Here is a 40,980-nt window from a genome sequence, read left to right on the forward strand (position 1 = left end):
CGGCGGCGCGCCCGGGGCCGTGGGCTGGGGGGGCGGGCTCCGGTAGCCCGCCTGCGCTGGCGGCGTTCCGTGCGGCGGCGCGCCGACGGGCGTGGGCTGCGGCGGCGGGCTCGCGTAGCCCGCGTGACCGGGCGGGGTCTGGTGCGGCGGCGCCGCACCCGCGTTCGTGGGCGGCCCGGACGGCGGCGCCGGCCGCGGCACGACGGGTGGGCGGGAGGCCTCCTCGGCGGGCGGCGCCGACAGGGTCTCCGGCTGCGGCGTCCAGCCGGCGGGCGGCGCGCTGGGCACCGGGTCCGGCGGCGGCGTCCACGCAGGCTGGTCGGGCGGCGGCGTCCACGGTGGAGGCGGCGCGGGAGCGGACGGGTCCGGCGGCGGCGTCCACGGGCCCGGGATCGGGGTGGACTGCGGCGGGAAGGTCGGCGGCCGGTTCGGAGCGAGCCGATCGGGGTCGACGGTCAGGTAGCCGCTCGCGCTCGGGTCCTCCAGCGGCGCGGGTGTCGGGCGCGGGCGGCGCGGGTCGATCAGCGCCGCGCCACGGCGCCAGCGCGGGCCGAGCAGCGCGATCGCGATCTCCTCGAGCTCGTCCCAGGCCTGCGCCGCGGTCGGGGTGCGCTCGGCCGCGTCCTTGACCAGCAGCCGCTCGATCCAGGCGCCGAGCTCGGGGTCCAGCGACGGGTTGATGCTCAGCGGCGGCGGAGGCGGATCGCTCACCTGCTTGAGCAGCAGCGCGACGGGCGACTCGGCGTCGAACGGGAGCCGGCCCACCATCAGCTCGTAGGCCATGATCCCGACCGAGTACAGGTCGGCGACGCTCGTCACGCCCTTGGTGCCCATCGCCTGCTCGGGCGCCATGTAGGTCGGCGTGCCGACGGTCATGCCCGTCGCGGTCCGGAAGCCCTCGGTGGCGGCGTGATCGACGGCCTTCGCGATGCCGAAGTCCGCGATCTTCGCGCGGCCGTCGTCGGTGATGAGGACGTTCTCGGGCTTGAGGTCGCGGTGCACGACGCCGCGCAGCTCGGCGGCGCGGAGGCCGGCGAGCATGTCCTCCATCACCGCGATCGTCTGGTCGAGCCGCAGGTGGCCGACCAGCGACCGCAGCGACCCCGCCGCGACGTACTCCATCGAGATGTACGGCACGGCGTCGACCGCGAACGCCTCGTGCACCGTGACGATGTTCGGGTGCGTGAGCGAGGCCGCGATCTGCGCCTCGCGCAGGAAGCGGTGGACCATCTGCGGGTCGCGCACGCCGAACGCCGCCATCTCCTTGAGGGCGACGAGGCGCTCGAGGCCGGGCTGGCGCGCGAGGTACACGACGGCCATGCCGCCGTGTCCGAGCTCGCGGACGATCTCGTAGCTGCCGATGTGCTTGGTGCCGGCTTCCGTGCCTCCGTCAGTCATCCGAGCCGACCATACGGATTCGCGGTCTCCCGCAACAAGGGCTCGGACCGCCTGCGACCCCGTGGGGCAAGCGGCTACGCGGGTCTCAGCGCACCGACGCGGCCGAAACGGGCGCCTGGCTCAGGTCAGCGTGGTTACGCATCGGCCGGACGGCGGGTGCGGGATGCTGCCCTGCGTGTGGTCCGTGCTCGCGCTGCTCGTCGTCCTGCTCGCCCGCCCTGAGGCGGCCGTCGCGCAGGACGTCCCGTCCGGCTGGCAGCGCACGCCGCAGCAGGTGGCGGACGCGGCGGTGAGCGATCCGCGCGTCCGGGAGGAGCGGGCCGGACGCGGGCGCACGGTGGTCGACGTCGCGCCGCGGCTTCAGGAGCGCGTGTGGGACGTCTCGGTGTTCGCCGGGCGCGAGGAGATCGCCGTCGCGGTCGTCGACGACGCGTCCGGGCGGGTGCTCGAGGCGTGGACCGGGCCGCAGGTGCAGTGGCCGATGGCGCGCGGGTACCCGGGCGCGTTCGGCGGAGCGGTCAACGCGCCGTGGGTCTGGATCGTCCTCGGCCTGCTGTTCCTCGCGCCGTTCCTGCGCGGGCCGCCGAGCATCGTCCACCTCGACGTGGCCGCGCTGCTCGCGTTCTCCGGCGCCTACGCGGCGTTCAACGTCCCGCACCTGAAGCTGTCCGCGACCGTCGCGACGGTCCTGCTCGCCTACCTGCTCGCCCGGATGCTGTGGGTCGCGTGGCGCGGTGGCAGCGCGCCCGCGCCCACGTGGCCCGCGTCCGTCTTCGTGGTCGGGCTCGTGTTCCTGCTCGGCTTCCGGGCGATCGTGTCGATCACGGGTGGCAACGTCGTCGACGTCGGCTACTCGGGCGTGATCGGCGCCGACCGGCTCCCGCACGGCGAGGCGCTCTACGGCGCGTTCCCGGACGACAACGAGCACGGCGACACCTACGGCCCGGTCGCCTACGCGGCGTACGTCCCGTTCGAGCTCGCCTTTCCCTGGAGCGGCACCTGGGACGAGCTGCCGGCGGCGCGCGCGGCCGCCGTCGCGTTCGACCTGGCGTGCGTGGCGCTGTGCTGGCTGCTCGGCCGCCGGCTCGGCGGCCCGCGGCTCGGGCTGCTGCTCGCCTACCTGTGGGCGGCGTATCCGTTCACGCTGCTGGTGATGGCGTCGTCGGCGAACGACGCGCTCGTGGGCGCGTTCGTGCTCGGCGCGCTGCTGCTCGCCGCGCGGCCCGTCGGCCGCGGCGTGGTAGGCGCGATGGCCGGATTGACCAAGTTCGCCCCGCTCGCGCTGCTGCCGCTGCTCGCGACCTACCGGCACGGGCGCCGCGGCCTGCTGCTCACGGCGGCGGCCGCGCTGGTCACCGGCGCGCTGCTGCTGGCGCCGTTCGACGTCGGCGTCTTCTGGGATCGCACCCTGGGCTTTCAGGCCGGGCGCAGCTCGCCGTTCTCGCTCTGGGGCTCGTGGGAGCTCGCGGCGCGCGTGCAGCCCGTGGCGACGCTCGCCGCCGTCGCGCTGGCGGTGGCCGTCGCGTTCGTTCCGCGCCGTCGGGACCGCACCACGCTGTGCGCGCTCGCCGCCGCCGTCCTGATCGCCCTGCAGCTCGCGCTGGAGTACTGGTTCTACCTGTACCTGGTGTGGTTCGTCGCGCTCGTGTGGGCCGCGCTGCTGGCGCCTAGCGATGGTGCTCGGCGTAGCGACGCTGCTCGGGTGTGAGCGCCTCGCCGTGGGTCAGCGCGAACCAGAGCTCGTTCTCGAGCCAGAACCGGTGCAGGAACTCCGCCAGCGACCCCTCGGACGATGGGCTGCTCGAGCAGCCGCTGCAAGCCTACGCGGGCGGCGGGAAGGCGCGCGCCAGCTCGAGGACCTCGCCGCGGATGCGCTCCAGCGTCGCCTCGTCCCGCGCCCGGACGCCCTCGTCGATCCAGCGCGCGAGCTCCGGCATGTGGTCGGGCGCGAGGCCGCGGGTGGTGATCGCGGGCGTGCCCAGGCGGATGCCGGACGGGTCCAGCGGCGGGCGCGGGTCGAACGGGACCGCGTTGTAGTTGCAGACCAGGCCCGCCCGCTCGAGCGCCTCCGCGGCGGCACGCCCGGGCACACCGGTCGCGGACAGGTCGACGAGCAGCAGGTGGTTGTCGGTGCCGCCGGAGACGAGGTCGTACCCGCGCTCGAGCAGCGCATCGGCCAGCGCCACCGCGTTGGCGACGATGGCGTGCGCGTACTCGGCGAAGGCGGGCTGCGCGGCCTCGTGCAGCGCGACCGCGATCGCGGCCGTCGTGTGATCGTGCGGGCCGCCTTGGAGGCCGGGGAAGACGGCGCGGTCGAGCGCGGACGCGTGCTCGGCGCCCGACAGCAGCATCGCCCCGCGCGGGCCGCGGAGGGTCTTGTGGGTGGTGGTCGCGATCGCGTCGGCGTGGCCGACCGGGGAGGGGTGGGCCCCGCCCGCGATCAGGCCGGCGATGTGCGCGACGTCGGCCGCCAGCATGGCGCCGACCTCCTGCGCGATCGCGGCGAAGCCGGCGAAGTCGATCGTGCGCGGGATCGCCGTGCCGCCGCACCAGATCAGCTTCGCCCGCTCACGCCGGGCGAGCGCGCGCACCTCGTCGAGGTCGATCACGCCCGTGTCGCGGCGCACGCCGTAGCGGACCGACCGGAACCAGCGGCCGGTGACGGACACGCCCCAGCCGTGCGTGAGGTGCCCGCCGGCGTCGAGCGCCATCCCCAAGACCGTGTCGCCCGGCTCCAGGAAGGCCGCGTAGACGGCGAGGTTCGCGGGCGCGCCGGAGAGCGGCTGGACGTTCGCGTGCTCGACGCCGAACAGCTCGCGTGCGCGCTGCGTCGCCACCTCCTCGATCCCGTCGACGACCGCGTTGCCCTGGTAGTAGCGCTTGGACGGGTAGCCCTCCGAGTACTTGTTGGTGAGCACCGACCCCGTCGCGGCGAGCACCGCGGGCGAGACGTGGTTCTCGGACGCGATCAGGCACAGCGTGTCGTGCTGGCGCGCCTGCTCGGCGGCGATCAACTCGGCGACCTGCGGATCGACGGTGGCGAGGGAGTGCATGGGCACCTCCGAAGCTCGGATTCGATGCCCAGGCGCGCGGCGGCTCAGGGGCGCGCCGCTTCCCGGTGGTCAGTTCCACCCGAGGCGCCAGTCACGACGCGCGTCGGCGAAGCTACCACCCTGACCCTATGTAGATCAGCTACAGTGCTCGCATGCGACTGTCGGTACAGACGCTCCGCATCCTGCAGCTGTTCGCGCAGGACCCGAGCGAGCCGCGCTACGGGCTCGAGGTCATGGACTACACGGGCCTGCAGAGCGGGACGGTGTACCCCGCGCTGCACCGGCTCGAGGCCAACGGCTGGCTGGTCAGCCGCGAGGAGGAGGTGGACGCGTCGGCGGCGGGCCGTCCGGCGCGCCGCCTGTATCACCTGACGCCGGACGGGCTGGCGGGAGCGCGCGCGGCGCTCGAGCCGTTCCAGGCCCCGCAGCCGGTGCTGAAAGCGAGGCTCGCATGATCGAGTACCTGCTCGCCCGCGCGCTCACGCGCCTGCCGGACGCGCTGCGGGAGCGCTACGCCGCCGAGTGGCGCGCCGATCGCGCGGCGCTGAGCGGGCGCCGGCTCGCGACCCTGCGCTGGGCGGTCGGCCTGCAGCGCGCCTCGCGCGAGCTCAGCGGCGAGGGCCGTTACGCGTGGCTCCCGCGGCCGGCGTTCGACGCGCTCGCGTTCGGGCTGGCGTACTACGCCGCCTACGCGCTCCGGTTCGAGGGCGACGTGCCCTCCGCCTACCGGGACCTGCTGGTGCAGACGCTGCCGTTCGCGGTCATCGGCGGCACGGCGTGCATGGCGCTGACCGGCAACTACGCGCCCCGGGGTGCCGGCGCGCTGCAGGTCGTCAAGGGCGTGATGCTCGCCACCCTGGCCCTGATCGCCTACACGGCGCTCGTGCAGCCCACCCTGGTCCTCACCGCCCGCGGCCTGGCCGTCCTGACCGTCCCCGCCGGCGTCTGCCTGCTGTTCGCGACGACGGCGGGCGCGACGATGCTGCTCAGCCGCGCCGCTCTGCGACCGCGGAGTCCCAGCTGACGCCGGTGAGCTGCTCGGAGAGCCGCCACATGCGCTCGGCGTCCTGCTCGCCGGCGAGGTGCTTGTACGGCGTGCGCTGGACGGGCTTGCCGGCGAGCTGCATCGGGCCGCTCGGGCCGTAGAAGCGCCCGCCCTGCGCGTCCGAGCTGGTCGCGGCGTACAGCGCGGGCAGCGCGCCTTCGGCGGCGGTCTGGCCGAACGGCAGGCGGCTGGTCGCGACGCGGCGGATCACGCGCACCGCGAGCGTGTCCTGCTCCCGCCCCATCTCGGGATGGGACGCGAGCAGGTTGGTCGCGGACACGCCGGGATGGGCGACGTTGCTGGTGATGCCCCAGCCCCGCGCGCGGCTGACCCGGTCCAGCTGCAGGCCGAACAGCCCGATCGCGATCTTGGAGCTCGCGTAGGCCTTGTCCTTGTTGTAGGAGCGCTCCCACTGCAGGTCGTCCCAGTGGACGCCGTGCTGGTTGGCCGCGACGCTCGCCTGCGTCGTCACGCGGGCGTTCGCGGCGCGCAGCAGCGGCAGGATGCGGGCCGTGAGGGCGTAGTGGCCGAGGTGGTTGGTGGCCAGTTGGAGCTCGAAGCCGTCCTCGGACTCGCGGCGCTCGGGCGGGGTCATGATCCCGGCGTTGTTGATCAGGATGTCGATCGGGCGGCCGTCGGCGAGCAGCTCGTCGGCGAGGGCGGCGACCGACCCCAACGACGAGAGGTCGAGCCTCGGGACGGCGATCGCGGCACGCGGCGCGGCCGCGCGGATGCGGTCGGCCGCGGCTGCGCCCTTGGCGGGGTTGCGGACGGGAAGGACGAGGTCGGCGCCGGCGCGGGCCAGGCGCTCGGCGAGCACGAGCCCGAGGCCGTCGCTGGCGCCGGTGACCAGCGCGAGCTTGCCGGTGAGGTCGGGCACGTCGATGTCGATCAGGGTGCGGGGCATGGACCGAGCGTGCCAGCGGGCACGGGCGCGAAGAAGAGGCGCCGCGATCCAGGGATCAGCGATCCGCGGCTGCGAAGCGCTGATTGCCGATCACCGACAGCAGCCGCAGCTTGTCCGCGTCCTCGCTGCCGGGCGTGGCGGTGTAGACGAGCAGGATCTGGCCCTCGTCGGCGGCGATCAGGTGCTGGCAGTGCAGCGTGATGACGCCGATCCGCGGGTGGACCATCCGCTTGCGGTCGCTGAGCCGGATCGCGACCTCGTGCTGGCTCCACAGCTCAGCGAACTCCGGGCTGATGCGCAGCAGCTCGTCGACGATCTCCCGCGCGCGCGGGTCGTCGGGATCGCGCGCGAGCACGGCGCGCGTGCCCGCGACGTACGCCCGCGTGTGCCGGGGCCGGTCCTCCTCCGGATAGATCTCGCGCTCGCGCGGGTCGGTGAACCAGCGGTACAGCACGCTGCGCGCCGGGCCGGTGTGGCGCGTCTGCTCGCCCACGAGCGCGACGGCGAGCTCGTTCTGCGCGAGCGTGTCGCCGAGGTCCGACATCACCTGGGCGGGCGTGTCCAGCCGGTCGAGCACCCGCATCAGCGCCGGGTTGACGTGATCGGTGCGGCGCGCCCGCGGCGACGGCGTGTGACCCGCCAGGCGGAACAGATGGTCGCGCTCGTCCTGCGTGAGCCGCAGGGCGCGGGCGATCGAGGCCAGCATCGGCTCCGACGGCTGCGGCCCGCGCTGCTGCTCGAGCCGGCTGTAGTAGTCCGTCGACATGTGCGCCAGCAGCGCGACCTCCTCACGCCGTAGCCCTTTCGTCCGGCGCCGCGGCCCGGCGTCGAGCCCCACGTCGTCGGGAAGCAGCGCCTCACGGCGGCGGCGCAGGAAGTCGGCGAGCTGCGGACGGTCCATCACGCCGCCCAGTATCGGACGGGACGCTCCGGCTATCCAGGGATCGCCGATCCGTGGCTCAGGCGACGTGCAGGACGCCGGCGTCGGCGACCTCGCGCACGCGGCTCCCGTCCGGCGTCAGCGTGATGCGCGTCCAGACCGTCGAGACGAAGCCGGGTCCGAAGCGCGGCGCGCCGGAGGCCGTCGAGCGGACCCACATGACGTCCGGCTCATCGGGATGCGCGAGGACCGCGTCCGTCCGGCTTTCCGCGCGCAGCTGCCGGTCGGCGGCCCGCAGCACGCGGATGTAGACCTTCGCCCCGAGCCGGTGCCTGCCGTAGACGGCGGCGAAGTCGTCGCTGAGCAGCGTGCGCAGCGCGTGCCAGTCCTTGGCCTCGCTGAGCTCGTCCATGCGGTCGATCACCGGCGCGTCGGCGGGCGCGGCGCCCTCCGGCGGCCCGACCCTCGGATCGACCGCCTTCAGCAGCCGCTTGCGGGCGCCCGCCGGCGCCAGCACCTGGCAGTAGACCTGCTGGGCCACGAGGATTCCGGCGACCACCAGGATCGGCGCCCACAGCGGTGCGCCGAGCGCGTCCATGACGCCGAACACGAGCAGCGTGAGGGCGACGCTGCAGACGATCACGATCAGTTGGAGCTTCATGAGCGCGCGGGAGCCTATGCGAGCCGTCACGCGCGCGCGACCATCCGTTCGGCCAGTTCGGGCCGTACGCTCCCGCGCATGGAGATGCATCCCGCCATGGCCGGCCACCTGCGCGCCGTCACCCAGGACGCGGCCGCGCTGCGCGACGTGTGGGCGCCGGACGGCGTGCTCGAGTTCCCGTACGCGACCGCGGACATGACGGCGCGGATCGAGGGCGTCGACGCGCTGATCGCGTTCTTCGACGGGCCGCGCCGCTGGGGCGATTGGCGCTTCGAAGTGGTCGATGCCGTCGAGGACTCCGCTCGGCGCCTGGTCGTCGCGGAGATCCACGCCGAGGCGATCTGGGTGCAGACCGGACGGTCGTACGTGCAGGACTATGTGATCTGGATGGCGCTTGACGAGGACGGGCGAATCCGGTCCTGGCGCGAGTACTGGGACAAGTCGCGCGTCTAGCGCCTTCGCGCGAGCAGCACCACCGTCACGACGATCGCGATCAAGATGAGCAGGATCAAGAGCTCGAGTGGCCCGAAGTTCGGCATGGCGCGGAGCGTAGTTCCTGAGCACTTTGAACGCGCCGGCTCATCGTCCGCCTCGGGTTGCCAGACTCTTTGCCGTGGAGCGCGCGGATGCGCAGCGCACGCGCGTGCGCATCGTGGAGGCGAGCCGGCGGCTGCTGGAGCAGTCGCCCGCGGCGCCCGTGGCCGACGTCGCGGCGGCGGCCGGCGTGTCGCGCTCGACCCTGTACCGGCACTTCCCGGACCGGGAGAGCCTGCTGCGCGCGGTGCAGGCGCACCGGCCCCGGGACGCCGGCGAGACGACTGAGCGGTCGCTGCCGCCCGGGCACCTGGGGCGTGAGCGGCCCGTCCCGCTCGAGGGGATCCACGTGTTCGACGTGGTGGCGCCGCCGGTGCTGCCGGAACAGCTCGTCGCCGAGGCGCAGCGGATCGCCGACGTCCCGCTGGCGCTGTACGTGCTCGACATAGACGGGTCGCACCTGCTGCGCGTGGCCGGGCCCGACCGGCTGCCGGAGCGGATCGCGGCGCCGCTGGCCGTCGGGCCGGAGCTCGACTCGGACGGGCTGTCGCAGCTGCGCGCCGTGCTCGCCGACCGGCCCGGGATCGAAGTCGTGCCGTTGTGGCTGCGCGGGCGCGCGACGGGCGTGATGCTGACGCTGGGCCGGCCGCGGCGCCCGCTCGCCGAGATCGCGCGCCAGGCGGCGGCCGCGATCACGCTCGCCGACCGCTACACGGACACGTTCGCGCGCGGGCAGCGGCGCAAGCAGCCGACAGCGGCGGCGGAGATCCAGCAGAGCCTGCTCCCGCCCCGGATCTCGCGCATCTCCGGCGGCGAGGTGGCGGGCAACGTTCTGCCGAGCTACGAGGTCGCCGGCGACTGGTTCGACATCGTGGAGAACCTTGACGGCGTGTGGCTCACGCTCGCGGACGGGCTCGGGCCGAGCACCCGCGCCGCCGCGAGCAGCGCGGTGGCGCTCGGCGCGCTGCGGGCCAGCCGGCGCAGCGGTGGTACGCCGCAGGACGCGCTGATGCTGATGCACCGGACGCTGCGGGAGATGCCCGGCCCGGCGGAGGAGATGACCGCGATCGTCGCCCGCTGGGACCCGGCGACGTTCCAGCTCGAGCTGGTCAACTGCGGTCATGCGCCGCCGCTGGTGGTCCGCGCCGACCGGACCGTCGAGACGCTCAAGCTGCCCGTGCGGCGCGGGCTCGGCGGCCGCGCCAGCCCGCGCCCGTCCGAGTTCGTCACCACGCTCAGCCCGGGCGAGCGGCTGGTGCTCTTCTCCGACGGCGTGGTCGCCGACGGGGCGGGCCAGGCGGGCTTGAGCTACGACGACGTGGCGGAGGCGGCGCTGCGCTCCGAGCGCGGCTCGGCCGCCGACACCGTGCGGCAGGTCCATCGCGCGGTGCTTGAAGCCAGCGGGTCGGATCTGCGCGACGACGCGACCGTCGTCTGCCTCGCCGCCGAGTGACGCGTCCCGCCGCCGGGACACTTCGTACCGAAATCTGTCCCATCTCCCGTCAAGTTGTCCCGCGACCGGGTACGGGTTGCGCATGGGGGACATGGAGCAGGACGAGCCCGGGCGCGTGCGCCTGCGCGCGTACGTCGTCGAGGAGGCGGCGGGAACGCTGACGATCCCGGTGCGCCGGGAGGAGATCCGCGTCGAGCGCGAGCCGGCCGCGGGCGCCGAGGACGACGAGCAACGTTGAGGACCGCGACCGTTCGACAAGCCGAGGAGCAGGCGCTGTTCGCGCGGCTCGCGCGCGAGAACACGCCGGCGGCCCGCGCGGCGGTCGTCGAGCGCTTCATGCCGCTCGCCCGCCAGATCGCGCGCCGCTACAGCCGCGGGCTCGACCTCGAGGACTTCGAGCAGATCGCCGCCGTCGGGCTGGTGAAGGCGATCGACCGCTTCGACCCCGAACGCGGGCTCGCCTTCACCTCGTTCGCCGTCCCGACGATCGCGGGCGAGATCAAGCGCTACCTGCGCGACCACGCGTGGTCCGTGCGCGTCCCGCGCGACCTGCAGGAGACCTACATCCGGCTCGACCGCGCGACCGCGGACCTGACGCCCGAGCTCGGCCGGGCGCCTACCGCGGCCGAGCTGGCCGAGCGGGTCGGCAGCACGGTCGAGCTCGTCCTCGAGGCCCGTCAGGCCGTGACCGCCCGCCGCGCCGTCTCGCTCGACCAGCCCACGCCGGGCGAGGAGACGATCGGGACGCTCGTCGGCACCGAGGAGGCGGGCTTCGAGGCCGCCGAGCGGTCCGCGCTGCTGGACGCGCTGCTGCGCGACCTCACCGACCGTGAGCGCCGCATCCTGCACCTGCGCTTCGCCGAGGACCTCACGCAGACGGAGATCGGCGAGCGCGTCGGGCTCTCGCAGGTGCAGGTCTCACGGCTGATCCGTCAGGCCATCACGCGGCTGCAGAAGAGCGCGGCCGAGAACTAGAACGAGCGCCAGCTGCCACGGCTCAGGAAGAAGCCGTGGCTGCCGTTGCGGCACGTGAGGCCCTTCTCGGTCGAAGTGCAGCGCAGCCGGCCGAACGTGCGCGACTGGCCGTAGCGCAGCACCTTCGCGCTGCGCTCACTCGCGGCCGGGCCGACGTCCCCGGCGCACACGATCGGCGTCGCCCGGCCCGAGCGGGTGAGCGCGACGCGCGTGTCCGAGTACGCGCCCGCGCCGCCGCAGTCGCGCTTGGCCGGCTTGGGCCGCAGCCCGGACTTGATCTCGCACTCGACGCGCGAGCTCGAGCCGTCGCAGACGATGTTGCCGGACGGGGTCTTGAAGTACGCGCCGTGCGCGGCGCCGGTGAGAGCCGCGAACAGCGCGGCGGTGAGAACGAGGAGGCGCATGTCGAGGCGCGAGGCTACGGGCCGCGCGGTCGCGTGCCCACCGCCCCTAGGTGTTGTGCGCACCACCCGCATGAGCCGGCTGGGCCTGGGTATGACCACCCTGTCGAGATTCAGCGAAAGGAGCCCCCATGGGTGACGGCACGGCAGACAAGCTGAAGGGTCACGCGAAAGAGGCCACGGGCGAGGTGACCGGCGACGACGAGCTCAAGCGTGAGGGCAAGGTCGATCGCACGTCCGGCACGGTCAAGGACAAGGTCGGCGACGCCGCCGACAAGGTCAAGGACACGCTCAAGTAGCCAGCACGGCGACGGTCGCGAAGCGGCCGGTCACGTGCGGCTCGCGGCGGTGCGAGTAGAACTCGTCCAGCGCGCGGGCGGTGGAGACACCGGCGACCTCGATCTGCGTCACGCCTGCGGAGCGCAGGTCGAGCTCGTTCGCCGCCCACAGGTCGAAGAGGGCCTTGCCGCCGCCGAGCTCGCGCAGGATCGGGGCGTCTGAGCCGTAGGCGTCCCGCGCGCGGGTGATGACGTCCTCGCCGACCTCGTACTCCTCGGGCCCGATCGAGGGCCCGATCGCGGCGATCACCGCCGCGGGGTCGGTGCCGAAGCGTGCCGTCATGGCGCGCACGCTCGCGGACGCGATGCGCGCGCAGGTGCCCTGCCAGCCCGCGTGGGCGAGCCCGAGCGCGTGGTGCTCGGGGTCGTAGGCGAGCACGGGCACGCAGTCGGCCATGATCACGCACAGCGGAAGGCCGGGCGTGTTCGTGATCAGCGCGTCGGCGCCGTTCACGAGCTGCGGCGCGTCGACGTGGGCGACCACGTCGCTGTGCACCTGCTTGCACCACACCGCGCGGTCCGGCAGCCCGTAGGTCCGGAACAGACGCGGCGCGTGGTCATCCCTCACCTTCGAGCTGAGGTCGAGATCATCACGTCTGGTGGTCACCAGCGCGTCGACCGCGTCCGGCAGCGTCTCGAAGCGGTAGACGCGCAGGCCGTCGCGGTCGTCAGCGCGCACGGGCCAGCTCCGCGAAGTGGTCGCCGCGGGCGGCGAAGTTCTTGTGCGTGTTGAAGCTCGGCGCGGCGGGGGAGAGCAGGACCACGGTGCCGGGCTGGGCCGCCGCGCGCGCCGCCGCCACCGCCGCCGGCAGATCCGGGACGAGCTCGGCCTCGCCGTCCGCCGCGCGCACCGCGTCGACCAGGCGTGAGCCCGTGTCCGGCAGGCCCAGTACCCGAGCGCCGCGAGCCGCGAGCACCGTGCCGAGCTCCGTGTAGTCCTGCGAGCGCTCGAACCCGCCGCCGATCAGCACCACCTGCGCGTCGGGGAAGCTCTCGACCGCGAACTTCGCCGCCTCGGGCTCGGTCGAGATGCTGTCGTCGACCCAGCGCACGCCGTCGGCCTCGTGGACGATCTGCAGCCGGTGGTCGAGACCGACGAAGTCCTTCAGGGCATCGATCTCGAGCGGGACGCCGGCCGCCTCCACCGCCGTGAACGCCCCGCACACGTTGAGCGCGTTGTGGCGGCCGATCAGCGGCAGCTCGGACACGACGACGTCCCCGCGTGCGACCGCCCCCTCCTCGGTCACGTGCCACCCGGGAGCGGCGCCGAACGTGAACGCCTCGGCCTCTGGGACGCGCGGCGCGGCCATCACGGCCTCCGACGTCGCGTTGAGCACGCAGCGCCGCACGCCGTCGAGCGTCAGCAGCCGCAGCTTGTCGCGCCGGTAGGCCTCGACGCTCCCGTGCCAGTTGACGTGCTCGGCGTAGACGTTGCTCACGACCGCGGTCTCGGGGCCCGTGGCGAGGTCGGCGATCTGGTAGCTGGAGAGCTCGATGACGGCCAGGGCGTCGTCATCGAGCAGGTCCAGCGCCGGCGCCCCGATGTTCCCGCCCAGCCGCACCTCCACGCCTGCGCGCGCGATCAGGTGGGCGATCAGCTTCGACGTCGTCGACTTGCCCTTGGTCGCGGTCACGCCGATCACGCGACGGCCCTCGCGCTCGGCCATCCACAGCGCCGTCGGCGTGGTGGTCCTCAACCCGCGCAGCTCGGGCCGGTAGATCGAGACGCCGGGGGAGCGCACCACCACGTCGCACCCACGCAGCGCGTCCGCGCCGGACGCGTCCACGACGCGCGCGCCGTCGGTCAGCTCCGGCGCGTCCGCCGGCTCCTCCAGCACGACCACCGCGATCCGCGCGCGCGGCAGCTGGGCCGCCACGTGCCGTGCGAACGAACGCGTCTCCAGGCCCGCGCCCCAGACGCCGATCGTCAGCCCGTCAAGCGCCGAGAAGCGCATGCACGTGCTCGATCAGCTCGTCCGGCACGTTGTGCGCGTCGCTCAGCCGCAGCACCGCTGCGACGTCCGGGTGGCGCGTCGGCAGCACCTCACGGACGAGCCGGGCGACGACCGTGTGGTCCTTCCAGCGCTCGTCGTCCGCGAGCAGCAGGATCGCCGCCGCGGACTCCTCCTCCTCACCCACGCACTCGAACGGCTTGTGCCCGCCGGTCGCGGTCAGCAGCGCGAAGCCCTCGTACTGGTCCTCGAGGTCGAGCATCGGCTTGTGGAAGATCGCCTCCAGCGCGGACGGTTCCATGTACGGCGCCAGGATCAGGAACACGAAGCGGCACTTCGGGCAGTTCCCGCACCACGACGACGCCCGCAGCGCGGGGTCCAGCCGGAAGATCGCGTTGCAGCTCGTGAACGCGCCGTGATACGCCGGCATCCCCGCGAAGGTCCGCGCGATCCCCAGCTCGGAGGCCGGCCGCAGCAGCGAAAAGATGTCCACCGGGGCACCCGTCTCGGCCACCGCGCCGCGCAGCAGCGCCTCGGCGCGTGCGCTCTTGGAGAATTGGTGGTTGACCTCGATGCCGTCGTAGACGACGTTCCCCGAGGACGCGCTGCGCTCGTTGGCCAGCGTCACGGCGTCGTAGCCGTTCAGCGCGGCGGTGAGCAGCGCCACGCAGGACACGATCGCCGTGATCGGCACGTGCCCGTTGAGCGCGCCCGACCGGTTGAGCTCACCGAGCAGCTCGAGCGGCAGCCGCCGCTGCGCGACCACGTGCTCGACGCCCGCCACCGCTGCCGTGCGCTGCATCGCGGGGTTGTCACGGACGGAGAACAGCGTGAAGTCGAGGCCGGAGCGGCGCACGATCTCGAGCGCCACGATCGAGTCCTTGCCGCCACCGATCGGCACCAGCACGCGTGACAACGACCGCGCGGGCGCCTCACGCACGAGGCCCTCGCGCGGGAACTTCGGCCGCGGCAGCGCCGGCAGGTGGTTGACCACCGCGAACTCGCCCAGGCCCTCGGAGTACAGCGCCTCCAGGAAGTCCGCCGCCGCCGGGCCGGGCACCGCGCCCTCGAACGCCACCTCGGGCGGCGCCGCCGTCTTGTAGTAGGACACGCCCGCGACCCAGTGCAGCAGGTCGAGGATCGGCTCCACGCGCGCGAGGTCCGCGCCCTCGGGCACCGGCACCTCGAGCTCCTCGACGAACTCGTGCTCGTCGTCGAGCGCGTACCCGAGGCGCACGACGCCGTCGGCCGACAGGGAGCGCTCGGTGAAGCGGAACGTGCGGTACTTCGAGGGGTCGAACAAACCGCGCATGAGGGTATTACCGCGCCAGGCGCTCCCGGGCGACCGCGATGACGTCCTGCGGCGCGGCCACCCGTCGCACGTCCCAGCCCGCGGCCCGCAGCCGCTCGTCCCGGCGGGCGTCGTCGCGCCGGTCCGGGGCGCGCCCGTGGTGCGGGCCGTCGAGCTCGATCACGAAGCTGCGGTCCGGCCAGTGGAAGTCGACCTCCTCGCCGAGGAGCTTCGTGTTGACGAGCGGCCGGGGGAGGCCCGCCTCGGCGAGCGCGACGACCGCCTCGACCTCGCCGCGGCTGCGGGTTCCCGCCGAGCCGGCCTCGTACAGCGCGATGGCGGTTTTGAGGAGGCCCAGTTGCGACCGTTCGCGCGGTCCATCGCGTCCTGCGTGGCGAGCAGCGAGTACAGCCCGAGGTACGCCGCCTGGCGGATCACCGCCGTGATCTCGTCGGGCACCGTGACGACGTCGGTGAGGTCGACGAGCAGGCGGTGCACCATCGTCACCGGGATGCCCCGGCGATCGGTCCGGTCGCGCGGGTCGATCGTGGCGCGGCGGAACCGCGTGCCCGAGGGCGACCGACGCTTGCTCGGGACAATGACATCGATGAGGGAGGCGCGCCCACGTGCGACCTCGAGGAGCTCCGCCGCTGCCCAATGGCTCAACAACGCGCCGGGGCCCGCCGCGAGTACCGCGGCGAGCAGTTCGCCCTCACGTGAGAGCGGGCCGAGCGAGTACACGCCGCGGTAGCGCCGGTGGAGCCGGCCGCCTTGCACCCGCCGCGTGATCTGGCCGTCGTCCAGTCCGGCTGCGTGCAGCTGCGTTCGTGAGATCAGGCCGTGCTGGCGCTCGGCGAAGGCGGCGATCGCGAGGTCCACGCCGGGTGCGGTCGGAAACTTGTCCTGAGAACAAGGAATCGACCGCACCCCCGCATCCTTGCGCGGCGCGCTGGCACGGATCTACGCGCGATTGCACCAAATCTGTGCCAAACGCGTGAAGCTATCATCGAATTCGATGAGCTTCTCACCGATCTCGGTCCCGCTGTCGATCTTGGACCTGGCGCAGATCCCGGAGGGCGGGAATGCGCAGACCGCCCTGCACCGCAGCCGCGAGCTCGCCCAGCACGCGGAGCGGCTCGGCTACCGGCGCTTCTGGCTGGCTGAGCACCACAACATGGCCGGGATCGCGTCCGCGGCCACGTCCGTGGCGATCGGCTTCGTCGCCGAGGGCACGAGCACGATCCGCGTCGGCGCGGGCGGGATCATGCTCCCGAACCACTCGCCGCTCGTGATCGCCGAGCAGTTCGGGACGCTCGACGCGCTGTATCCGGGCCGGATCGACCTCGGGCTCGGGCGCGCGCCCGGCACCGACATGCCGACGATGCGCGCGCTGCGCCGGGACAACACCAGCGCGGACACGTTCCCGCAGGACGTGCAGGAGCTCCAGCAGCTGCTCGGCGACCCGTTCCCCGACCAGCACATCCAGGCCGTTCCGGGCCAGGGCAGCCACATCCCGCTGTGGATCCTCGGCTCGAGCCTGTTCGGCGCGCAGCTCGCCGCGGCGCTCGGCCTGCCGTACGCGTTCGCGTCGCACTTCGCGCCCGCCGCGCTCGTCCCCGCCATCCACGTCTACCGCGAGTCGTTCCGGCCGTCCGAGCAACTGCAAGAACCGCACGTGATGCTCGCGGCCAACGTGATCATCGCCGACACCGACGAGGAAGCCACAAAACTCGCGACCAGCCAGCAGAAGTCGTTCATCGACGGCGCGTTCCGGCGCCAGCGCACGCTCCTGCAGCCGCCGATCGACGACATCGAGGCCTACTGGACGCCGCAGGAGAAGCAGCAGCTGCAGAGCATGCTGAGCTGCTCGTTCATCGGCTCGCCCGAGACCGTCCACCAGCAGATCAGCGCCTTCGTGGACGAGCACCAGCCGGACGAGCTGATCGTCGCCACGAGCGCGTTCGACCAGCAGGCGCGGATCGACTCGCTGGAGCGCCTCGCGAGCCTGACGGATGCCGCCGTACGCGCTTGAGCCGCCGGCGTCCGCGCACGCCGAGATCCGCGCCGCGCTGCACGAGCTCGTGGGGCGCTTCCTGGCGGACTACGACCGCGCGGCGCAGGCGCACGGCCTCACGCTGACGCAGGCGCGCGTGCTCGGCTTCGCGTCCTGCGAGCCGCTGTCCCAGCGCGAGCTGGCGCAGCGCTTCGGCTGCGACCCGTCGAACATCAGCGTGATCGTCGACCGGCTCGTGGAGCGCGGCCTGGTCGAGCGCCGGCCCGACCCGGCGGACGGGCGCGTGAAGCTGATCGCGGCGACGGACGCCGGGCAGGAGACGGCCCAGCGCTGCTGCGCGGCGCACGAGTTCCCCGCGCTCGACCAGCTCACGCCGGACGAGCGCGAGACCGTCCGTGCCGGGCTCACACTCCTCACGCGCGGCTGACGCCACAATCCACGCGTGGAGCACGTCGACGTCGTGATCGTGGGCGCCGGTCTGAGCGGGATCGGCGCCGCCCGCCATCTGCAGGACCGGCTGCCGGACCTGTCGTTCGCGCTGCTCGAGGCGCGCGACGCGATCGGCGGCACGTGGGACCTGTTCCGCTATCCGGGCGTGCGCTCGGACTCGGACATGCAAACGCTCGGGTACCGCTTCAAGCCCTGGACGGACGAGAAGGCGCTGGCGGACGGCCCGTCGATCCTCGAGTACGTGCGCGAGACCGCGCGCGAGACCGGAGTCGACCGGCACATCCGCTTCAACCACAAGGTCACGGACGCCGCGTGGGCGGACGGGCGCTGGACGCTGACGATCGAAGGCCAGGAGCCGCTCAGCTGCTCTTTCCTGTACGTGTGCGGCGGCTATTACCGCTACGACGAGGGCTACCTGCCGTCGTTCGCCGACCGCGAGGCGTTCACCGGCGAGATCATCCACCCGCAGTTCTGGCCTGAGGACTTCGACTACACGGGCAAGCGGATCGTCGTGATCGGCTCAGGCGCCACCGCGGTGACGATCGTCCCCGCGATGGCCGACAAGGCCGCGCACGTGACGATGCTGCAGCGCTCACCCACGTACATCCTCTCGCTGCCGTCCAAGGACAAGCTCGCGCTCAAGCTGCGCAAGCTGCTCGGCGACCGCCGCGGTTACCAGGTGACCCGCTGGAAGAACGTCGCGGTCTCGACGCTCGTCTACCAGCTCTCCCAGCGCTTCCCGACCTTGATGCGCAAGGTGATCCGCAAGGGCGTTATCGCGCGCGTGCCGCCCGGCTATCCCGTCGACACCCACTTCAACCCGACCTACGGTCCGTGGGACCAGCGCCTGTGCCTGGTGCCCGACGGTGACCTGTTCCGCGCGCTGCGCAAAGAACAAGCGTCGATCGTCACCGACCGGGTCGAGCGCTTCACGCCCACCGGCATCCAGCTCGCCTCCGGGCAGCACCTCGAAGCCGACGTCATCGTGACCGCCACCGGCCTCAACCTGCAGGCCTTCGGCGGGATCGCGCTCACCGTCGACGGCCAGCCGGTCCACCTGCCCGACCACCTCGCCTACAAGGGCATGATGCTCTCCGACGTGCCGAACTTCGTGTTCACGATCGGCTACACGAACGCGTCCTGGACGCTCAAAGCCGATCTCGTCGCGGAGTTCACGTGCCGCGTGCTCGCCCACATGCGCGAGGGCGGCTACACCACCTGCGTGCCGGTCGACGACGGCGGCGTGCCCCGCAAGCCGCTGCTCGACTTCGAGGCCGGCTACGTCCAGCGCAGCCTCCACCTGTTCCCTCAGGCGGGCGCGAAGGCCCCGTGGCGGCTGGGCATGAACTACGCGCAGGACGTCGTCACCCTGCGCCACGGCAAGCTCGACGACGGTGCGCTGCGCTTCACCGCGTAGAGTGCGCGCACCGTGGCCGTCCTGCTGATCGGCACCCTCGACACCAAAGGCGAAGAGCTCGCGTTCCTGCGCTCGCGGTTGCGGCAGAGCGGGGTGGACGTGCTCCTGGCGGACGTGGGCACCGGCGGGCCGCCCACGGTCGAGCCGGACATCGCGCGCGAGGAGATCGGCGACGTGCACGACGAGCGCGGCGCCGCGGTGCGCGCGATGGCGGACGGCGCGGCGCGGCTCGCGCGGCGGCTCTACGACGCGGGCGAGCTCGACGGCGTGCTCGGCGCGGGCGGCTCGGGCAACACCGCGATCGCGACCGCGGCGATGCGCGCGCTGCCGGTCGGCGTGCCGAAGCTGATGGTCTCGACGATGTCCGCCGGCGACTGCCGCGACTACGTCGGCGGGACCGACGTCACGCTGATGGCGTCGGTCACCGACATCGCGGGGTTGAACTCGATCTCGGCGCAGATCCTGGCCAACGCCGCGGGCGCGATGGCGGGGATGGTGGGCGCGCCGCCGCTCGAGCCACAGGACCACAAGCCGCTCATCGGGGCGACGATGTTCGGCGTCACGACGCCGTGCGTGGATCATGCGCGCAAGCGGCTCGAGCAGCGCGGGTACGAGGTGCTCGTGTTCCACGCCACCGGTACCGGCGGACGCGCCATGGAGGCGCTGGTGGAGTCGGGCTTCCTGGCCGGCGTCCTCGATGTGACCACCACGGAGCTCGCCGACGATCTCGTGGGCGGCGTCCTCACCGCCGGCCCGGACCGGCTGGAGGCGGCGGGCCGCCACGGGCTCCCGCAGGTGGTCTCGCTGGGCGCGCTGGACATGGTCAACTTCGGCGCGCGCAGCACGGTGCCGTCGCAGTTCGAGCACCGCGTCCTGTGCGAGCACAACCCGTCCGTGACGCTCATGCGCACCACGCCCGAGGAGTGCGCGGAGCTCGGGCGCAGGATCGCGCGCAAGCTCGCGCGGGCCACCGGGCCGACCGCGCTGTTCGTCCCTTTGCAAGGCCTGTCGCTGCTCGACGCACCCGGGCAGCCGTTCCACGATCCGGAGGCCGACGCGGCGCTGTTCGACGCGCTGCGCCCGGCCGCCGGCGACGTCGAGGTGATCGAGATGGACTGCAGCGTCAACGACCCGGCGTTCGCGGAGGCGATGGCCGACAGACTCGCCGCGCAGCTGTGACGGGCGACCAGGCCCGGGCGCGGCTGAAGGCGACCCTCGAGCACGGCGGCGTGATCATCGGCTCCGGCGCGGGCACGGGCCTGTCGGCCAAGTGCGCGCAGGACGGCGGCGCGGACCTGATCATCATCTACAACTCCGGCCGCTACCGGATGGCGGGCCGCGGCTCGCTCGCCGGGATGATGCCCTACGGCGACGCCAACGCGATCGTGCTCGAGATGGCGCGCGAGGTCTTGCCCGTGGCGGGCGACACGCCCGTGCTCGCCGGTGTGTGCGGGACCGACCCGTTCCGCGACATGCGCCGCTTTCTCGCCCAGCTCGAGGACGAGGGGTTCGCCGGCGTGCAGAACTTCCCGACCGTCGGCCTGATCGACGGCACCTTCCGGGCCAACCTGGAGGAGACGGGAATGGGCTACGCGCTCGAGGTCGAGATGATCCGCACCGCCGCCGCGATGGGCCTGCTGACCGCGCCCTACGTCTTCGATCCCGAGCAGGCCGAGGCGATGGCGGCCGCCGGCGCCGACGTGCTCGTCCCGCACATGGGCCTGACCACCAACGGCGCGATCGGCGCGCGCACGGCCAAGCCGCTCGAGCAGTGCGTGACCGAGATCCAGGCGATGCGCGACGCGGCGGTCAAGGTCAACCCCGACGTGATCGTCCTCTGCCACGGCGGCCCGCTCGCCGAGCCCGAGGACGCGCAGTACGTGCTCGACCACACCGAGGGCGTGGTCGGCTTCTTCGGCGCTTCGTCCACCGAGCGCCTGCCCGTCGAGCAGGCGCTCACGGACAACATGCGCCGCTTCAAGGCGTTGACTGCGTGAGCCCGATCGGGATCGACTTGAACTGCTCGGTGGTCTCCGAGAGCGCCTGCTCGACCGGCAGCCGCTCGACGCTCGACGCGCCCACGAACCCGACTGCGCCCGTCCGGCTCATCACGTAGGCCGCGTCTTCGGGGGTCGCGATCGGCCCGCCGTGGCAGAGCACCAGCACGTCGGGGTTCTGCGCCACCGCGGTCGCGCCGATGTCCTGCACCTGCTCGCACGCGACGTCCAGCGACATCGCCTCCTCGGCGCTCATGCCGATGCTGCCGCCGACGGTCAGGCCCATGTGGGCGATCACGGCGTCCGCGCCCGCCGCCGCCATCGCCGCCGCCTCCTGCGGGTTGAAGACGTAGACGATCGTGAACAGCCCGAGCTCGTGCGCGGTGCCGATCATCGCGACCTCGCGCGCGAAGCCGAGGTCGGAGGCCTCGAGCTCGCGCCGGATACGGCCGTCGAACAGGCCCACGGTCGGGAAGTTGTTCACGCCCGAGAAGCCCGCCTCGATGACCTGGCCGAGGAAGCGGCGCATCACCCGCGTGGGGTCGGTGCCGTTGACGCCCGCGATCACCGGCGTGCGCTTGACCACGGGCAGGATCTCGCGCTCGCCCATCTCCATCACGATCGCGTTCGCGTCCCCCAACGCGAGCAGGCCGCACATGGAGCTGTGCCCGGCCATGCGGAAGCGGCCGGAGTTGTAGACGATCACGAGATCGGCCCCACCGCGCTCGATGAACTTCGCGGAGATCCCCGTGCCCGCGCCGGCGCACACGATGGCCTGCTTTCGCTCGATTTGGCTCTGCAGGCGACTAATCACCTGCTGCCGCGTGAACTGCATCCAGCGCCTCTCCCCAATTTCGTCGACAAGCAACGTAAATATACCGGCGATGCAAGTTAACGCCAGCCGTGGACGACGTATAGTGGTCGGCGCTGTGGCAGTTCCGTCGACACTTCGGCTGGCGCGGACCGGTGAGGTCCTCGATCTGCTGCGACGCGGCGGAGCCGAGACGACGGCCGACCTGGCGGCCGAGATGGGCGTCGCCCGCTCTACTGTCACCGAGCGTCTCGAGGTGCTCTTCCAGCACGGGCTGATCGTCACCGTGGGGGAGACGAGCGGCGCCCGCGGGCGCCCCGCCAGCCGGCTCGCCTTCAACGCCTCCGCCGGCGTGACGCTGGCCGCGCAGGTCGGCATGAGCGGCGTGCTGATGGCCGTGACCGACCTGGCCGCCGAGGTGCTCTGGTACCGCAAGGTGGACCTCGACGTCTCCAAGGGGCCGGAGGAGTTGCTGCGCGTCCTCGACGCGCACTTCAGCGAGGCGCTCAGCGACCTCGGCAAGCAGGCCGGGCGCCTGTACGGCATGGGCATCGGGCTCGCGGGCGACCTCGAGATCGCCGGCACGGCCGTGTCCTGGCGCGCCTTCCCGCTCGCCGACCGCCTGCGCGCGCGCTTCGAGTGCCCGGTGCTGGTCGACCGCGACGTGAACTTCCTCGCGCTCGGCGAGCACCGCACGAGTTGGCCCGACGCGCGCGTGTTCCTGTGCCTGAAGGTCGGCACGGTGATCGCGTGCGGGCTGATCATCGACGGCCAGGTGGTGCGCGGCGCGACCGGCTTGCTGGGCGAGGTCGGTCACACCAAGGTCGCCGGCGAGGACGCACCCTGCACCTGTGGTAGCACCGGCTGTCTTAACACCGTCGCCAGCGGCATGGCGCTCGCGGCCCAGCTCAACGAGCAGGGCTTCGACGTCCACAGCGCGCGCGAGGTGTCCGAGCTCGCCGACCGCGGCGTGCTCGAGGCCGTCCAGGCCGTCCGCGCCGCCGGCCGCCAGATCGGCGAGGTCATGGCCGCCGCCATCAACCTGCTCAACCCGGACGTGATCGCCGTCTGGGGCTACCTCGTGGACACCGGCGACCAGTTCCTCGCCGGCATGCAGGAAGCGATCTACAAGACGGCGCTCCCGGCCTCCGCCCGCGCCGTCTCGCTCGCGCGACCCCCGCACGGCGACGACGCCGGCCTGCGGGGCGCCGCGCTCACGGTGATCGAGCACACGCTCCAGCCCGAGGCGATCGACGCCTTCGTGGCTGACTCGGCCGCCGCCTAATCCGCCGCGTCACACGCCGTCACCGCGCGCTGTATGCGTCGCCGGTCCGTGCATTCCAAATGGATTATCTCGGCGATCCACAAAAAGAGTTGCACGCTCGCCGTTAATTGGTAGGGTTCGCCAAAGAGCGAGGAGAGGAGACTCGATGAACCCCTTGGGGGCATCGACATGGATTTGGACGTCCCCGTTCGGGGACGAGCAGCTCGGTTTGGTTGGCCGAGCCAAGGAATTCGGCTTCGACGTGTTGGAGATCGCGGTGGAGGAGCCGGGTCTGATCACGGGCACGCGGTTGCGCGACGCCGGTGAGCGGGCCGGCGTGACCTTCACGGTCTGCGGCGCGTTCGGCCCCGATCGTGATCTGTCGCACGAGGACGCCGGGATCCGCGCGACGGGAATCGACTACGTCAAGGCCTGCGTGGACTTGGCCGCCGAACTCGGCGCGCCGCACTTCGTCGGCCCGATGTACTCGGCCGTGGGCAAGACGCGCATGCTCGAGCCGCACGAGCGCGCCGCTCAGCGCGCGCTCGCGGCGGAGAGTCTCAAGCGCGTGGCCGAGTACGCGGCGCAACGCGACGTCAAGCTCGCCGTCGAGCCGCTCAACCGCTTCGAGACGGACCTGATCAACACGGCCGAGCAGGTGCTCGAGCTGCTCGACGAGGTCGGCTCGCCGCAGCTCGGCGTGCTGCTGGACACGTTCCACATGAACATCGACGAGAAGTCGATCGGCGACGCGGTGCGCCTCGTCGGCGATCGGCTCCTCCAGGTGCACACGTGCGAGAACGACCGCGGCACGCCCGGCACCGGCCACATCCCGTGGAGCGACCTCTTCGGCGCGCTCCGCGACATCGACTTCGACGGCCCGCTGGTGATCGAGTCCTTCACCCCTGAGCTGAAGGAGATCGCGAAGGCCGTGTCCCTGTGGCGTCCCCTCGACGCCCCGAGCGACGAGCTCGCCAAGCGCGGCGCCGCGTTCCTGCGCGAGTCGCTGACCCCCGCCGTCGCGGCCTGAGACGAGGAGACCCTGTGATTCGAGTGGCGATGATCGGGCTCGGCTTCGGCGCCGAGTTCATCCCGATCTACCAGCAGCACCCGGACGCGGAGCTGGCGGCGATCTGCCGCCGCGATCGGGCGGGCCTCGACGAGGTGGGCGACCACTTCGGCGTCGACAAGCGCTACACGGACTACCGCGAGCTGCTCAAGGACCCGGACATCGACGCGGTCCACATCAACTCGCCGATCCCCGACCACGCGTGGATGACGCTCGAGGCGCTGGAGGCCGGCAAGCACGTGGCGTGCACCGTGCCGATGGCGACGTCCATCGAGGACTGCCAGAGGATCGTCGACGCGGTCGAGCGGACCGGCCTGAAGTACATGATGATGGAGACGGTCGTCTACGCCCGCGAGTACCTGTACATCAAGGAGCTCTACGACACGGGCGAGCTCGGCAAGCTGCAGTTCCTGCAGGCCAGCCACATGCAGGACATGGACGGGTGGCCCGACTACTGGCCCGGGCTGCCGCCGATGTGGTACGCGACGCATTGCGTGGGGCCGATGCTGGCGCTCACGGATGCGACCGCCGAGGTCGTCTCCTGCTTCGGCTCGGGCACGATCCGCGACGAGCTGATCGAGCACTACGGCTCGCCGTTCGCGGTCGAGTCCGCGCACATCAAGCTGCAGGACTCCGACGTCTCGGCGCGCATCTACCGCAGCCTGTTCGACGTCGCGCGCCAGTACCGCGAGAGCATCGACGTCTACGGCTCCAAGCAGGCGTTCGAATGGACGCTGATCGAGGGCGGCAAGCACGTGCTGCACACGGCCAAGAAGCCCGAGCCCGAGATCCCGCAGGAGATCGACGTGCCGGACTTCGCGCACCGCCTGCCGGAGCCGATCCAGCGCTTCACCACCAAGGGCGTCTACGACGACGAGGAGACGCATCTCTCCTTCACCCAGGGCGCGGGCCATGGCGGCTCGCACCCGCACCTCGTGCACGAGTTCGTGTCCGCGCTCACCGAAGCCCGGGCCCCGTTCCCGGACGCCCGCCGCTCGGCCAACTGGACGTGCGTCGGCCTGTGCGCGCACGAGTCCGCGCTCAAGGGCGGCGAGCTCGTGCGCCTGCCCGAGTTCACCCTGCGGCCGGAGGCCGTCGCGGGCTGATGAGCATGCCGGCCACAAAGGCGGCGGAGCGGGTCGAGCTGACCAACCAGCTCGGCATGTCGGTGTCCGTGCTCACGTACGGCGGGATCCTGCAGACGGTGCGGCTGCCCGACGGCTTCAACGTCGCGCTCGGCCACGACGACGTCGCCGACTACGAGCACGCGGTGCCGCGGTACATGGGCGCGCTGATCGGGCGCTACGCGAACCGGATCGCCGGCGCGCGCTTCACGCTCGACGGCGTCGAGCACGAGCTGACGGCCAACGACGGGCCCAACTGCCTGCACGGCGGCGACGAGTTCGACCGCGCGCTGTGGGCGGCCGAGCCCGTCCGCGACGGCGTCCGGTTGACCCACGTCAGCCCGGACGGCGAGCACGGCTTCCCCGGCACGGTCACCGCGCACGTCACCTACACGCTCGCGCCGCGGCGCAACCAGCTCAAGCTCGACTTCGAGGCGACCACGGACGCGCCGACGGTCGTGTCGCTCACGACGCACAGCTACTGGCGGCTCGGGGACGGCGTCCCGGTCCTGCAGATCCTCGCCGACCGCTATACGCCGGTCGACGCCCAGTTGATCCCGACGGGTGAGATCGCCTGGGTCGCGGGCACCGAGATGGACTTCCGGGTCGCGCGGCGGCTCGAGCGCGAGTACGACCACAACTGGGTGCTCAACGCCCAGGGGCTTGCGGCGGTGCTGCGCGATCCCGCCTCCGGCCGCGTGCTGCGCCTCAGCACGACCGAGCCGGGGCTGCAGGTCTACACGCACACGGGGGTCGCGCTCGAGCCCCAGCGCTTCCCGGACTCGCCCAACCAGCCGCACTTCCCGACCGCGGTGCTGCGGCCGGGGCAGACGTGGCGGGCGACGACGACCTACGACTTCGAGGTCCGGCGATGAACCAGTTCGTCACCGTGACGCTCAACGGGCTCACGCTCGCGGCGCTGTACTTCGTGGTCGCGAGCGGGTTCACGCTGATCTTCGGCCTGATGCGCGTCGTCAACATGGCGCACGGCGCGCTGTACCTGCTCGGCGGCTACATCGCGCTGGAGATCCAGACGCGCTGGTTCGAGGACGAGGGCTCCGGTCTGGGCCTCTCGCTCAGCGGCGCCTCCGACACCGAGTACAGCGTCTTCGCCTGGTTCGTCCCGCTCGTGCTGGCGACGCTGATCATCGGCGTCCTCGGGGTGGTCCTGCAGCAGGTGTTCCTGCGCTGGAACCAGGGGCAGGACCTGCGCCAGGCGCTGATCACGATCGCGCTGAGCGTGATCCTGGCCGACCAGATGCTCGCCTACTGGGGCGGCATCTCCAAGGACATCGCGGCGCCTTCCGCGTGGCCCACCAGCATCACGCTCCCGGGCGACGTGCGCTTCGGCTTCTTCCGCGGCGTGGTCGTGCTGGCCGCGGCGCTGATCATCGGCCTCGGCCTGTACCTGATCATCAAGCGCACGCGCTTCGGCAAGATCGTGCGCGCCGGCGTCGACGACCGCGACATGGTCTCCGCGCTCGGCATCAACGTCAACCGCGTCTTCATCGGGATGTTCTTCCTGGGCGCGATGCTCGCGGGCATCGGCGGCGTGCTGGGCGGGACGATGATTTCGCTCGCGCCCGGCCAGGACACGGCGTTCCTGCTGAACTCGCTGATCGTCGTGATCATCGGCGGGATGGGGTCGCTGGGCGGCGCCGCCATCGGCGCGCTCGCGCTCGGCCTCGTGGACGCGTACGCGGACGTCTACCTCGTCTTCGGCGACGTCGATCTCACCAACTACTCGATCATCGTGACGTTCGCGCTGCTCGTGGGCGTGCTCGCCGTGCGGCCGCTCGGCCTGTTCGGGAGGCCCGCATGAACCCCATCGTCTCGACGAAGCGGTTCTCGTGGCCGGCGCTGATCGTCGTCGTCGCGCTGGCCGCGATCGCGCCGCTGCTGGTCAGCGACTTCTTCCTGAACTCGATCCTGACCAAGGCGCTGTGGCTCGGCATCGCGGCCGCGAGCCTGATCTTCCTCGCGGCGTACGCCGGGATGGTCTCGCTCGGCCAGGTCGGCATCTACGGGATCGCGGGCATGGCCTACGCGAACCTGGTGCTCGCCGACGGTGGCGCGGGCGCGGCCTGGAACCCCTACCTGGCGCTGATCGGCGCGCTCGTCATCGCCACGGTCGTCGGGCTCGGCTTCGGCTGGATCGCGGCCCGCAGCGAAGGCATCTACTTCCTGATGATCACGCTCGCGTTCAGCGTGCTCGTCTACTACTTCTTCAGCCAGGTCACCGGGCTCTCGGGCTTCGGCGGCATCAACAGCGTGGACCTGCCGGGCGTGGTCGGCTCGCCCGAGACCGACCCGGTGCCGCGCTACTTCCTGACGCTCGTGGTCGCGGTCCTGGTCTTCCTCGGCCTCGGCGCGCTCTCGCGGACCGCGTTCGGCCTCGGCATGCAGGGCGTGCGCGACGAACCGGCCCGCATGCGCGCGCTCGGCTTCGACGTGACCCGGCACCGCACGCTGGCGTTCGGCGTCGCCGCCTTCGTCGCCGGGGTCGCCGGCGTGCTGTCGGTCTTCTACAACACCCGCATCACGCCGGGTTCGATCAACCTGGCGCAGACGATCGACGTCCTGATCGTGGCCGTCATCGGCGGTCTGTACCGGCTCGAGGGAGCGTGGGTCGGCGCGCTCACCTACGCGCTGATCGACAACTACTCGCGCGAGTGGGTGCCGGAAGTCGGCAACGTGCTCGGCCCCGCGCGCTTCAACACGCTGATCGGCGTGCTGTTCCTGATCATCGTCCTCGCGTCCCCAGGCGGCCTGATCGGCATCTGGGACTCGCTGATGGCGAAGGTCCGGACCCCACGCCGCGCACCGGCGCCCAAACCGGTGCCGCAGACAATCGAATAGTCACAGAGGGGAGAGAGGATGTTCAGACGTTCACACGTCGCGCTGGTCGCTGCGTGCGCGGTGTTCGCCGCCTGCGGGTCCGAGAGCAACGATGACGCCGACAAGGGCGCCGACACGAACAAGGCCGCGGAGGGCGGCGGTGGCGGCGATCCGATCAAGATCGGCTTCCTGTCGGACTGCGAGGGCGCGTTCGGCTCGTTCTTCGAGCCGACGGCCTCGGGCGCGAACCTCGCGCTGATCAAGTACGCGGGCGCCAAGCCGGCCGGCGAGAAGCCGACCGACGGCGTCACGGGCGCGACGATCGCCGGCAAGCCGGTGGAGATCGTCGGCTACGGCTGCGCGGACGACACCGCCGACAAGGCGATCGAGGAGACGCGCCGCCTGATGGAGCAGGAGGACGCCGACGTGCTGATCGGCCCGCTCTCCGGCGACGAGGGCATCGCGGTCGCCAACTACGCCAAGGAGCACCCGGACAAGACGTTCGTCAACGGCATCGCCGGCGCGCAGGACTCGACGCTGAAGGTGCAGGCGCCGAACTTCTTCCGCTTCCACCCGGACGGCGCGCAGTGGTCCGCGGGCCTGGGCGACTACGCCTACAACGAGCTGGGGTGGAAGAACGCGGCGATCATTGGTGACGACTACTCGTTCCCGTACACCTCGCTGGCCGGCTTCGTGGCCGAGTTCTGCGCCATCGGCGGCCAGATCCCCAAGCGCGTGTGGGCGCCGCTGGGCGAGGAGGACTACTCGTCCTACATCTCCCAGATCCCCGAGGACGTCGACGGCCTCTACGTCGGCATCGGCGGCTCGGGCCTGATCTCGTTCATCAAGCAGTACGAGGAGCAGCGCGGCCGCGTGGACACCGAGCGCATGCTCGGCAACGTCTTCTGGGACGACCCGCTCGTGCTCAAGGAGGTCGGCAAGTCGCTCGTGGGCGGCGTGACCTCCGCCATGACCGCCGCCGACTCGGACTCGCCCGAGGTCGCGGCCTACATCCAGGGCCTCAAGGACAACTACGGCGATGAGATCGCCGGCGCCGGCCCGTCCGTGTTCACCTACGGCTACTACACCGGCATGACGGCGCTGATCAAGGCGCTGGAGGCCGTCGGCGGCGACGTCGCCGACCAGAGCAAGCTGCAGGCCGAGCTGGCCAAGACCACGCTGTCCGGCGACGAGGCCCCGTGGGGCGACGTCAAGCTCGACTCCAACCGCCAGGCGGTCTCGAACGTCTTCCTGAAGAAGATCGTCGAGGACACGACGGGCGACGGCGTGCCGGACGTGCAGACGTTCGCGCGCGTGAACGAGGTCGACCAGACCTTCAACGGCGCCTTCTCGGCCGACACGCCCGCTCCGGACCGCGACAACCCGAAGTGCGAGGCCGGCGAGGCCCCGCCGTGGGTCGGCAAGGCCGAAGACGTGAGCTTCGCGAAGAAGTAGTGATGTGATGGCGACCCCAGCAACAGCAGCCGAACCGGCGATCCTGCGCTTGAGCGGGATCGATCGCCGGTTCGGCGGGGTCCACGCCGTGCGCGGCGTGGACCTCGAGGTGCGGCCCGGCGAGCGCCGGGCCGTGCTCGGCCCCAACGGGGCCGGCAAGACGACGGTGTTCAACCTGATCTCGGGGGAGTTCCCGCCGAGCAGCGGTCGCGTCGAGCTCTTCGGCCACGACGTGACGAACCTGCCCGCCCGCAAGCGCGCCCGCATGGGGCTCTCGCGGACGTTCCAGACGTCGCGGCTGTTCGCTGGGCTGAGCGTCGAGGACAACCTGTTCCTCGGCGCGCTGGGCGTGGGCGCGGGGCACCTGCGGATGGTGCCCTCGTCCAAGGACGGTCGCCTGCGCGAGCAGGCGCGCGCGATGGCGTCGCAGGTCGGCCTCGACAGCCGGCTCGACGACCTCGTGATGGACCTCTCGCACGGTGAGCAGCGCCAGCTCGAGGTGGGCATGGCGCTGGTCGCCGAGCCGAAGCTGCTGATGCTCGACGAGCCCGCCGCCGGCCTCTCGCGCGCGGAGCGCGTGAAGCTCACGGAGATGCTGCTCGGGCTGGATGAGTCGATCACGCTGATCCTCATCGAGCACGACATGGACGTCGCCCTGCGCGTGGCGCAGTGGGTGACGATGATGCACGACGGCGCGGTGATCGTGGAGGGCACGCCGGAGGAGATCCGCGGCAACCAGACCGTGCACGACCTCTACCTGGGATCGGGGCTGATCTCGCATGAGTGAGCCGCTGCTGGTCATCGAGGACCTGCACGCCTACTACGGCACGGCGCACGTCGTCGAAGGCGCGTCGCTCACGATGGGCGCCGAGCCCGTCGCGCTGATCGGCCGCAACGGCATGGGCAAGTCGACGCTGTGCAAGGCGCTGTCGGGGACGCTCGGCGTCAACGGCCGCACGACGGGCTCGGTCCGCCTCGACGGGGCCGACATCCAGGGCAAGGCCGCGCACAAGATCGCCAAGGCGGGAGTCGGCTACGTGCCCCAGGGCCGGCGACTGTTCCAGTCGCTGACCGTGGACGAGCACCTGCAGATCGTGGGCGCGTCCTCGAAGGCCGCCTGGACGCCCAAGCGCGTCTACGAGCTGTTCCCGCGCCTGGCCGAGCGCAAGCACGTCTCCGGCACGTCGCTGTCCGGCGGCGAGCAGGAGATGCTCTCGATCGGCCGGGCGCTGCTCACCAACCCGAAGCTGTTGATCATGGACGAGCCGTCAGAGGGACTGGCTCCGACCGTGGTCGAGACGCTGATCGAGACGATCAAGGACCTCGCGGCCGCCGGTATGGGGCTGCTGGTGGTCGAGCAGAACCTCGGCGTTGCGACCGCGCTCGCCGATCGTGTAGTGGTGATGGTGTCCGGGTCGATCGCTACGGAGACGACCTCGGGCCAGCTGTTGTCCGACCCCGAGCAGCAGAAGCGCTACCTCGGGGTGGAACCGCTCGCCGAAGCGGCGTAAAGAGGAGAGAGGGAACTCATGAGGTTGAGAGGAGCGGTGGCGCTGGCCGCCGCATTGCTCGGGGTGGCCGCCCCATCGGCGGCGGCCCAGTCATCGCGCTACGACGTGCTCGTCTTCTCCAAGACGACCGGGTTCCGGCACACCGATTCGATCGCGGCCGGGCGCACCGGGATCCAGGCGATGGGCGCCGAGAAGAACTTCAACGTCACGTTGAGCGAGGACTCGTCCCTGTTCACCGACGCCGCGCTGCGCGACTTCGAGGTCGTCGTGATGCTCAACACCGACGGCGAGAACATCCTCAACGCCGCGCAGCGGACGGCGTTCGAGCGCTGGTACCAGCGCGGCAAGGGGCTCGTCGGCATCCACGCGTCCGCGAACGCGGACCGCAACTGGGAGTGGATGAACGAGGCGCGTGGCGGCTCGCTGTTCGCCAACCACCCGAGCGGCGCGCTGCAGTTCCAGCAGGCGACGGTCAACGTGGTGGAGCCGAATCACCCCTCCACGCAGGGGATTCCCGCCAACTGGGTGCGCACGGACGAGTGGTACAACTTCACGCAGGAGCCGGTCGGCGTCAAGACGCTGGCCAAGCTCGACGAGAGCACCTACGAGGAGCAGGACGGCAGCGCGGAGGCCGACGACCACCCGATCGCGTGGTGCTCGAACTACGACCGCGGCCGCAGCTTCTACACCGCCCTAGGCCACAACGGCTCGGCGTGGCAGGAGCCCGACTTCCAGAAGCACATCGTCGGCGCCATCGAGTGGGCGTCCGGGCTGGTTCCCGGTGACTGCGGCGCGCCGCGCGAGGGCATCCCGACCGACGCGTCCTTCGACAAGGTGACGCTCGACGACAACACCGAGAACCCGATGGAGATCGCCATCGCGCCCGGTGGCAACGTCTACTACGTCGAGCTCGCCGGCAAGGTCAAGTACTACAACGCCGCCACCGGCGCCGTCCGCGTCGTGGGCACGATCCCCGTGCACCGCGGCAACGAGAACGGCCTGCTCGGCATCGCGCTGGACCCGAACTTCGCCACCAACAAGTGGATGTACCTGTTCTACAGCGCGCCATCACCGGAGGAGCAGCACGTCTCGCGCTTCACGGTCAAGGAGGACGGCACGCTCGACATGGCGTCCGAGAAGGTGCTGCTGAAGATCCCGCACCAGCGGATCGTCTGCTGCCACTCCGCCGGCTCGATGACGTTCGGTCCCGGCGGCCTGCTGCACATCTCCACCGGCGACGACACCGAGCACGCGGCCTCGCAGGGCTACAACCCGATCGACGACGACAACCTGCGCAACAACCCGGGCGACAACCCGGACGCCGATCGCGCCTACGACGCCCGCCGCACCTCCGGCAACACGAACGACCTGCGCGGCAAGATCCTGCGCATCAAGCCCGAGCCGGACGGGACGTACTCGATCCCGAACGGCAACCTGTTCCCGCCGGGCATCTCGGACCCGCTGAAGACCAAGCCCGAGATCTACACCATGGGGCACCGCAACCCGTTCCGGATCCAGGTCGACCAGGAGACGGGCTGGGTCTACAACGGCGAGGTCGGCCCGGACGCGGGCGGCGAGAACGCCAACCGCGGCCCGCGCGGCTACGACGAGCTCAACCAGATCCGCCAGGCGGGCAACATGGGCTGGCCGTACTGCATCGCCGACAACAAGGCCTACCGCGACTGGAACTTCACCACGCAGGTCGCGGGCGAGACGTTCGACTGCGCCGGCGGCCCGAACAACACCTCCGCCTACAACACCGGCCTGGCCAAGACGCCCGGCGCGACCGGTGCGCTGCTGTGGTGGCCCTACAGCAGCGGCGACGGCTATCCGACCAACATCCCGGGCGGCTTCCCGTGGGCGAACGCGCCGACCCGGATCCCGCCGGGCAGCGGCCGCACCGCGATCGCCGGCCCGATCTACCACTACAACGCCGAGGCAGGAGCGGACACGCGGCTCCCCGCCTTCTACGACGACCAGGTGATCTTCGCGGACTGGTCGCGCGACTGGATCGCCACGATGCGCCTGAACGCGGAGGGCAAGCCGGCGGAGATCCGCGAGTTCATGCCCAACGCCGACTTCCGGCACCCGCAGGACATCGAGATGGGCCCGGATGGGCGCCTGTACGTGCTCGAGTGGGGCCGTGACTTCAACTACGCCGGCTCGGGCATCAACCCGGACTCCGGCCTCTACCGGATCGACTACGTCAAGGGCTCGCGCACGCCGCTGGCCAAGGCGTCCGCGGACAAGGACTCGGGCGTGTCGCCGTTGACGGTGACGTTCTCGAGCGCCGGCTCCGAGGACCCGGACGGCGACGCGCTGACCTACGAGTGGGACTTCGGCGACGGCTCGGCCAAGTCCACGCAGGCCAACCCGGCGCACACCTTCACGACGTCCGGCACGTTCACCGTGCAGCTGAAGGTCACCGACACGTCCGGCAAGTCCAGCTCGTCCTCGGTCGTCGTGACCGTGGGCAACACGCGCCCGACGGTGACGCTGGATCTGCCGCAGGGCGGCGTCTACGGCTGGGGCGACGAGATCGCCTACAAGGTGACCGTCACCGACCCGGAGGACGCGAACATCGACTGCTCGAAGGTCGTCGTCTCGCCGGGCATCTTCCACGACGAGGGCGGCAACGCCCACGTGCACCCGGGCGTCAACAAGACGGGCTGCGAGGGCACGATCCAGGTCGAGCAGGAGTCCGGGCACGAGAAGAGCGCCAACATCGCGCTCGTGCTCACGGCGACCTACCTCGACAACGGCGCGCCGGGCTCCCAGCCGCTGGAGGGCGCCACGACGCGGCGCCTGAACCCGAAGGAGATCCAGGCCGAGCACTACACCGGCCAGTCCGGCGTGGCGGCCGTCGACAGCACGTCGGCGGACGGTGGCCGGCGGGTCGGCGGGCTCGACGTGGGCGACTCGTTCTTCTTCGAGCCGGTCTCGCTCAAGAACATCAACAAGGTGACGGTCCGGTACGCCTCGGCGGGCGCGGGAGGCCTGGCGGAGTTCCGCCTGGACTCCCCGACGGGCCCGCTCGTCGGCACCGCCGACCTGACCGCGAGCGGCGGAGCCGGGGTCTATAAGACCGCGTCCGCGACGCTCACGCTGCCGGACGCCAACGACCACAAGCTGTACGTGGTGGTCGCGGCCCGCAGCGGCGGCCCGACGACGGCGCTGTACGAGATCGACTCGATGACCTTCTCCGGCAAGGGCGTGGCCTCCAACGCCGCCCCTGAGGTGTCGGTCACGGCGGACTCGACGAGCGGCGTCGCGCCGTTCCCGGTCAGCTTCACCGGCAACGTCCTGGATCCCGAGGGCGGAGCGCTCACCTACGCGTGGGACTTCGACTCCAACGGCACCACGGACGCGACCACCAAGGACGCCACGCACGTGTACACGGCGATCGGCACCTACACCGCGACGCTGACCGCGACCGACGCGGGCGGCAAGCACCAGAAGGCGACGATCCGCATCGACGCGACCTCCGCCGTGGCCTCCTGCCCGGGTGACGACGACTTCCTCGGGACGTCGTTGAACACGAGCCGCTGGACCGTCACGCGCGAGGACCCGACGGCCATGAACGTGAGCGGCGGGTCGCTGAACATCACGTCGCAGAACTTCGACATCCACGGCGGGGGCACCGGGCTGCGCAACATCGTGCACCAGCCGCTGCCGACGTCCGGGCCGTGGACGGCGACGATCAAGGCCAACTGGGACCCGACCACCAACTACAACAACGCCGGCCTGATGGTCTACGGCGACGACGCCAACTTCATCAAGGCCGGGATGGTCTGGAGCGGCGGCCGGCGCTTCGAGGCCTTCAAGGAGCTCACCAACACGCCGACGGCCCTCGGGTCGGCGACGGGCGTGCTGGCCGCGTCCTTCCCGACCACCTGGTACCTGCGGCTGACGTCCAACGGGACCACGATCCAGCCCGCGTACTCGGCGGACGGGATCACGTGGACCAACTACGGCGCCACGACGAACCTGACCGGCATCACGGCGCCGAAGATCGGTGTCTACGCGACGTCCGCGTCGTCGGTGAACCGCGACTTCAAGGTCGACTGGTTCAAGCTCACGACGCCGCAGACGCCCAGCGACGAGTTCGACGGCTCGACGCTGAACCTGTGCCGCTGGAACAGCATCGTCCGCCACGAGCCGGGTGGGTACACCGTCGCCGACGGCAAGCTCACGCTGCCGGCCGCGCACGGTGACTTCTTCGGCAACGGTGCGAACAACAACCCCAACATGCTGCTCCAGCAACCGGCGCCCAGCGGGCCCTGGACGATGGAGACGCGCCTGACGTTCAACCCGAACGAGAACTACGAGCAGGCCGGCCTGCTCGTGTACTCCGACGACCAGAACTACGTCAAGGCCGACTACGTGTACGCGAGCGGCCGGGCGCTCGAGTTCCTCAACGAGGTCAACGGGGCCACCGGCGGCTTCGACAACACGGTCAACATCAACTCCCGGCCGACCACGGTCAACCTCCGGATCGTGTCCGACGGGACGACGCTGCGCGCGTGGTACCGCTTCGACGGCGATGCCAACTGGGCGCGCTTCGGGACCGACACGCCGCTGTCGGCGGCCGGCCCGAGCCCGAAGCTCGGCATCTACGCCAACGACTCGAACGCCACCGTCACCACGCGTGACAACGCCGTGTTCGACTACGTGCGGATCACCGCGGGCGCGCCGGACGAGCAGGCGCCGACGACCACCTCGTCGGTGGCGCCCGCCGCTCCGGACGGCGCCAACGGCTGGTACAAGTCCGACGCCGTCCTCACGCTCGCGACCGAGAGCGGCGCCACGACGCAGTACAAGCTCGGCACGGGCGCCTATCAGGCATACTCCGCGCCGGTCACGCTGCCGGAGGGCACCACGACGGTGACCTACCGCTCCACGGACGCGGCGGGCAACGTCGAGGCCGAGAAGACGGTCACGGTCAAGGTCGACAAGACCGCGCCGTCGTCCTCGGTCGCGCTGAACCCGGCCACGCCGGGCGCCGGCGGCACCTACACCGGACCCGTGAGCGTGACGGTGTCCGGGACCGACTCGGCCGGGGGGTCCGGTCTGGACAAGCTCGAGTACCGCCTCGACGGTGGGGCATGGTCGCCGTACACCGCGCCGGTGAGCGTCTCCGGCAACGGGGCGCACACGCTCGAGCACCGCGCGACCGACCAGGCCGGCAACGTCGGCACGGTCGGGAGCGTGGCCTTCACGATCGCGCCCAGCGGCGGCGGCCAGTCCGTCGACGAGGACGTGCAGCTCTCCGGCGACGTGCCGGGGGTGCTCTCGCTCTCGATCGCCACGCCGCCGACGTTCGGCACGTTCGCCCCGGGCGTGACCCAGCTGTACACGGCGCAGGCCTTGGCCACCGTGACCTCGAGCGCGGAGAACGCCACGCTCTCGGTCCACGACCCTGGCACCACCCATGCGGGCAAGCTCGTCAACGGCCAGTTCGCCCTCCCGCGGGCGGTCCAGGTCAAGGCGACGAGCGCGCGCGGCACGGGCGGCGGCGCCTTCGCCCCCATCGGCTCCACGCCGACGACGCTGTTGAACTACGCCGGCCCGGTGGGCAAGGACACGGCGACGATCGACTTCCAGCAGTCGATCAATGAGACGGACGAGTTGCGTCGTGGCACGTACGCCAAGACGCTGACGTTCACCCTGTCGACTACGACGCCGTAGACGACGCAGTAGCCGCGGCTCTCCTTCTCCGCGGCTCTCCTCCCGACCCGGGCGGCCTGTGCACGCAGGCCGCCCGCGGTCGTTCCGGGGCCGACGCGGACTGACGCTGTCAGCCGTCGGACCGGGCTTACCCATCGCCTCGCGCCAGCGGGCGTTCGGGCGCGGACCGGCCCGCCGCGCGCTGAGCGGTTCGGATTGCGCGTGTAGCCGCCACTTACATCCGGCGGGGGCTGCCCGGGCCGGCGTCCGCCGGCGAGGCCGCGCCCCCGTGGACGCTCGCGCGGCCCGGCAGCACCGTAGGCTCGCGCCGATCCCGACCGGTCCGTGCGCCGGTCCACCCCCCGACTCGGAGCTCTCCGCATGTTCGAGCGGCTCAATCCCAACGTCCGTGACGACGTACGCCCGGGGTCCGCCGCGGTCCAGCGGCGCCGGCAGCGCGACGGCGGCGTGGCACCGCTGCTCGCGCTGCAGCAGGCGGCGGGCAACCACGCCGTCGCCCGGCTCCTGGCCCCTGGGGCGGCCGCCGCCCGGGCACCGGGCAGGACACTCGCGCGGGCGCTGAACGACCAGGATGGGCAGCGGTTCCGCGAACACGTCTGCGACCTGTTCAAGGCCGACTCGATCGGCGCGGTTCCCCGGCGCTACCGCGAATGCGTGTCGAGCATCACCAAGGCGGCCGTCGATCTCGAGGACGCGAAGGCGCGCTTCGAAGTCGAGCGGCAACGCGTGGCGGCGCTCGAGGCTGAACTGCGGCGCGCGCTCGCCGACAAGCTCTCACTCGCGGAAGGGGCCAAGCTCCCGCCGAACTACGAGACCGCGCTCGATCAGGCGCTGGCCAAGGCCCGCTCGGTCCCTGAGGCTCTCGCCCTCGCGCTCGCGAGTGCGAACGCGCCGCCCCGGTTCGGCTCGTCGCCGCTGGTCGGCGCGCCGAAGGCCACGCAGCCGATCACGGCGTGGTTCGAGGGCAAGCCGGCCGTCGAGGTGGTCAAGCCCTGCGTGCCGATGTGGCACGAGGACCGTGCCGAGGCGACGGATCCGCAGTTCGTGCTGTGGAGCGGCGGCGCCGGGGCCTGTCTCATCCTCGCGGGCTGGAACGGTCGAACGGCCTACGTCAAGCACGCCACGCCGGACGATGTCATCGCCGAGACCAAGTCATTGGCCAAGGACGTCGAGCGTGAGCTCGGTCCGGGTGCGAAGCTCTACCTCGCCTCGCAGATCGTCGCCAGCAACGCCACCTACCTGGATGCGATGAAAGCGGCCCTGGGTAACGAGCTGCAGTGCTTTGCCTCCACTTCGCTGGCCATCAACGCCAAGACGGGCGCGGTCGCCGTCGACATCGACCGCACCGGCCTGCCGAGGAAGACAACGGTGTTCTGACGGCCGTCTCAGCGTCGCGGTTCGCACGCTGACCTTGCGGATACTCCCCAATATTCAAGGAAATCAACACGGCTCGCGGCGCGAGTCTCTCGTCGACGAAAAGAGGCGAACCAGGCTCGGGTGGCGTGCGAGCGTGGAGCCAACCAAGCGATCGGAGGCCTGCTGTGCGCAAGACGCTCGCCGAATGGGAGGCAGTGGCCGCCCAATACAGCCCTGTCGTACGCCTCACCTCCAGCAAGTGGGACCACGAGTTCTGGAAGGACCAGTTCCAGCCGGCATCGGTCGACTGGTACATCGAGCGGTGCTGGCTGCTCGACCGCAAGGACCCCACCTTCCGCCTGCCCGCCGACCCGCAGGACGTGCTGAAGGTCGCCGACGTAGCCTCGCACCCGGGCGCGCAGTTCTACTTGACCGTGCGTGACGACGCCGCGCGGCGCGGCGACGTGGCGTCCGCGGTCTGCTACGTGCACGTGCGCCCCAGCCCCGGGATCCTGAATTGCGTCGATCTCCAGTACTGGGTGCTGTACCCCTACAGCGGCGGCATGGGCGGGTTCTTCGGCCCGTCCCGCAAAGGGCTCGGTGGCCAGCACGAGGGCGACTGGGAACACGTGACGGTGCGCCTCGCCGACGAGGCCGGGGCGCTGACGCTTCAGGCCATCTTCTTCGCCGCGCACGGCGCCGCGGAAGGCGCGTGGATGGTCAAGCCGGCGCCCGCGCCGGAGCCGGGGCGGTACGCGCTGGTGCCGGGGACGACGCACCCCATCGTGTACTCGTCCTACCACTCACACGCCAGCTACGAGGTCGGCGGCCTCAACCGGCGCGTGTGGAACTGGTTCGGGTGGATCGACGACCTGGCCCTGGGCGGCTTGGACTTCGGGCCCGGCCGCGCCGTCGTGGCGGCGATCGGCGCCGACGTGATGACGAGCGGCGAGCCGTACCTGGCCGAGTGGCTGAAGTTCGAGGGCCGCTACGGCCGCGACAGCGACTCGCCGCGCGGCCCGCACCTGCAGAACGCCTGGGACGACGACGGCGACAACGGCTATTTCACGCGCCTGGAGGTGGCCGCGCGCCTCGGGACCCAGTGGGGCTCCGGCCGCGGCGCGACCGACGTCGCCGTCGGGCAGCTCGACCACCAGGCGGTCGTGGGGCTCACGCGCAACGCGGGTGACGGCGCGCGCTTTTTCATCTACGGCGAGCGGGCGGACGAGATCGTCGAGCTGGCCGCGGGCGGATCCGGGTGGGGCTCCGGCCGGGGCGCGACCGCCGTCGCGTTCGGCGCGCTCGGCAGCGAGCAGGTGATGGCGGTGGGCCGCGACGCCGGCGACGGTGCGCGCTTCGAGGTGTACACCTACGACGGCAGCGCGCTGGTACGGCGCACGAGCGGCGGCGAGGAGTGGGGGGACGGCCACGCGGTCACGGGGCTCGCCTTCGGCCGGTGGGGACAGCAGGACGTGCTCGCGGTGTCGCGCACCGGCGACGGCGCGCGAGTGATCGTCTACGCCTGGGACGCAAGCGCGAACGCGTTCGTCGAGCTCACGAACGCCGGCAGCGACTGGGGCGACGGACGGGACGCGACCGCGGTCGCGCTGGGGCTGCTGGACGACCAGCCGGTCGTCGGCGTCACGCGCAGCCAGGGCGGCGGCGCCCGCTTCGAGATCTACCGCTACGAGGCGCCGTATCTCATCACGCTCGGCGCGGGTGGCGCCGACTGGGGCGCGAGCCGCGAAGCGACGTCGATCGCCTTCGGTGTCATCGGCGGCCAGCAGGTCGTGGGCGTGACCCGCAACGCGGGCGACCACGAGCGCTTCTTCGTCTACTCGTTCGACGCGAGCGCCGCCACCTTCGAGCCGATGGTCAGCGGCGGCGGGGACTGGGGCGACGGGCGGGGCGCGACCGACATCGCGTTCGGGCCGGTCAACGGCGCGACCGCCGTGGGCGTGACCCGGACGGCCGGCGATCACGGGGAGGCCTTCTACGGCGTATACGACGTGGAGGCCCACGAGCTGGTCGAGTTCGCGGTCGAGGGCGTCGACTGGGGCTCGGGACGGGACGCCACGGCGACCGCGTTCGGGATGCTCGGCGGCGAGCTGGTGGTCTGCCTCGCCCGCAACGCCGGCGATCACGACCGCGGGTTCGTGCTGCGCTGGCAGCGCGCAGCGCCGGAAGCGGGTGTGAGCGAGCGAGCCCACACCGCTGCCGTGGCCTAGCAGAGACCGGGTCCGGCCCGCCACGGGCCGGACCGCCGTTCGCACGCCGCCTTCGTCTTCACGCCGCACCCCGACGCTCGGAGCTTGACGCCATGCGAAGACTGACCTGCGGCATCAACTTGAGCCTGGACGGCTACATCGCCGCACCCGGCGACGACCTCGCCTGGAGCGTGTCGAGCGACGAGCTGTTCCAGTGATGGTCCGACCGCGTCGCGGCGACAGGCCTGGCGCTGTGCGGGCGCAAGCTGCGGGAGGGCATGAGCTCGCACTGGCCGACCGCCGACCAGCAGCCGGACGTCACCCCCGGCGCACATCGAGTTCGCCCGCCGCTGGCGGGACATGCCGAAGGTCGTGTTCTCCTCGACGATCAGCGCGGTCGACCGGAACGCCCGCCTGGTCCGCGGCGATGCGGGCGGGGCTGATCGACCAGTACGCGCTCGTCACCCATCCGGTCCTGCTCAGCAGCGGGGCGCCGTGCTTCACGGCCCTGGACGACTGGGTGCACCTGAGCCTGGTGGAGACCCGGACGTTCCCCGGCGGCGTGTTGCTGAGCCGCTACCAGACCAGGCGCGGGTGGGGCGGCGACGGCCCCGGGCCCGGACCCTGGATCGCGCGCCCTCGATCCGGCTGGGACGCTTTTGACGATGGGAGCACTCGGTGTGGGGGAGCCACAGGCTGGTTCATGGCGCGTCGTCGAGCTGAGCGCGTTCGCAGCGCTCGTGCTCGATGCCGCCGGGCCGAAGGACGGTCGGCCAGCGATCGTCGCCGTCGACGGGCGCAGCGCGGGCGGCAAGACGTCGTTCGCGGATCGGCTCGCCGGGGCGGTGTCGCACGCCGCGGTCGTGCATACGGACGACGTCGCGTGGTGGC

37 protein-coding genes, 2 pseudogenes and 1 riboswitch are annotated in these 40,980 nt (G+C 71.7%); of the genes and pseudogenes, 27 read left to right on the forward strand and 12 right to left on the reverse strand.

The genetic code is table 11. From position 1 onward, the window contains the following. A partial coding sequence (locus OJ962_RS29560) for a serine/threonine-protein kinase (RefSeq protein ID WP_270006795.1) occupies window positions 1-1,398 on the reverse strand: 1,398 nt, incomplete at its 3' end. 175 nt (window positions 1,399-1,573) lie between these two features. Here OJ962_RS29560 and OJ962_RS29565 point away from each other — a divergent pair. Further along, on the forward strand, window positions 1,574-3,106 hold the full coding sequence (locus OJ962_RS29565) for a hypothetical protein (protein ID WP_270006796.1): 1,533 nt from the start codon (window positions 1,574-1,576) through the stop codon (window positions 3,104-3,106). 112 nt (window positions 3,107-3,218) lie between these two features. Here OJ962_RS29565 and OJ962_RS29570 read toward each other — a convergent pair whose 3' ends face one another. After that, complete coding sequence (locus OJ962_RS29570; RefSeq protein ID WP_202957967.1) at window positions 3,219-4,451, reverse strand: serine hydroxymethyltransferase; 1,233 nt, start codon at window positions 4,449-4,451, stop codon at window positions 3,219-3,221. A gap of 19 nt (window positions 4,452-4,470) precedes the next feature. Further along, a riboswitch (ZMP/ZTP riboswitch) is annotated at window positions 4,471-4,556 on the reverse strand. A 47-nt stretch (window positions 4,557-4,603) separates the two neighbouring features. On the opposite strand from OJ962_RS29570, the gene OJ962_RS29575 reads away from it, so the two are divergent. Both OJ962_RS29575 and OJ962_RS29580 read left to right on the forward strand, forming a co-directional pair. Continuing rightward, window positions 4,604-4,906, forward strand: a complete 303-nt coding sequence (locus tag OJ962_RS29575) for a PadR family transcriptional regulator (RefSeq protein ID WP_202957968.1) — start codon at window positions 4,604-4,606, stop codon at window positions 4,904-4,906. Further along, the gene (locus tag OJ962_RS29580; protein ID WP_202957969.1) at window positions 4,903-5,475 is read left to right on the forward strand and encodes a hypothetical protein; all 573 of its coding nucleotides are present in this window, start codon (window positions 4,903-4,905) and stop codon (window positions 5,473-5,475) included. Before OJ962_RS29575 ends, OJ962_RS29580 begins: the two co-directional genes overlap by 4 nt. On the opposite strand, the gene OJ962_RS29585 is transcribed toward OJ962_RS29580, so the two are convergent. Genes OJ962_RS29585 through OJ962_RS29595 form a run of 3 tightly spaced genes read right to left on the reverse strand, consistent with a single transcriptional unit; the run spans window position 5,438 to window position 7,944 of the window. Further along, window positions 5,438-6,403, reverse strand: a complete 966-nt coding sequence (locus OJ962_RS29585) for an SDR family oxidoreductase (RefSeq protein WP_202957970.1) — start codon at window positions 6,401-6,403, stop codon at window positions 5,438-5,440. The two genes, OJ962_RS29580 and OJ962_RS29585, sit on opposite strands and share 38 nt — an antisense overlap. A 55-nt stretch (window positions 6,404-6,458) precedes the next feature. Continuing rightward, entirely contained in the window at window positions 6,459-7,304 is an 846-nt protein-coding gene (locus OJ962_RS29590) for a helix-turn-helix transcriptional regulator (RefSeq protein ID WP_202957971.1), read from the reverse strand. A gap of 58 nt (window positions 7,305-7,362) precedes the next feature. Continuing rightward, window positions 7,363-7,944 (reverse strand): hypothetical protein, encoded by a 582-nt coding sequence (locus OJ962_RS29595; protein ID WP_202957972.1) that lies wholly within the window; start codon window positions 7,942-7,944, stop codon window positions 7,363-7,365. A 78-nt stretch (window positions 7,945-8,022) separates the two neighbouring features. Between OJ962_RS29595 and OJ962_RS29600 the strand changes: the two genes are divergently transcribed. The 4 genes from OJ962_RS29600 to OJ962_RS29615 all read left to right on the forward strand — a co-directional run bounded on the left by OJ962_RS29600 (window position 8,023) and on the right by OJ962_RS29615 (window position 10,906). Continuing rightward, the gene (locus OJ962_RS29600) at window positions 8,023-8,397 is read left to right on the forward strand and encodes a nuclear transport factor 2 family protein (RefSeq protein ID WP_202957973.1); all 375 of its coding nucleotides are present in this window, start codon (window positions 8,023-8,025) and stop codon (window positions 8,395-8,397) included. Between the two features lie 160 nt (window positions 8,398-8,557). Next, window positions 8,558-9,931 (forward strand): PP2C family protein-serine/threonine phosphatase, encoded by a 1,374-nt coding sequence (locus OJ962_RS29605; protein ID WP_202957974.1) that lies wholly within the window; start codon window positions 8,558-8,560, stop codon window positions 9,929-9,931. Between the two features lie 82 nt (window positions 9,932-10,013). Beyond that, window positions 10,014-10,169 carry a DUF2382 domain-containing protein gene (locus OJ962_RS29610; protein ID WP_202957975.1) on the forward strand — a complete coding sequence of 52 codons (156 nt, stop codon included), beginning with the start codon at window positions 10,014-10,016 and terminating at the stop codon, window positions 10,167-10,169. Continuing rightward, window positions 10,166-10,906 (forward strand): SigB/SigF/SigG family RNA polymerase sigma factor, encoded by a 741-nt coding sequence (locus OJ962_RS29615; RefSeq protein WP_202957976.1) that lies wholly within the window; start codon window positions 10,166-10,168, stop codon window positions 10,904-10,906. The genes OJ962_RS29610 and OJ962_RS29615 overlap by 4 nt, the downstream gene beginning before the upstream one ends. On the opposite strand, the gene OJ962_RS29620 is transcribed toward OJ962_RS29615, so the two are convergent. Next, window positions 10,903-11,310 (reverse strand): DUF6636 domain-containing protein, encoded by a 408-nt coding sequence (locus tag OJ962_RS29620; RefSeq protein WP_202957977.1) that lies wholly within the window; start codon window positions 11,308-11,310, stop codon window positions 10,903-10,905. The genes OJ962_RS29615 and OJ962_RS29620 overlap by 4 nt on opposite strands. A 128-nt stretch (window positions 11,311-11,438) precedes the next feature. Between OJ962_RS29620 and OJ962_RS29625 the strand changes: the two genes are divergently transcribed. Next, complete coding sequence (locus OJ962_RS29625; protein WP_202957978.1) at window positions 11,439-11,606, forward strand: CsbD family protein; 168 nt, start codon at window positions 11,439-11,441, stop codon at window positions 11,604-11,606. Here the strand turns inward: OJ962_RS29625 and pgeF are convergent. The 5 genes from pgeF to OJ962_RS29650 are packed head-to-tail and all read right to left on the reverse strand — an operon-like array spanning window position 11,599 to window position 15,767. After that, window positions 11,599-12,324, reverse strand: coding sequence for a peptidoglycan editing factor PgeF (pgeF, locus tag OJ962_RS29630; protein WP_202957979.1), 726 nt, complete (start codon window positions 12,322-12,324; stop codon window positions 11,599-11,601). The genes OJ962_RS29625 and pgeF overlap by 8 nt on opposite strands. After that, on the reverse strand, window positions 12,314-13,600 hold the full coding sequence (murD, locus tag OJ962_RS29635) for a UDP-N-acetylmuramoyl-L-alanine--D-glutamate ligase (protein WP_202957980.1): 1,287 nt from the start codon (window positions 13,598-13,600) through the stop codon (window positions 12,314-12,316). Before murD ends, pgeF begins: the two co-directional genes overlap by 11 nt. Beyond that, a complete protein-coding gene (locus OJ962_RS29640) occupies window positions 13,581-14,900 on the reverse strand; it encodes a hypothetical protein (protein WP_202957981.1) in 1,320 nt (439 codons plus the stop codon). Before OJ962_RS29640 ends, murD begins: the two co-directional genes overlap by 20 nt. A 16-nt stretch (window positions 14,901-14,916) precedes the next feature. Further along, window positions 14,917-15,072, reverse strand: a complete 156-nt coding sequence (locus OJ962_RS29645; protein ID WP_202957982.1) for a DUF559 domain-containing protein — start codon at window positions 15,070-15,072, stop codon at window positions 14,917-14,919. Next, on the reverse strand, window positions 15,069-15,767 hold the full coding sequence (locus tag OJ962_RS29650; protein WP_202957983.1) for a type IV toxin-antitoxin system AbiEi family antitoxin domain-containing protein: 699 nt from the start codon (window positions 15,765-15,767) through the stop codon (window positions 15,069-15,071). The genes OJ962_RS29645 and OJ962_RS29650 overlap by 4 nt, the downstream gene beginning before the upstream one ends. Window positions 15,768-15,903: 136 nt before the next feature. Between OJ962_RS29650 and OJ962_RS29655 the strand changes: the two genes are divergently transcribed. The 5 genes from OJ962_RS29655 to OJ962_RS29675 are packed head-to-tail and all read left to right on the forward strand — an operon-like array spanning window position 15,904 to window position 20,766. After that, entirely contained in the window at window positions 15,904-16,920 is a 1,017-nt protein-coding gene (locus OJ962_RS29655; protein WP_202957984.1) for an LLM class flavin-dependent oxidoreductase, read from the forward strand. Continuing rightward, complete coding sequence (locus OJ962_RS29660) at window positions 16,901-17,329, forward strand: MarR family winged helix-turn-helix transcriptional regulator (protein WP_202957985.1); 429 nt, start codon at window positions 16,901-16,903, stop codon at window positions 17,327-17,329. The genes OJ962_RS29655 and OJ962_RS29660 overlap by 20 nt, the downstream gene beginning before the upstream one ends. A 15-nt stretch (window positions 17,330-17,344) precedes the next feature. After that, window positions 17,345-18,769, forward strand: coding sequence for a flavin-containing monooxygenase (locus OJ962_RS29665; RefSeq protein ID WP_202957986.1), 1,425 nt, complete (start codon window positions 17,345-17,347; stop codon window positions 18,767-18,769). Between the two features lie 12 nt (window positions 18,770-18,781). Beyond that, on the forward strand, window positions 18,782-19,948 hold the full coding sequence (locus tag OJ962_RS29670; protein ID WP_202957987.1) for a Tm-1-like ATP-binding domain-containing protein: 1,167 nt from the start codon (window positions 18,782-18,784) through the stop codon (window positions 19,946-19,948). Further along, entirely contained in the window at window positions 19,945-20,766 is an 822-nt protein-coding gene (locus OJ962_RS29675; protein WP_202957988.1) for a phosphoenolpyruvate hydrolase family protein, read from the forward strand. The genes OJ962_RS29670 and OJ962_RS29675 overlap by 4 nt, the downstream gene beginning before the upstream one ends. Here OJ962_RS29675 and OJ962_RS29680 read toward each other — a convergent pair. Next, window positions 20,747-21,601 (reverse strand): phosphoenolpyruvate hydrolase family protein, encoded by an 855-nt coding sequence (locus tag OJ962_RS29680; RefSeq protein ID WP_202957989.1) that lies wholly within the window; start codon window positions 21,599-21,601, stop codon window positions 20,747-20,749. The genes OJ962_RS29675 and OJ962_RS29680 overlap by 20 nt on opposite strands. A 94-nt stretch (window positions 21,602-21,695) precedes the next feature. Between OJ962_RS29680 and OJ962_RS29685 the strand changes: the two genes are divergently transcribed. From OJ962_RS29685 to OJ962_RS29745, 14 genes and pseudogenes are all read left to right on the forward strand, one after another. Beyond that, window positions 21,696-22,862, forward strand: a complete 1,167-nt coding sequence (locus tag OJ962_RS29685) for an ROK family transcriptional regulator (protein ID WP_202957990.1) — start codon at window positions 21,696-21,698, stop codon at window positions 22,860-22,862. Window positions 22,863-23,070: 208 nt separating this feature from the next. Continuing rightward, window positions 23,071-23,871, forward strand: a complete 801-nt coding sequence (locus OJ962_RS29690; RefSeq protein ID WP_202957991.1) for a sugar phosphate isomerase/epimerase family protein — start codon at window positions 23,071-23,073, stop codon at window positions 23,869-23,871. A gap of 29 nt (window positions 23,872-23,900) precedes the next feature. Continuing rightward, complete coding sequence (locus OJ962_RS29695; RefSeq protein ID WP_238932535.1) at window positions 23,901-25,016, forward strand: Gfo/Idh/MocA family protein; 1,116 nt, start codon at window positions 23,901-23,903, stop codon at window positions 25,014-25,016. A gap of 5 nt (window positions 25,017-25,021) precedes the next feature. After that, a complete protein-coding gene (locus OJ962_RS29700; RefSeq protein ID WP_202957993.1) occupies window positions 25,022-25,909 on the forward strand; it encodes an aldose epimerase family protein in 888 nt (295 codons plus the stop codon). Next, a complete protein-coding gene (locus OJ962_RS29705) occupies window positions 25,906-26,856 on the forward strand; it encodes a branched-chain amino acid ABC transporter permease (protein ID WP_202957994.1) in 951 nt (316 codons plus the stop codon). The genes OJ962_RS29700 and OJ962_RS29705 overlap by 4 nt, the downstream gene beginning before the upstream one ends. Beyond that, window positions 26,853-27,893 (forward strand): branched-chain amino acid ABC transporter permease, encoded by a 1,041-nt coding sequence (locus OJ962_RS29710; protein ID WP_202957995.1) that lies wholly within the window; start codon window positions 26,853-26,855, stop codon window positions 27,891-27,893. Before OJ962_RS29705 ends, OJ962_RS29710 begins: the two co-directional genes overlap by 4 nt. Before the next feature lie 18 nt (window positions 27,894-27,911). Then, the gene (locus tag OJ962_RS29715) at window positions 27,912-29,327 is read left to right on the forward strand and encodes an ABC transporter substrate-binding protein (protein WP_202957996.1); all 1,416 of its coding nucleotides are present in this window, start codon (window positions 27,912-27,914) and stop codon (window positions 29,325-29,327) included. 7 nt (window positions 29,328-29,334) lie between these two features. Next, complete coding sequence (locus tag OJ962_RS29720) at window positions 29,335-30,114, forward strand: ABC transporter ATP-binding protein (RefSeq protein ID WP_202958013.1); 780 nt, start codon at window positions 29,335-29,337, stop codon at window positions 30,112-30,114. Continuing rightward, window positions 30,107-30,838, forward strand: a complete 732-nt coding sequence (locus OJ962_RS29725) for an ABC transporter ATP-binding protein (RefSeq protein ID WP_202957997.1) — start codon at window positions 30,107-30,109, stop codon at window positions 30,836-30,838. Before OJ962_RS29720 ends, OJ962_RS29725 begins: the two co-directional genes overlap by 8 nt. A gap of 18 nt (window positions 30,839-30,856) precedes the next feature. Continuing rightward, entirely contained in the window at window positions 30,857-36,526 is a 5,670-nt protein-coding gene (locus OJ962_RS29730) for a ThuA domain-containing protein (protein WP_202957998.1), read from the forward strand. Window positions 36,527-36,886: 360 nt separating this feature from the next. Beyond that, window positions 36,887-37,903: a hypothetical protein gene (locus OJ962_RS29735; RefSeq protein WP_270006798.1), complete on the forward strand. Its 1,017-nt coding sequence runs from the start codon at window positions 36,887-36,889 to the stop codon at window positions 37,901-37,903. A 164-nt stretch (window positions 37,904-38,067) separates the two neighbouring features. Then, a complete protein-coding gene (locus OJ962_RS29740; RefSeq protein WP_202958000.1) occupies window positions 38,068-40,110 on the forward strand; it encodes a Vps62-related protein in 2,043 nt (680 codons plus the stop codon). A gap of 92 nt (window positions 40,111-40,202) precedes the next feature. Then, window positions 40,203-40,681: pseudogene (locus OJ962_RS34555) on the forward strand (dihydrofolate reductase family protein); the annotation flags it as partial. 73 nt (window positions 40,682-40,754) lie between these two features. Beyond that, a pseudogene (locus OJ962_RS29745) lies at window positions 40,755-40,980 on the forward strand (hypothetical protein); the annotation flags it as partial.

It is taken from the genome of Solirubrobacter deserti (genome assembly GCF_027587175.1).
Taxonomy (GTDB): Bacteria; Actinomycetota; Thermoleophilia; order Solirubrobacterales; family Solirubrobacteraceae; genus Solirubrobacter; species Solirubrobacter deserti.

Excerpts from the sequence above, each read along its gene's own strand:
- OJ962_RS29730 (WP_202957998.1), top strand. The coding sequence starts at position 30,857 with ATGAGGTTGAGAGGAGCGGTGGCGCTGGCCGCCGCATTGCTCGGGGTG.
- OJ962_RS29725 (WP_202957997.1), top strand. The coding sequence starts at position 30,107 with ATGAGTGAGCCGCTGCTGGTCATCGAGGACCTGCACGCCTACTACGGC.
- OJ962_RS29715 (WP_202957996.1), top strand. The coding sequence starts at position 27,912 with ATGTTCAGACGTTCACACGTCGCGCTGGTCGCTGCGTGCGCGGTGTTC.
- OJ962_RS29720 (WP_202958013.1), top strand. The coding sequence starts at position 29,335 with ATGGCGACCCCAGCAACAGCAGCCGAACCGGCGATCCTGCGCTTGAGC.
- OJ962_RS29600 (WP_202957973.1), top strand. The coding sequence starts at position 8,023 with ATGGAGATGCATCCCGCCATGGCCGGCCACCTGCGCGCCGTCACCCAG.
- OJ962_RS29735 (WP_270006798.1), top strand. The coding sequence starts at position 36,887 with ATGTTCGAGCGGCTCAATCCCAACGTCCGTGACGACGTACGCCCGGGG.
- OJ962_RS29655 (WP_202957984.1), top strand. The coding sequence starts at position 15,904 with ATGAGCTTCTCACCGATCTCGGTCCCGCTGTCGATCTTGGACCTGGCG.
- OJ962_RS29710 (WP_202957995.1), top strand. The coding sequence starts at position 26,853 with ATGAACCCCATCGTCTCGACGAAGCGGTTCTCGTGGCCGGCGCTGATC.
- OJ962_RS29695 (WP_238932535.1), top strand. The coding sequence starts at position 23,901 with ATGATCGGGCTCGGCTTCGGCGCCGAGTTCATCCCGATCTACCAGCAG.
- OJ962_RS29570 (WP_202957967.1), bottom strand. The coding sequence starts at position 4,451 with ATGCACTCCCTCGCCACCGTCGATCCGCAGGTCGCCGAGTTGATCGCC.
- OJ962_RS29620 (WP_202957977.1), bottom strand. The coding sequence starts at position 11,310 with ATGCGCCTCCTCGTTCTCACCGCCGCGCTGTTCGCGGCTCTCACCGGC.
- OJ962_RS29705 (WP_202957994.1), top strand. The coding sequence starts at position 25,906 with ATGAACCAGTTCGTCACCGTGACGCTCAACGGGCTCACGCTCGCGGCG.
- OJ962_RS29610 (WP_202957975.1), top strand. The coding sequence starts at position 10,014 with ATGGGGGACATGGAGCAGGACGAGCCCGGGCGCGTGCGCCTGCGCGCG.
- OJ962_RS29585 (WP_202957970.1), bottom strand. The coding sequence starts at position 6,403 with ATGCCCCGCACCCTGATCGACATCGACGTGCCCGACCTCACCGGCAAG.
- OJ962_RS29680 (WP_202957989.1), bottom strand. The coding sequence starts at position 21,601 with ATGCAGTTCACGCGGCAGCAGGTGATTAGTCGCCTGCAGAGCCAAATC.
- OJ962_RS29660 (WP_202957985.1), top strand. The coding sequence starts at position 16,901 with ATGCCGCCGTACGCGCTTGAGCCGCCGGCGTCCGCGCACGCCGAGATC.
- OJ962_RS29575 (WP_202957968.1), top strand. The coding sequence starts at position 4,604 with ATGCGACTGTCGGTACAGACGCTCCGCATCCTGCAGCTGTTCGCGCAG.
- murD (WP_202957980.1), bottom strand. The coding sequence starts at position 13,600 with ATGCGCTTCTCGGCGCTTGACGGGCTGACGATCGGCGTCTGGGGCGCG.
- OJ962_RS29580 (WP_202957969.1), top strand. The coding sequence starts at position 4,903 with ATGATCGAGTACCTGCTCGCCCGCGCGCTCACGCGCCTGCCGGACGCG.
- OJ962_RS29590 (WP_202957971.1), bottom strand. The coding sequence starts at position 7,304 with ATGGACCGTCCGCAGCTCGCCGACTTCCTGCGCCGCCGCCGTGAGGCG.
- OJ962_RS29625 (WP_202957978.1), top strand. The coding sequence starts at position 11,439 with ATGGGTGACGGCACGGCAGACAAGCTGAAGGGTCACGCGAAAGAGGCC.
- OJ962_RS29595 (WP_202957972.1), bottom strand. The coding sequence starts at position 7,944 with ATGAAGCTCCAACTGATCGTGATCGTCTGCAGCGTCGCCCTCACGCTG.
- OJ962_RS29700 (WP_202957993.1), top strand. The coding sequence starts at position 25,022 with ATGCCGGCCACAAAGGCGGCGGAGCGGGTCGAGCTGACCAACCAGCTC.